At 60.9% G+C, this 57,671-nt stretch carries 40 protein-coding genes and 2 pseudogenes (1 of these 42 only partly in view); 35 read left to right on the forward strand and 7 right to left on the reverse strand.

The genetic code is table 11. From position 1 onward, the window contains the following. The 4 genes from HF916_RS19890 to HF916_RS19905 all read left to right on the forward strand — a co-directional run. On the forward strand, positions 1-25 hold the final stretch of the coding sequence (locus tag HF916_RS19890; RefSeq protein WP_168790560.1) for an NAD(P)/FAD-dependent oxidoreductase. 1,778 nt of this gene lie to the left of the window's left edge; the window shows 25 of its 1,803 coding nt (coding positions 1,779-1,803); its start codon lies off the left edge, out of view; its stop codon occupies positions 23-25. A gap of 197 nt (positions 26-222) precedes the next feature. Further along, positions 223-1,002, forward strand: coding sequence for an acetoin reductase (locus HF916_RS19895; RefSeq protein ID WP_168790561.1), 780 nt, complete (start codon positions 223-225; stop codon positions 1,000-1,002). A 183-nt stretch (positions 1,003-1,185) separates the two neighbouring features. Continuing rightward, positions 1,186-2,352, forward strand: a complete 1,167-nt coding sequence (locus HF916_RS19900; RefSeq protein WP_168790562.1) for a hypothetical protein — start codon at positions 1,186-1,188, stop codon at positions 2,350-2,352. Between the two features lie 322 nt (positions 2,353-2,674). After that, positions 2,675-3,724, forward strand: coding sequence for a 2,3-butanediol dehydrogenase (locus HF916_RS19905; protein WP_168790563.1), 1,050 nt, complete (start codon positions 2,675-2,677; stop codon positions 3,722-3,724). A gap of 325 nt (positions 3,725-4,049) precedes the next feature. On the opposite strand, the gene HF916_RS19910 is transcribed toward HF916_RS19905, so the two are convergent. From HF916_RS19910 to HF916_RS19925, 4 genes are all read right to left on the reverse strand, one after another. After that, the gene (locus tag HF916_RS19910) at positions 4,050-4,901 is read right to left on the reverse strand and encodes a helix-turn-helix transcriptional regulator (protein WP_168790564.1); all 852 of its coding nucleotides are present in this window, start codon (positions 4,899-4,901) and stop codon (positions 4,050-4,052) included. A gap of 237 nt (positions 4,902-5,138) precedes the next feature. After that, complete coding sequence (locus HF916_RS19915) at positions 5,139-6,545, reverse strand: CoA transferase (RefSeq protein WP_206001919.1); 1,407 nt, start codon at positions 6,543-6,545, stop codon at positions 5,139-5,141. A gap of 193 nt (positions 6,546-6,738) precedes the next feature. Then, positions 6,739-7,686 carry a 3-hydroxyacyl-CoA dehydrogenase NAD-binding domain-containing protein gene (locus HF916_RS19920; RefSeq protein ID WP_168790566.1) on the reverse strand — a complete coding sequence of 316 codons (948 nt, stop codon included), beginning with the start codon at positions 7,684-7,686 and terminating at the stop codon, positions 6,739-6,741. Positions 7,687-7,707: 21 nt separating this feature from the next. Next, positions 7,708-8,562, reverse strand: a complete 855-nt coding sequence (locus tag HF916_RS19925) for a DUF5050 domain-containing protein (protein ID WP_240975608.1) — start codon at positions 8,560-8,562, stop codon at positions 7,708-7,710. A 473-nt stretch (positions 8,563-9,035) separates the two neighbouring features. Between HF916_RS19925 and HF916_RS19930 the strand changes: the two are divergent. The 9 genes and pseudogenes from HF916_RS19930 to HF916_RS19970 all read left to right on the forward strand — a co-directional run. Then, positions 9,036-9,248, forward strand: a pseudogene (locus HF916_RS19930) (IS110 family transposase); the annotation flags it as partial. A gap of 669 nt (positions 9,249-9,917) precedes the next feature. After that, positions 9,918-10,241 (forward strand): annotated as a pseudogene (locus HF916_RS19935) (MFS transporter); the annotation flags it as partial. Between the two features lie 12 nt (positions 10,242-10,253). Next, the gene (locus HF916_RS19940; RefSeq protein ID WP_168790568.1) at positions 10,254-10,994 is read left to right on the forward strand and encodes an SDR family NAD(P)-dependent oxidoreductase; all 741 of its coding nucleotides are present in this window, start codon (positions 10,254-10,256) and stop codon (positions 10,992-10,994) included. After that, positions 10,937-11,836: a sugar phosphate isomerase/epimerase family protein gene (locus tag HF916_RS19945; protein WP_240975609.1), complete on the forward strand. Its 900-nt coding sequence runs from the start codon at positions 10,937-10,939 to the stop codon at positions 11,834-11,836. The genes HF916_RS19940 and HF916_RS19945 overlap by 58 nt, the downstream gene beginning before the upstream one ends. 1,302 nt (positions 11,837-13,138) lie before the next feature. Further along, the gene (locus tag HF916_RS19950; RefSeq protein ID WP_168790569.1) at positions 13,139-14,011 is read left to right on the forward strand and encodes a hypothetical protein; all 873 of its coding nucleotides are present in this window, start codon (positions 13,139-13,141) and stop codon (positions 14,009-14,011) included. A 127-nt stretch (positions 14,012-14,138) separates the two neighbouring features. Continuing rightward, a complete protein-coding gene (locus HF916_RS19955; RefSeq protein WP_168790570.1) occupies positions 14,139-22,550 on the forward strand; it encodes an RHS repeat domain-containing protein in 8,412 nt (2,803 codons plus the stop codon). A gap of 109 nt (positions 22,551-22,659) precedes the next feature. Beyond that, positions 22,660-24,381, forward strand: a complete 1,722-nt coding sequence (locus HF916_RS19960) for a hypothetical protein (RefSeq protein WP_168790571.1) — start codon at positions 22,660-22,662, stop codon at positions 24,379-24,381. A 111-nt stretch (positions 24,382-24,492) separates the two neighbouring features. Continuing rightward, a complete protein-coding gene (locus tag HF916_RS49935; RefSeq protein ID WP_206001921.1) occupies positions 24,493-27,165 on the forward strand; it encodes a hypothetical protein in 2,673 nt (890 codons plus the stop codon). A gap of 84 nt (positions 27,166-27,249) precedes the next feature. After that, the gene (locus HF916_RS19970) at positions 27,250-29,109 is read left to right on the forward strand and encodes a phospholipase (RefSeq protein WP_168790572.1); all 1,860 of its coding nucleotides are present in this window, start codon (positions 27,250-27,252) and stop codon (positions 29,107-29,109) included. A 1,151-nt stretch (positions 29,110-30,260) separates the two neighbouring features. Here HF916_RS19970 and HF916_RS19975 read toward each other — a convergent pair. Continuing rightward, entirely contained in the window at positions 30,261-31,298 is a 1,038-nt protein-coding gene (locus tag HF916_RS19975) for a zinc-dependent alcohol dehydrogenase family protein (protein ID WP_168790573.1), read from the reverse strand. Positions 31,299-31,630: 332 nt separating this feature from the next. Here HF916_RS19975 and HF916_RS19980 point away from each other — a divergent pair, with 332 nt between their 5' ends. From HF916_RS19980 to HF916_RS20085, 22 genes are all read left to right on the forward strand, one after another. After that, positions 31,631-32,380, forward strand: coding sequence for a YoaK family protein (locus tag HF916_RS19980; protein WP_168790574.1), 750 nt, complete (start codon positions 31,631-31,633; stop codon positions 32,378-32,380). Between the two features lie 190 nt (positions 32,381-32,570). Further along, the gene (locus HF916_RS19985) at positions 32,571-34,700 is read left to right on the forward strand and encodes a sensor histidine kinase (protein WP_240975611.1); all 2,130 of its coding nucleotides are present in this window, start codon (positions 32,571-32,573) and stop codon (positions 34,698-34,700) included. Beyond that, on the forward strand, positions 34,697-35,344 hold the full coding sequence (locus tag HF916_RS19990; protein ID WP_168790575.1) for a response regulator: 648 nt from the start codon (positions 34,697-34,699) through the stop codon (positions 35,342-35,344). Before HF916_RS19985 ends, HF916_RS19990 begins: the two co-directional genes overlap by 4 nt. 194 nt (positions 35,345-35,538) lie before the next feature. Then, entirely contained in the window at positions 35,539-35,925 is a 387-nt protein-coding gene (locus tag HF916_RS19995; protein ID WP_168790576.1) for a response regulator, read from the forward strand. Positions 35,926-35,938: 13 nt separating this feature from the next. Further along, a complete protein-coding gene (gene fnr / locus HF916_RS20000) occupies positions 35,939-36,727 on the forward strand; it encodes a fumarate/nitrate reduction transcriptional regulator Fnr (RefSeq protein ID WP_240975612.1) in 789 nt (262 codons plus the stop codon). Between the two features lie 251 nt (positions 36,728-36,978). Further along, entirely contained in the window at positions 36,979-38,967 is a 1,989-nt protein-coding gene (gene acs, locus HF916_RS20005; RefSeq protein ID WP_168790577.1) for an acetate--CoA ligase, read from the forward strand. Between the two features lie 103 nt (positions 38,968-39,070). Further along, positions 39,071-39,721: an acetate uptake transporter gene (locus tag HF916_RS20010; RefSeq protein ID WP_168790578.1), complete on the forward strand. Its 651-nt coding sequence runs from the start codon at positions 39,071-39,073 to the stop codon at positions 39,719-39,721. Beyond that, on the forward strand, positions 39,718-41,220 hold the full coding sequence (gene atpD, locus HF916_RS20015) for a F0F1 ATP synthase subunit beta (RefSeq protein ID WP_168790579.1): 1,503 nt from the start codon (positions 39,718-39,720) through the stop codon (positions 41,218-41,220). The genes HF916_RS20010 and atpD overlap by 4 nt, the downstream gene beginning before the upstream one ends. Then, positions 41,217-41,666, forward strand: coding sequence for a F0F1 ATP synthase subunit epsilon (locus HF916_RS20020; protein ID WP_168790580.1), 450 nt, complete (start codon positions 41,217-41,219; stop codon positions 41,664-41,666). The genes atpD and HF916_RS20020 overlap by 4 nt, the downstream gene beginning before the upstream one ends. Then, positions 41,663-41,989, forward strand: coding sequence for an AtpZ/AtpI family protein (locus HF916_RS20025; protein ID WP_168790581.1), 327 nt, complete (start codon positions 41,663-41,665; stop codon positions 41,987-41,989). The genes HF916_RS20020 and HF916_RS20025 overlap by 4 nt, the downstream gene beginning before the upstream one ends. Next, entirely contained in the window at positions 41,986-42,264 is a 279-nt protein-coding gene (locus HF916_RS20030; RefSeq protein ID WP_168790582.1) for an ATP synthase subunit I, read from the forward strand. The genes HF916_RS20025 and HF916_RS20030 overlap by 4 nt, the downstream gene beginning before the upstream one ends. Then, on the forward strand, positions 42,261-42,959 hold the full coding sequence (locus HF916_RS20035; protein ID WP_168790583.1) for a F0F1 ATP synthase subunit A: 699 nt from the start codon (positions 42,261-42,263) through the stop codon (positions 42,957-42,959). The genes HF916_RS20030 and HF916_RS20035 overlap by 4 nt, the downstream gene beginning before the upstream one ends. Continuing rightward, positions 42,956-43,204: a F0F1 ATP synthase subunit C gene (locus HF916_RS20040; RefSeq protein ID WP_168790584.1), complete on the forward strand. Its 249-nt coding sequence runs from the start codon at positions 42,956-42,958 to the stop codon at positions 43,202-43,204. Before HF916_RS20035 ends, HF916_RS20040 begins: the two co-directional genes overlap by 4 nt. A 13-nt stretch (positions 43,205-43,217) precedes the next feature. After that, complete coding sequence (locus HF916_RS20045; RefSeq protein WP_168790585.1) at positions 43,218-43,967, forward strand: F0F1 ATP synthase subunit delta; 750 nt, start codon at positions 43,218-43,220, stop codon at positions 43,965-43,967. Further along, complete coding sequence (locus tag HF916_RS20050) at positions 43,948-45,516, forward strand: F0F1 ATP synthase subunit alpha (RefSeq protein ID WP_168790586.1); 1,569 nt, start codon at positions 43,948-43,950, stop codon at positions 45,514-45,516. The genes HF916_RS20045 and HF916_RS20050 overlap by 20 nt, the downstream gene beginning before the upstream one ends. Beyond that, a complete protein-coding gene (locus HF916_RS20055) occupies positions 45,513-46,472 on the forward strand; it encodes a F0F1 ATP synthase subunit gamma (protein WP_168790587.1) in 960 nt (319 codons plus the stop codon). Before HF916_RS20050 ends, HF916_RS20055 begins: the two co-directional genes overlap by 4 nt. Next, positions 46,472-48,265, forward strand: a complete 1,794-nt coding sequence (locus tag HF916_RS20060) for a PHA/PHB synthase family protein (protein WP_168790588.1) — start codon at positions 46,472-46,474, stop codon at positions 48,263-48,265. The genes HF916_RS20055 and HF916_RS20060 overlap by 1 nt, the downstream gene beginning before the upstream one ends. Positions 48,266-48,274: 9 nt before the next feature. Then, positions 48,275-49,678 (forward strand): bifunctional enoyl-CoA hydratase/phosphate acetyltransferase, encoded by a 1,404-nt coding sequence (locus tag HF916_RS20065; RefSeq protein WP_168790589.1) that lies wholly within the window; start codon positions 48,275-48,277, stop codon positions 49,676-49,678. Further along, positions 49,675-50,868, forward strand: coding sequence for an acetate/propionate family kinase (locus tag HF916_RS20070; protein WP_168790590.1), 1,194 nt, complete (start codon positions 49,675-49,677; stop codon positions 50,866-50,868). The genes HF916_RS20065 and HF916_RS20070 overlap by 4 nt, the downstream gene beginning before the upstream one ends. A gap of 8 nt (positions 50,869-50,876) precedes the next feature. Then, the gene (gene fabI / locus HF916_RS20075; RefSeq protein ID WP_206001937.1) at positions 50,877-51,638 is read left to right on the forward strand and encodes an enoyl-ACP reductase FabI; all 762 of its coding nucleotides are present in this window, start codon (positions 50,877-50,879) and stop codon (positions 51,636-51,638) included. A 493-nt stretch (positions 51,639-52,131) separates the two neighbouring features. Beyond that, positions 52,132-53,133, forward strand: a complete 1,002-nt coding sequence (locus HF916_RS20080; protein ID WP_168790592.1) for a hypothetical protein — start codon at positions 52,132-52,134, stop codon at positions 53,131-53,133. An 80-nt stretch (positions 53,134-53,213) separates the two neighbouring features. After that, positions 53,214-54,194: a hypothetical protein gene (locus HF916_RS20085; protein WP_168790593.1), complete on the forward strand. Its 981-nt coding sequence runs from the start codon at positions 53,214-53,216 to the stop codon at positions 54,192-54,194. 149 nt (positions 54,195-54,343) lie between these two features. Here the strand turns inward: HF916_RS20085 and HF916_RS20090 are convergent, their stop codons facing one another. Then, entirely contained in the window at positions 54,344-55,468 is a 1,125-nt protein-coding gene (locus HF916_RS20090; protein WP_168790594.1) for a hypothetical protein, read from the reverse strand. A gap of 110 nt (positions 55,469-55,578) precedes the next feature. Beyond that, complete coding sequence (locus tag HF916_RS20095) at positions 55,579-57,423, reverse strand: S53 family peptidase (RefSeq protein WP_168790595.1); 1,845 nt, start codon at positions 57,421-57,423, stop codon at positions 55,579-55,581. Between the last annotated feature and the right edge of the window lie 248 nt (positions 57,424-57,671).

A 57,671-nucleotide genomic window follows, 5' to 3' on the forward strand; every position in this document is an offset into this window, starting at 1 on the left:
GCAGGAAGTTCATCACCTGTCGTAACGCAACGCGGACATTCGGCGCTGAGCGCAAGTCAAAGTGTCGATAGAGATCTGGCATAAAAATGCTCTCATGAGGCGATACGCATGGCGGAACTGCAGTGAGTTCTGCACATGGCGAAAGCGACGGTTCGGCAGCACATTCTTGTTGAAGCTGGGAGATAGGGCTGCCGATTCAAACTTCTACGAAGGACAAATCCGATGACTATTCATACGAAGGTGGCGCTCGTCACGGGCGCCGGGCAGGGTATCGGCCGCGGCATTGCGGTGCGGCTCGCGAGGGACGGTGCCGATCTTGCGTTGGTTGACATCAATGTAGAGAAATTGCAGGTGGTTGCGGCCGAGATTCGCGATCTCGGCCGACGGGTGACCACCTACGTGGCTGATGTGTCGAAGCGGGACGAAATCTATGCAGCAGTCGAACATGCGGCGAATGAACTAGGCAGCCTTGACATCATGGTGAATAACGCGGGGATCGCTCAAGTGCAAGCGCTTCTCGATGTCACGCCGGCTGAGGTAGAGCGGATTTTGAAGGTTAACGTCGAGGGTGTTCTGTGGGGCATTCAGGCTGCTGCGAAGAAATTCAGGGCGCTTAAAAAGAAAGGAAAAATCATCAATGCGGCTTCGATCGCGGGTCATGATGCGTTCGCACTGCTTGGCGTTTATTGCGCAACGAAGTTCGCGGTTCGGGCGTTGACGCAAGCGGCGGCCAGGGAGTTGGCGAGTGACGGGATCACGGTCAATGCCTATTGTCCAGGTGTGGTCGGAACAGACATGTGGGTTGAGATAGACAAACGCATGGCTGAAATAACAGGTGTGCCGGTCGGCGAAACATACAAAAAATATGTGGAGGGGATAGCGCTAGGTCGCGCCGAAACGCCAGACGACGTTGCTGGATTGGTTTCCTACCTGGCCGGACCCGATTCCGATTATATGACCGGACAGGCGCCGCTGATCGACGGAGGACTGGTTTACCGATAGCGTGCTGGCGCCCCCGTATCTGGCCGGATCGGCCAGTCGCCGGTCGACGCCCGTTCACTCCAAAACGCCACGTTGACCGACGCGGCTGCGCTCTTCTTTTGTCCGATTTTCAAGCGCGCGATTGACCGTCGTGGGTCGAGCGCGCTATTCGATCGGGCTTTAATCGTATTGGATATGCCGATCATGGAACCCACTAGCTCTAACATTGCTGCGCAAGAGGAACTCTCCACTACGCCTACGGGATTAGTACTGCAGCCTTTCGCGTTCTCAGTTGCTGTGTTTCTGGTTGTGCACGCCATAAGCCTCGGCGTATGGCGTCTGTTTGTTGACGAAAAACTGGCCATCTGGAGGTACTCCCCGCAGCCGTTCGGCATGTACCTGTTCTGGGGCATCCTGGTGCTCGTTTTCATCGGTTTCAACTTCGGTATGGCCGGGTTTTCCGCGTTCAAACAACCTGCGCGGGGCTGCATCGCCACACTTGTTACGGTTGGGCTGGCATTCCTCTTGCCGGGCGTACTCGTCTATGGCTATGGCGCATTGGATCCGACATTTACTTCAGTCGGCGGTGGCGGGTATGGTGCGGCCGGCCTTATCGTGCTGATCGGCTTTTATGGATTCGGCATACTGGCTACGGGCATGTCGGGATGGCCGTGGTCCGATAGCGGGGTGAGACCTGTAGCAGGCAGTGTTGCGCAACTTGCCAGCGGTTGTTGCCTCACGGGACTAGGTTATTTTTTGCTTATCTACCCCAACTTGACTACTACTTCTGCGCCTCATGCGACCCTGCTTAGCCTGCCAGTGGCGATAGGCTGGTTCTATTCCGTTATCGTCGCGTGGCTAACGACCTACCTCATTTTCGACAACTGGCCGTGGAGTATGCTGAAACGGAAAAGCCACACGGCGCTCGCAGCACTGGTCGGCAATTTTCTACTGGGGACAGCACTCTATGTAGGACACCTCACGCTGCTCAGATGGGTTCTCATTCCTTCCAGCGCTATTGAAAAACTCGGTGCAACGCTCCCAATCTGGCCCGCGCAGTTAGGTGTGTGGATTGCTTTCTGGCTGATCTTCTGGGCCAACGTTGCGGGCAATTGGCCGAACCGGTTCGGCATGTTGACGAATCGGGCAATACGCGCATCGATCTGCTGGGGCCTTGGTTTGATTTCCTTTGAAGTCTATACGCGATGGTTTGCCGTCTCGGTACTTCATGAAGCGGAAATTGTACCCGGCTTCGGTGGTGACCCGCTCACCTGGGTCGATCTACTTAACTACGTCATGCTGATTTATGTCGTCTATTTCGAATTCTACGGTCTTTCCAAAAAGAAATCGGTGAATGGCTTATCTACTTGAACGCAAAGACCGTCTCAGCGGCTCTGATAAAAGAGTCGAGCGGGTTCCAACCTTTCTTTATGACCGTATCGACCGAGAACGAAGTCATTGGATTGCTTGCTGCTGATTGACCCTGACCGTCTGCAATGTTTCGCATTTTCCGACGCATCCGTTTCCCCATCCGGGTTGACATTCCCCCTTCAGCAGGCCGTGTTTCAGGCTAGTCGAAAGGAAGGAAAGAAAGAATGGTCACCACCTTAGTAGCTGCCCACTGGTCCGCGGGCAAAGAGCGTTGCACTATGACGTGTGACGTGAATTCTGTATTTAACAGGAGTCGTTCACTATGAAAGCTGCTGTCTATTATGGCAATCGCCAAATCACAATTGACGATGTTCCAGAGCCATCGCCATCGAAAGGCGAAGTCAAGATCAAGGTCAGTCGAAACGGCATTTGCGGCACCGACATCCACGAATACTACGACGGTCCAGTCCTGATTCCAAAGACCGAGCCCCATCCACTGACTGGCAGGACCTTGCCCATCGTGATCGGGCATGAGTTCTCCGGAACTGTCGTGGAAGTGGCGCCCGACGTGACCGGCATCAAGGAAGGGGATAACGTTGCGATCGAGCCGGTTATTCGCTGTGGCATGTGCAGGCCATGTAGATCCGGCTTTTACAACGTGTGCAACTGTGTCGGCTTCCAGGGACTCTCGTCCGATGGTGGCATGGCGGAATATGCGGTCGTGCCGAGCCACATGGTTCACAAGCTTCCCGAGAGCGTTCCTGTCGAAATGGGCGCACTAGTCGAACCAATGGCGGTCGCCTACCACGCAGCCACCCTCGGGGACGTGACCGACCAGAGTCGAACGCTTATTTTCGGCGCGGGTCCAATTGGCATAGGTCTGTGGTTTGCTTTGCGCGGCATGGGCGTAACCGAGATCGACGTGGTAGAGCCATCGGTGACCCGTCGCAAAGCAATAGAAGGGCTAGGAGCGCGCACTATCGATCCGACGAGCATTGACGTGCCGGCCTTTATCGCGGATAGGACCAACGGTGAAGGAGTCGATGCGGCGTACGACGCCGCTGGCGTTCCGGCAGCAATCGCGTCCGCGTTGAAGTCGTTGGGCGAGCACCGGACTCTTGTGAGTGTTGCGATCTACGACAAGCCGATGCTGACGCCATTGCTTGAGACCGTTATGCGTGAACGGCGCATACAGGGGACGCTCTGCTACACAGGCAAGGACTACAAGAGCGTGATCGACCTGATGGAGCGCGGACACTACAGGACCACGGGTTGGGTGGAAACCGTGGCGCTGGAGAACGTGCTCGCAGAAGGTTTCGAGGAGCTACGAGCCGGGCGGAAAATGAAGGTGTTGGTTGACCCAGCACAGTAGAACCTAGTCGCGGAAGGGCGGGTGAGTTAGCTTACGGAAGCGGCTTTGGCGCACCCGCCGCGCAATGGACTCTGGTGCAAATGGAGACAATGAATGGGTTAGAGTCGTCGGAATTAAACGAACTGATGGTCGACGATAAGTAAGCTGGAAAGTCTGGACGAGCTGTTTAGTGGACGACCCTTAGATACCGTTGCGTCGGTTGTCTGGAATACCGTCCTGTCGGCTCAATAAGACATCCCATCTATAGAAAACAGTTCGTCAGTACGGGCTATTTGCACCGGAGCCATCCATATCAGGCATCCACAGGTCAAGAGTCGCGCCGCGCTTATGCCGCGTCTTCCGGGCGCACCCGATGACCGAACGCCCATTGCGCCAGATCGCGTTTCGTTCTGACGCCGAGCTTGGCAAACGCTCGCTGCACATACGACTCCGCGGAAGTCTGCCGCACGCCGAGAATCGTCGCCGTTTCCGGCACGGTGCAACCGGCAATGAGGTGCCTGCAACTCCCATACTCGCGCTTCGACAGACGGACGCCATCGCTTGCGATTCGTGCATCGAATAGCACGAGTGGATCGGTCTCGCCGACAGTATTCGCCGTCCGTTTGACCGCCGCCGTCGACGCGTGCAACTGCAGCAGCGGAAACAGGAAGTCGCCGAGGTGCCGGAGATGGTTCAGTTCGGCGAGCGCGAACTGCGGCTCGTCATCGCGACGCACCACCGCCAGAGAATACTGCGCATGCCGGACACCTTTCGTCAGCACGCACTCGTGAGCGATCCCGCTCTTGTCGAAGATCAGCTCGCGAAACTCGCCAGCCGGCAGCGCACTGACGTCCCGCACGACGAGATGGGTCCCGGTAGTGCCGCGAATGCCGGCGAAAAGCGGGTCGCATGCCTGGAAACGCTCATAGTAGAGCGTCATCGTGTCGTCGACGATGTCCTGCCTGTCGTCGACGGCGCCGCTGCCGATCCACTCGCAGCGGTAACCGAGCGGCGAGCCCGTGTCGGGACGCGAGCGCTCGACGTGCACGCAGTCGAGCGGAATCAGATCGTTCAGAAATAGCGCAAGGCCGTGCGCGAATTGCGGCAGCCCAACGGATTCGATGACATTGCCCAGCGCCTTGGTCGACACGTTGACGTGCCTACCAAGCTGATTGAAAGGGTCTACATTGAGCAGCATGGTGGTTCCGGTTTGCTTGATCCTCTTGCTAGTCCAGCGCAAAACTAGAAGCGCTACCGCATCGCCGATGGATCGGAGGACAACATGGAATGGGTGCACAGCGACCTCCGCCGTTTCAATTGCAATCGGAAACGGCGGAGACGGAATGGCATCCTTTGCTTGCAGGAAGCTGAACAACATCGACGGTAACGCAGTCGCGCCCCTATCTGATTTCGCAGAAGTGCGGATCGTGCACCTTCACCGCGCCAGCCATTCGGGCTTGCTCGAACCCCGTGGCACGAGCACCGTCCTGAAGGACCCGGGAGTCTTCGACAAGACCACCTGGTCGGTCATGCCCTGATACGTGCCCAGCGGAGTCTCCGCCGTGAACAGATCGGGGGCGACGTAGGCATGCTCGTCGGAAGCTCCGGCGGTCGCGTTGGCATAGTCCCTGTCGAAGATGCCGAGCGAGAACAGCCACAGCACGGTTCGAGTCAGAGAAACGGTGACTCGATAGCTGCCACCCTCGATTGCACGCCGGCGCAGTGCTGCGAGTACGCCGACCGTGCCGAGCCAGCCCACCACGTTGTCGACAATGGGGATGATCGGCGGCGATTTCGGACGCGCGAGCGTCCCTTCGACGGCGAATAGCCCCGAGACGGCCGCGCCGATTTCATCGAATCCCGGACGATACTTCCAGGGGCCCTTGGCGCCGTGAAGCAGGACACTGGCATGGATCAACCCAGGCTTCCTGCCGCAGAGCTCCTCGGCATCGAGACCATGGCGTTCCAGATAGCCCGGACGCTTGTTCGCGAAGAAGACATCAGCATCCTTCAGCAGAAGATCGAACTTCGCGCGATCCTCCTTCGAGTAATCCAGGATCGTCGAGCGCATCCCGACCTGAGTGTCCCACGCGAACGCCTCGATCTCGCTGTCGTCGTACGGTCGCCAGATGTTGAGGACATCGGCCCCGTGCAAAGCGAGGTCTCGCCCGATGGCCGCTCCGGCAATCACGTGACCCATCCCAAGTGCGCGAATGCCGTCCAGCGGACTGGAGCCCTCTTTCCTGAAAGGGATCGGCTCGCTTTCGCCGATCTTGTCCACGTTGATCAGCGACATTCTCGAGAGGACCTCGGTGTACTGAAGTTCCTTGCGAAATTCCTCGAACGTGCGCACCTTCGCGATGACAATCCCGGCGTCCGCCGCCGCATTCTCCAGGTCGTCCGCGCGCCATTGCAGAATGGCGTTGCGCACGGCTTCCGGGCTGGAGTCGCACCGGAGCAGGCTGAGCTCGCGGGCAGCCAGCTTCGGGTAGATGTTCAGAGGCACGACGTGCCGTCCATCGCGGGTTTCGCGAAACAGATTCGTATCGACTTTGAGGGCCGGAGGACGTCCATTGATCGTCTCCCATTTCAGATCGAAGAACCCGGCGAAGCGCCGCAACGCTTTACGAACGTCCACTTCGATGTCCTGTTCCTCGCCGCTCCGCAGTCGCCACAGCGCAGCGACGCCGACGGCCTTGGCGGCCAGGGCGATCGCGGACAACGAGCCGAACCGGAAGAGCGCGGGAATGATCGGATCCCGGCCGTGGAAAGTGATCTTGCCACCACTGTCCGCCGTCGATAACCCAACGTCTTTCAGTACGTCATTGAGCGCGCCGTGCAAGTCGATATCCGGGCTCTGAGCCGGACTCGCGAGCTTCGATTGAATGATTCCGGTAAGCCGATCCGGTTCGCTTTCGAATGCAAGATTGGTCGAGTCTGTCATTTGAGGAATTGTTTTCGATAAGGGAGTGTCAACTGCCCGCGATCAGTCCACGCGGGCCGCAGCCACGCGTGGAGTGGCCGCATCCGTACCTTTAACGCGCCTTTCCTTTGGTGCGCAGTTCGATGAGGCCGAGCAGCAGCTCGTCGCGCTCTGCCTCCAGCTCCGCGATGGAGCGCGATCCGACTTCGGCATGAACGCCGTCGATGAGCTTCTTCTGCACTTCCGGCGTCAGCTCGGGCGAGCCGAGATCTTTCCACCCAGCCGTCATCGGACCGGTGAACTGGTGGAAGAAGTGCTCGATGCCGCCTGGACCGCCGCCGAGGTGATTGAGCATCATGTTGCCCATCACGCCCCAGCGCAGGCCCGGCCCCCATGAGAGGGCGGTGTCGACGTCGGCGGCGCTCAGCACACCCTCTGCCACCAGGTAGTAGACCTCGCGCGCCACCGCGAACTGCAGACGGTTGGCGACGTGGCCCTGCAATTCCTTGTGGAGGCGCACCGCCTGTTTCCCGATCGACGTATAGAACTCCGTGGCGCGCCGGATCGTCTCTTCTGAGGTCTTGGTCCCGCCGACGATCTCGACCAGCGGCATCAGGTGCGGCGGATTGAACGGATGGCCGACGACGCAGCGCTCGGGATGCAGCACGGCGCCCACCTGGATGTGGCTCATCGGCAGGGTCGACGTGCTCGACGCGATGATCACGTGGGAGGGCAGCAGCTCATCGAGCTGCCGATAGAGATCCTGCTTGAATTCGAGCCGTTCGGGGCCGTTTTCCTGGACGAGGTCTACATCCGCGAGCGCTTGTGCGAGCACGGGCGTAAACGTCAGGTTCGCTTGCGACGCGCCGGGCGCAAGGCCCAATCTCTTGAGCGCCGGCCAGGCCGACTCCACGAACTCCTTGAGTTGGGCTTCGGCATTCGGTGCGATGTCCGTCGCAACGACCTTCAACCCCCTGGCGAGAAACAGTGCGGTCCAGCTGGCACCGATCACGCCGGTGCCGATGACGGCGATGCGGCGAATGGGCGTGGTATCAGTCATGTCATGTCTCCAATGCGTGGGTCAGACTTCGGCATAGGCGATGCCGGTGAGGTTGCCTTGCGCGAAGAGGAAGTTGCGCTGGTTCTTGCCATCGAGATCGGCGGAATAGACGGAGCCGCCCAGGTCCGTGACGAACATCCGATTACCGGGAATGTCGAGTGCGATGCCGATTCCCTCCATCAGGTGCGTAACGAGGATTTCAGACGTGGCCGTTCCATCGATCGGTGTTCGATTGACGGTGTTGCCGCGCGGAGGATCGCCGCGGTCGGTCCAGTAGAGGACACGCTTCGCGAGGTCGATCTCAAGGTCGATGGGCTCCGGCAACCGGTCGAACAGCACTTCGATGTCGGAGCGGTTTGTCGGGCCTTCGCCCTGCGGGATGTCGATATTGGCGCGGAAGATGCGGCCCAGGCCGGCGTTGTCTGGGCCTTTCTGCGTCCAGTAGAGCTTGCCGTGCTTCGGATCGATCGTGACTCCAACGCACCAACGAGTCTGGTCGAGCCGGTCCTTGTCGTCATGCCCAGTTGCGACCAGCGTTTCGACCTCAGAGCCGTCGAGGTTAGCGCGCATCACGCGCATACCCTCGCGGTCGCACCAATAGAGTTTGCCGCCCGCCTTGTCGAGATGAATCTGCTTGGGTGTATGCGTGATGCCTTGCGGGACGATAACCACGCGGTTCTTCCCGTCGAGGTCGGCACGCTCGATCGAGCCGTCGTGGAGGCCGATCGAACCCATGTTGGTCCAATAGATTTGACCGGCATCCACGTCCACGACGATGCCGTCAGGGAGGCGGCAATCCGCGACGATTGTCTTGAGGTCGGATCCGTCGGGATTGATCGAGTGAATGCGGCCACCGCTCAATTCGAGGAAAAACAATCGGCCGGAGCGGGTCGCGCCCGCGGAAAGATTCGTTCCGCTGATTCGGGGTAACGTCATCGTGTGTCCTTTCGGGTCATTGCCATTGGAAGAGAGACTGAATGTCGAGCGCGACTGGGTACCGCCGGGTAGCGATCTCGTCGATCATTGCCGCTGGCTTTCCGATCCCTTCGCGATCGGAATCGGATGCCGTGAATTGCCCGGGAGGACGTTCATCCGGCCCGCGACCACATCGAGGTCCGCAGTGCAATCACCACGCCGTGGTATCTGAATCGAACGGTTTATGGTGCTAATTTTCTGATGGTAGTTGGCGGGGCGAAGGGCGGCTATTACATAAAGCTGGAATACGCCTCGTGTCCCGTACTCGTTAGAGGCATGTCGTTGCGTGAATGACTGTTTGACCTTTGATGCTATGGAAAGAGTCGGCGACGGTCGACATCGCGAGGTTTTCATGGGTCGCTTTACCCTCAACCGAGGCCCGCGAACGGCCGCCCAATACAGAATCCCAGCAAACTCTGTCGGCCTTGCACCGGGTACGTGAGTCACTCGTGCGCGATCGGGTGAAGACAAGCAACCAGATGCATGGCTTCCTGCTGGAGTTCGGTAATAGCCTGCCAGTTGGCCGGGCCGTCATCACGCACCTTTCCACAATGCTGGCCGAACACACGCTGCCACCGCGGCTGGTCGTGACGGTGTCGTCACCATACTGCTTGCGATCCGCCATCTGACGCGCACACCAGCACCACTGATCAGTCTCGCCACGTTTCGTGTTCGCACGTTCGCTGCCGCAATGGGTGGCGGGTCCATCTATCGTGTGTCGATCAGCGCGGTGCCGTTTCTGCTTTCGGCTGGCCAGTTGACGGTGGCATTCGGCGTCGCCGCCGGTGCTATCGCTCTGCGCGCCTCCGAGTGGCTACTGCACTCAAGCGCCGGAGAAAACCCGCAGAGCGCATTTCATCTGGCTTTTGTTTTGATCGCCGCGCTGGGGGCGCTCGGGTTGATCGATCTCGTTGCATTGCCACGTGGCGCAGGCGCGCACGTAAGCGGACATCGCTCCGGGCGATGAGGCCAACGCCCCCGACCCCTGATACCGCATCGGTATCGGATCGTCAAAAAACGGTATTGGACCTCGTTGTCGATGTGGCTGCATCCTGCATCGAATAGAACGAGGCAGTGAGCCGCGCGCCGGCTGACCCGGCTGAGGCACCCGGCGAGCACGCATGAAGCGTAGCCGCCGGGGGACAAACCCATCAGGAGACAGGTATGTACGGCTCAACCCCCGCGCAAGCGCTGCCGCTGTCGGACGCAATCGCAGTGCGTCGAACACGTTCACGCTTCGGGATTCTTGCGCTGCTAGCAACTATGTCGACTCCACTGCTGCGGTGATCGCGATTCTCTGCGTCGCGTATTTTGCGCAGGGGATGTCCGCTCTGGCCTGGATGATTGTGTCCGATATCGCGCCCAAGGGACTGCTCGGCCTGAGCGGGGGACTCTTCAATCCGTTCGCCAATGCCGCGGGCATCGTTACTCCGTTCATGATCGGTCTGATCGTCAACGCAACCGGCTCGTTCGTGTATGCGATGGTGTTCATCTCGGGCGTCACGCTGGTGGGTGCGCTGTCGTACATCTTCGTGGTCGGTGACATTCGACGTATCGAACTCAAAGACGTCATTGTTTAAGGACATGAAGAGATGGACCAGTCTCTGCAAGGGAAAGTCGCCATCGTCACAGGCGCGGCACGCGGCATCGGCCAGGGTATTGCACTCGCCCTCAGCAAGCGCGGGGCGCGTGTCGCGGTATGGGATCTGAACGTCGAATCCTGGGACAAGGCGCGCGCCGGCTTCACACCGGCTCACCTGCAACGCGTCGACGTGTCATCGCTTAAGTCAGTGGAAGCGGCATTCGCCGCGACCCTCGAAACGCTTGGCCAGGTCGACATCCTGGTCAACAACGCAGGCATCAATGGACCAGTAGCGCCATGCTGGGAATATCCAGAAGAAGCGTGGCACAAAGTGATCGCGATCGATCTGGACAGTGTGTTCTTCTGCTGCCGCAGCGCCATTCCGCACATGCGCGCGCGGGGCAGTGGCCGTATTGTGAACGTCGCGTCGGTTGCCGGGAAAGAAGGTGTGCAATTCATTTCGGGCTATTCGGCAGCCAAGGCTGGCGTGATCGCTTTTACCAAAGCGGCCGCGAAGGAACTGGCGCACGACAACGTATTGATCAACTGCATCGCACCGGCCATGGTCGAAACGGAACCGTTTGCTGAAATGTCGCCGGAACATATAACGGCGAGTAAAGCCAAGATTCCAATGGGGCGTCTGTTGCAGATCGAAGAAGTGGGTTCGATGGTCGCCTGGATTGCTGGTCCGCAGTGCAGTTTCACGACCGGCTTTACGTTCGACCTGACCGGCGGAAGGGCGACATATTGAAACCGAACCTAGGCTTGGCGCACCTTACTGCGCTCGAACTCGCGCCGCAGGAGTTCATCAGGCAGGCCGCACGCGCTGGTTTCAGCTCGGTTGGGTTGCGGCTCAATCCGGCGGCTCCAGACGGCGTCGCGTATCCTTGCCGCGCGGGAAGCGCGGTGCATCTGGTGCTCAATCGTTTGCTCGAAGACGAGCAGATCACACTCTACGATGTCGAATTCATTCCCGTCACCCCGGATATCGACGTGACGGCGTACGAGCCTATGTTCGAGGCCGCAGCCGCTCTCGGGGCACGTTGCGTGACGGTATCCGGCGATGACCCGGATCCCGGCCGGTTGTCCGGTAACCTCGCAAAGCTCGGCGAGCTGGCCGCGTTTTTTGGCTTGCGTGTCGATCTGGAGTTCATGCGATGGCGTCATGTGGGCACGCTGGCGCAGGGACGTGCGGCGATCGAGCGCGCCGCAAGTTCCAATCTCGCTCTGCTGGTCGACGCGTTGCACCTGTCCCGATCGGGTGGCTCCCCGCAGGAGTTGCAGGGACTACCACAAGGCATGGTTCAGGCGGTGCAGCTGTGCGACGCGCCATGTGTCGCCCCCGTCGGTGACGAAGCAATCATCTTTGAAGCGCGCAACGGCCGCCTGCCGCCTGGCGAGGGTGCTTTGCCTCTGTCCGATCTGCTTCAAGTTCTGAGCGCCGATACCGCGCTCTCGGTCGCGATGCCGTTTCCCACGCTCAGTGCTGAGCAGCGACTTGCACGGGCCTATTCAAGTACGCTCAGCGTGCTGCGCATTGCGGCAGCTTCAACCGCAGGCATGGCAACGCTGCAGAAGGAGACTATCCGATGAGTATCTTCGACGAAGACAAGATCGAGAGAGTGTGCAAAAGTTGGGGAGACTCCCATTAGGGCTGCTTGTGCTTGTGCTTGTGCTTGTGCTTGTGCTTGTGCTTGCGGTAGCGGCCCCCGTTTCATGTGGCGTAGGCTGATCAGTCTCGCAACGCTGGGAGCCAAGCCATGCGGTTGATCGTCGAAGCAAGGTTGGTCGACGGTGAGAGTGATCCGGTCGAGGAGGGCGACGGAGTTCTGACCGTCATTGACCGCTCTGACCTTAGTCTTGCGGAATTGGGTCTGATTCTCGCGGAAGGGCGGTCGCTGCTGGCAAAGGTACAGTGCTCAGGGAAGTGCTACCGCTGGACAAGGGCATCTCGTCGAGCGGCATCCGGGATCGGATGCTTGACCTTGGGAAATAGCTCGACGCTGATAGAGAGCTTGACATCGCGCACCTGCCTCCGCCTGTTTCAGACGAACAGCTTCGCGAATGCAGTCATGTCGCGGCCGTGAGCGTCGACTCGGCCTGGCTACGCAATTGCGACCCCGGGAGAGACCCCGGCCGCCACGTGGACATCGTCGCCGGACGGGCGACGTTCACCGACGGTCCCCCAAAACTGTACGCGTATGTGCACAAGGAAGTGGCGTCGGCTGTAGCGCGACTTAATTGGCGACTCGGGCTGCGGCGAATGCACGTGCCAGCGTCAACAAGCGTGCTCTGGTCAAAGGACGGCACAGACCGTGCAATCATGCCGTGAGCCATGGACTCCTGAGAAATCGACCTCCCCGACTTTTGCACGCTCTCTGTAATTTGGAAATCGACACAAATTCACTCTGTTTCATTTGACGATGCGATTTTCATTACGCGCTGGACAGATTATTGAGTAGAACGATTTCGTTTGAATCGCATTCCTTTTCGTATTCATCTTAATATTGAATTTTGCTGTTCCGTAGACCATACTGATTCCTACAAAAACGATCGGCGCAATCCACGTTCCCGGCTTTTTAAAAAATTTCCAAACAATGTGATGTGCCACTGTGAGCGGCGCGGTCAGGCCGCCACATGTGATTTCCGTTCGCCATAAAAGACGCATTCAGCGCGCTTCCGCTTTAAAGGACAATTCATTTTTCATTGATGAAATAATGAATATGTTTTTACATATTTATTAAAACTGAATTGCGGATTTGATTTATAAAAACAGGATGAGTTTAATTTTTTATTAATTTCAATCTGATTTTTTTGTTTAAATCATCTGATTAAGCCATGGCGGTAAATTGCCAGGGTGAGGGCTGCGCGCATTCCAACTTCGGAGACAACATCATGCCGTTGCAGGTCAAGAGTGCCAAAATCCAACCGGGTACCACGACGACGTTCGAGTTCGACGACCAGATCACGCAACGCATGATCGGCATGTCGGCATTTTCACTGAGCTATGGCAATACGGATCACCATCTGCAGACCGTCATGGTGTCGCTGAACGCGAATCACGCGGGTAAGACGCTCTCCATCACGGCGAACGCGATGATGATCGACGCGGGTGGGCACAACCTCGATCCCGCTGCGTCATCCGTCACGGTGGTCGCGCTCGCGTGGGTCGGCGTCGACGATTCGAACCTGAAACTGGGCAACGTCGCCGGTATCAGCAATGGCGGAACAAGCTCGCCCATCGCGATTCCCGGCACGGACCCGAATGTTCTGCAAGCCGCACTAACCGGCTTTTCCCTCTCCTACGGTGCCACTGATCATCACATGGAAGCAGCGAACGCTTCCGTGGGCACGGAAGTGAGCGGCAACGCCGCGACGGTCAAAGGGACGGTCTACATGCGTGACGACTCGGGCAACGCGAACGTTCCGGGCACCGTGGATGCCGGCCTCGTGGCCAACTGCGATCCGTCGCTCGGTAGCTTCGTGCGCAGCGTCGACATGGTGCAGCAATCCTCGAAGAAACTCACTTTCTCCCAGCCGTATGCAACCTACACGCCATTTCTGAACAGCTTTCAGGTGCAGTACGGCGTCGACTCGGACCATCACGTGAAAACCTTCACCGTGGTTCTCAATGCGACCGGTGGGGGCGGCGCCGTGGCCGACGTCTCGGGTGGGGTGACGCTGATCGACGACTCCGGACACTCTCAGAACAACGCGGTGAGCCACGTCAGCGGCTTCGTTGTGGGCGCGGGCAAGGTGTCTTCCTGAGCGGTTGATTCGTCCGCGCCATGCCAGGTGACGCGGACGGTGTGCCTTCTTACACCCGCACGTCCAAACCGCCCACGCGAGCCGTAGGCGGCGGCGCGCTTGCGCGATCTTTCCGGAGCCGGCCGTCATGTCTGATTCCTCGATCCCCAGCATTCGTACGTTTCAGATGGACGCAAGCACGGTTGGCGTGCTCAAGAGCAGCGTCAATCTGTTTCGTGGCGACGTCAACCTCACCCAGGCACTGTTTTCAATGCCGGGGCGCACGGGCAAAGACGGCCTTCAAATCGATCTGTCGATCCAATACGAAAGCAACATCAACCAGCAGGCGATGACGTGGAATCGCGATCGTCCGACGGGCCTGCTGGGGATGGGCTGGCGGCTGCCCTTGTCGGTGATCGTGCTGGACGCCAGCGCCGCGCCGACGCCCGGTGATGCGAGCTATTCGATCAACCTGGCGGGCGTGTCGAGCAAACTGGTGCGGGAGCCGCACAACCCGTTGCTGTTCTCGATGGAGGGCGCGCTGGCGAAGTTGCTGGTCAACGGTGGCCCGGTTCCGGCCGATGTGCGCCGCCAGTTCGTGCAGCGCGGCCTGCCGTTGTCGGCGACCGCGAAGGTCGTCGAGACTGCGGGCCAGTGGCGGATCGACGACGATACGCACCAGCAGCAATTCGTCCTGGCGTTGGATAAGACGACGCTCGTTGCCCGCGACGGCGGCGAGTCGTACCAGCTGGTCGGCTACAAGTTCTGGAAGGTGCTGTACTACCCGCGCTACGAGCGCTGGGCCGTCACCAACGAGACGGGTCAGTCGATGTCGTTCGGCGGCGGGGTCCAGCAAACTGCCCAGACATACAACGTCAGCGCCGGCAACAGTATCGAATGGGGCGTGCAGTGGGTCGACGACGATGGTTTCGCGCTGTGGCGCGGCAACAGCGCCGTGACACGCAAGCAGCAGCAATACGCGCGGGCCTGGCATCTGCAGCGCGCGTATAGCCGCTTCGGCGAATATGTCGAGTACGGCTACAACGGCTTCGACCGCGATAGCAGCGGATTGTTGACGCACGGCGCCGAACAGCAGGTCGGCGCGGGCGGCAAGCCGTACACGAAGGCCTGTTATCCGACCAAGGTCACCGACGTGTTCGGGCGCACCGCGACGTTCGTCTATCAACCGAAGCTCTGGAGCAACGCGACGCCGCAGAGCCCGCGCGAATACGCCGATCCGCACAAGGCGGTACCGGACACCACGCCGAACGGTTTCCAGGACTGCTACGAGACACAGTTTCTGAGCGCGATCGACATGGCCCATGCCGATGGCTCGGTGCTGTTCACGCTGAAGTTCGTCTACGACCCGAGCCCGTCGAGCGCGAATGCAAAGGCGGTGGCGAATGTCGCGGGTGCGTCGGGCGATACCTGCAAGCGCTTGCTCACCGGCTTCGCGCTGTTCAATCCGGCAGAACAAAGCCTGCCTGGCTTCCGTTACGAGTACCACCTCGACACCGGCAAACCTGGCAATCTCGGTGCATTGAGCCGCGTCGTCTATCCCACAGGCGGCAGCGCGAGCTATGCGTACGACCACGTCGATTTGCCGATTTGCGAGCGAGCGCTGACGTTGTCGGCGCCCAAGCCATTGCCGGAGCAATCGATAGCGCGGGTGTGGTTCGGTCCCGACTACGCGGTCGCGATGTGGAACAACAGCGCGACAGAACAATTGTCCTTGCAGATCCTCACCTGGAATGGTCAATGGAACGCCTGGCAGCCGAACCCGGCGACGGCGCTGCTCGTCGACGGCAAGGGCGGCACGGATCTGTCGACGGTCTCGGTGCTCGCCTCCGATGATTTCGTCGCGATCACCTACCGCACGAGCACCGACACCAACCTGCATCTGTTCCGCAAGGATCCGGCGCGCCGCGCTCAGTGGGTGGCCGCGGATGTGCCGGGCGGCGGCCAGGGCGGCTGCAACGACCCGAGCTGGAAATGGCCGCTTGCCAACGGACACGTGCTGACGCATGCCGGCCGTAATTTCGTGCTCGTCTCGCAGATGAGCACGTCGGCCCAGCAGGGAAGCTACGACGTTTTCACGTGGAATTGGCCATCGCAGAACTGGGCGCATACCACGCAGAAAACGAAGTCTTATGTGTGGTTCGCGGTTGGCCGCGAGTATGTCGCGACGCTCGATATGCAATCGAAGGTCAGCCTGTCGTATGTGAGCCCGACGGGCGTCTGGGAGCAGGGCGGCACGGCTTCACTCGGCTTTTCGCTGAACAATACGACTTCAATTGCGCTGACCTCTGATGTCTCGCTGCTGGCTGTGTCGCATCTGACTTCGGGCGGGGAAGGGAGCGGGCAGCAGAAATACGATGTTTTCGTGATGCAGTGGAACAGCGCGTACCGCATCGCGAGCCCGGCGAAGTTCTCCTTCGTCGACAAGTTCGACAACCGGCACCCTACCAGTTGGGCGCCGTCGAGCATCGGCAATACGATGATCGCGGCGGCCGGCAACCTGATCCGCTTCGACGGCGGCGCGTGGCTGGCGAACAGCAAACTCAAGCCGGACAGTGGTGTGATCGTCGGCCAGCAGCGGTATGCGTATGGGCCGGATTACGCCACGCTGATTCACGTCGGCAATGGTTCGCCCAAGGCGCGACTGCTCGGCTACGACGCGAACACCGCCAGCGCGAGCTGGGCCGATGCGCCGGCCTCGATCGACGGCCTGAGCGTGCCGCCGAGCAACCAGGAGACCGCGAACTGGGCAAGCGGCGGTAATCCAGATTATTTGAGCGTCGGCACGAAGCTCTTTTTCCGCGGCGTGGCGACCAACTGGTCGCACGCGGTGACGCAGAGCATCGGCGATATCCAGACGCTGATCAACGAGGCGGCTGGCGGCGGCAACCGTTACCAGTTGAATGCGGCGTCGGTGATCAACGAGGGTCCGGCGTTTATCGCCTGCGCGGCCTACGACACGCAGAATCCGAGCGGCCATGCAACGGCGGCGTCGGCGCTGGTGCTGCGCAACGGCGGGGTGGCCGGCGCGGCGCAAATGATCGAGGGCGAGCAGATGTGGACTGCGCAGGAGCGTGACGTGCCGGGGCAGGGCACGTACCCTGGCGGGTCGTCGGCGTTCTTCACATATACGAGGAACGCCAGCAATCTGGATGGCGCCACCCAGGTCTTCCTGCACCGCTACGCGGGCAGTGCAGTGCTCGGGCCGATCAAGGATTGGCCGGTCGCCAGCATCACGATCGACGACGGCCTCTCGGAAAGCTCGACCACCCGTTACGTGCAGAACACCGCGACTGCCGCGTGCGACGCGAGCGGCGAAGTCATCAAATACTTCGAGAGTACAGTCTATCCGGGCGGCAGCAAAGAGGCGCCAGTCAACGGGTCGGTGTCGAGTTACTACCTGAACGGCAATCAGATCGACGCGTCCGACGACTACTACAACATGCTGGATGGTCTGCTGCACAGCGTGGTGACGCGCGATGCAGCGGGCGCGACATTGACGAGCGTCGAGAATATCTGGCACGCGTATGTGAAGCGCGCCGGCCACCCGACTGATCCGGAGGCCGCGCCGATCCAGCTCTATGGCGCGTATGTCGTGCAGACCGAGCAGCAGTCGATCAGCGATGGTGTCGCGTCGGTGCAAACGACGCTCTATACACCGAACCGGCTGCGCTTCACCTACACGGGCCAGCCCGCGAGCGTCACGCGCACGGCGATGAACGGCGCGGGTGAACTCGAAACAGACGTGCAAAGCAATGTGTATGCATGCGAGGTCAATGCGGTTAGCCGCGCGTTGAACGATGTGAGCAGCATCGTGGCAAAAACGTCGACCAATGCCGGTATCGCGACGTCTGCCAGCGTGACTGCGCTGAGCGGCTGGCCGACCTTGTGGGGCGACGACGTGCTGACACCTGCCGAGGAAGCCGACTTCAGCTGGACCGGCGGCCCCGAAGCGTTCCCGTTTTCGTCTTATGCGCCGGGCGAGACGCCCGCAAACTGGACATGCACGACGCGCAACCAGAAGCGCGCCGCGAACGGCGCAGTCTTGCAGAAGGCGGACGGCACAGGCACGGTGTGTTCGACTCTGTTCGGCACGACGCTCGGCTTGCCGGTTGCGTTGATCAAAGGCGCGACACTCGCCGAATGTGCATGGAGCGGCTTTCAGCCGTACGAAGACACGACAGGTTGGAGCTTCACCGACACGACGTTCGACACCGCCAACGCATGGCTCGGCACCCGCAGTCTGAGTCTGTCGAAAGGCGCGAGCGCTGCGACGACGGTAGCGCCTGCCGCTGGCCGAAGCCGCTATCTGCTGGCGATGCGTTATCAGACGCCCAGCGGTTATGACGCCGATGGCTCGGGTATCGAAATCGCTTGCGGACCGCACAAAAGCCACGTCGCTTTCGGCGACACCCAAGGGCAATGGCAATACGTGAGCACGGCGCTTGCGGTGGCCGCCGGCACGAGCAGCATCGGGCTGCGGCTTGGCAACGTCGGTAGCGGCCAGGTGCTGGTGGACAGTGTGCTGCTTGCGCCGTTCGGCACGGATGTCACGATTCAAAGCTGGCACGCGGACACGCGCCTGTTGCGCGCGACCGTGAACGCCGACGGCAACGCCAATTTCACGCTCTATGACAGGTACAACCGGCCGCTTGGCGCCGTCGGCGGCGATGGCCAGGTGCAGGAATTGAGCATGCGCTGTCTGTCGCGTCAGGTCTCGGTTGGCGACTCGTTCAACGATGCCAGTCCCAATTCGGAACTGACCTTGCACATGACGCATGGCGGTCGCGCGGAAACCTTCCTCGACGGTGCGCAGTGGCGCACACGCTGGCAGCCGGACGACCCGGGCCTGTGGGCAACGGCTGACGGCATCCTGAGCAAATCCCGCAATGCGCCCAGCACGCTCGTCTGGCAGGGCGCAAGGGAGGCCACCGCAGCCGTCGCGTTTTACATCGAGATCGTGCCGGCCGCCGCGCCGGGAAGCGGTACGCTCGCCTTCCAGTTCGGCGCGGGCGAGTCCATTGGCTGGACGCCGGGCGCTGGCTGGCAGTGGCGCGCGGCGAACGGGTCGACGGTGCAGGCTGCGCTGGCGAACCCGCCGCGGCTGGCGACGCAATGGCTGCTTGCCATGGTGCCGGGCGCGGTGCTGTTCTTCGGCAACGGGCAGTTGCTGTTCAGTCACGAAGGCAAGGCGACGCCGGCGCAAGGGCTGTCGTTCGCCACGGGACCGAACGCGTTGCAGATCATCAATCTGATCACGGGCGCCGATCCGCGCATTGGCCAGTCCTATACCGACGGTGCCGGCCGCCGGCGCCAGGTGCATCAACTGCATGGCGCCGACAGCCGCGTGATGGAGGTCGTCTACGACGCACTCGACCGGCAGATAGCGCACACGCGGGTCGCGCCCGGCAAGTTCGGCAAAGGCGCGGCGTTCGCGCCGCTGCAATATCGTTCGAGCTTCGTCGACGTTCCGGCCTTCCTCGCCGCGCTGCAAAACAGCTGCGCGATGCAAGGCGATGTCGCGGCGTATTACGCCGGGCAGGATGACGGCCCCGTCAAGCGTTCGAACGACGAGAACTATCCGTACAACGGACAGCGCTACGGCGGCACGGCGCTCGACCGGGTGGTGGAAAGCGGTAAGCCCGGGCGGAAATTGTCGATCCACGACGTCAACACCATCCAGCCTGCCGATCGCAAAACCACCCGCACCGCTTATACGGCGAGCGAGGCAAACGATCCCGTCGAAGCAGGCAAGTACTTCGCGACCCGGACCACCACGCCAAGTGGTTATCAGGGACGCCAGTTCGTCGACGTTGCCAATCGCGCCGTGGCCGTTGTGCAACTCGGAGCCGACGGCGGCCACGCGGGTCAGACCTCGGTGAGCCCGAGCTACAACGCCAGCGCGGGCGCGGCGGGGATCCTCGGCACGATGAAATTGCCGAACGCTTTTGCGAAGGGACCGCATGCCGACCCGGACGCCTTCGTGCGCACGACCTTGCTGAATCCGTTGGGTCAGGCAACCGCCTATAGCGATCCGGACACGGGCAGCACCGCGTATCTGTTCGACGGCAAAGGTCAGTTGCGTTTCGTCAAGATGCCGCTTGACGACGGCGAGCAATACTTCCTCTTCAGCCGCTACGACGCGCTCGGACGCCTCGTCGAGGAGGGCGCAGTGGCGGGCGCCTGGGATGCCGCGAAACTCACAGCCGAAGTCGACAACCTGGCGTGGCCGGCGGCGAGCGACGGCGCGACCGTGGCGCGGATCTACAGCTACGACGGCGACGGTAGCGATCCGCACGCGCTCGGCAAGTTGACGCGGGTGGTGACGTACAACCCCGCGCCCGCCTCGGCGAGTCATCTTGGAAGCTGCACCGTCGAAGAACAATGGGCTTACGACGCTCTGGGCCGCGTCGTGACGACGCGACTGGAGGTGTCGGGCGCGGCTCAGCTATCCACCAGCGCGACCTATCACTACAACACGCTGAACGACATCACGCAGATCGATCTGCCTGAAGGCAGCCCGCTACCGGGCATCGTCTACGTCTATGACGATCAGGGGCAAATCGTGTCCGTCGGCACGCCCGGCTCGCCCGCCTCGATTGCCAGTTATACCTGGACGGCCGACGGCCAGTTGCAGAGCGCGACGCGCGGCGCTTTGGCCGACGTCTGGGCCTATGACTCGCCAGGCAGCATCGTGACGCATCAGGCGAGCGTCGCATCGAAAGCGGTGTTCAGCCAGAACTTTGCCTATACGCCGGACTTGCAGATCGCGAGCCGCAGCACCGCGTTCGATTTCAAGGCGCTAAGCGACACGCGTTCAGTCGCTTATGCCTACGACGGCCTGCAACGCTTCAGTTCGGCGGTCGTGGCGAATGGCGGCCCAGGCAATCAGGCGGTCACCGAGTACGACGCCAACGGCAACATCTGGAAGGCCACGCAGAATGGCGACTTATTCGCGGCGACCTTGAGCGCGGGCACGGACCGTCTCGAGGCGGCAACACTCGCGAACGGCGACCAGGTCAAGTTCCACTATCGCAAAGACGGCAAGCCGGATCAGTGGCGCGGCATGAGCATGGAATACGACGCGGCGCTCGGCATGGTGGCTGCCGTCACGAACGGCGCGGAGGTGGTGCGCTATGCGCGCGGGCTGAGCAACCATCGCGTGTTGCGCCAGCAGGGCGACACGGTGCAGATCTGCTTTCAGGGCGCGGGCCACACACCGCTGTTGATCTGGAACGACGGCAAACCGCAGGTCTGCGTCTGGGGCGCAAATGGGCTGACTGCCGTGCACGACGGCGCGCTGAAGTATCCGATCACCGATCATCAGCAAACAGTTTGGGCTGTGACGGACGAGGCCGGTGGACTGGTGGCGAGTTTCGACTATCTGCCGTTCGGCGGCCGGCTCGCCGAGTCCGGTAGCGGGGCCGCCGCGTGGCTCTTCGGCTACGAAGGCAAGCAGTGGGATGCGACGCTAGGTTTCTACGACTTCGGCGCACGCCTCTATGACCCGGCATTGCTGCGGTTCGTCACGCCCGATTCGGCGCGGCAGCTTGCGAGTCCCTACGTCTTCGCGAGCAACAACCCGCTGAACATGATGGATCCCAGCGGCAATCTCTCCGTGTGGGCACAGGCGGGTATCGGTGCGGCGATGACCACGGTGGCACTAGTCGGCATTGTGTTGAGCCTCGTTTCGTTGGGGGCATTCGCACCGGCGATGGCAGCAGCCGAATCTGGGTTGGCAGGCGCCACGGTGGGCGGCGAAGCTGCCGCGACCGCAGGGCTCCTTGGCGGCGAAGGAGCGGCACTGACAGGCGCTACCGCAGGCGAAGTGGTGGTCGAAAGCACCGTCGCGGCCGGCACAGGTGAGGTGGTGGCGGGTCTGGACGCCGTCGTCGCGGCGGCGGCCCCGCTCACCACCGCTGAGACGGTAGGCCAGAACATGGCGTACGTGATGTGGACTGCGATGACGGGAGGCTGGTTCAGCGGCGCCGGCACGGGTGGATTGATGTACGACATCGAACACGGCCGGGATTTCACCGCCGCCGGCTTTTTTGAAGCAATGGGGGTCGGCGCGATAACCGGATTGGCGGGAGGTGGAATCGGCGGCCTTGCGTCGATGCCAGCCGCCGTGGGTTTGACGCAGGGGATGGGCGCGGCGGCGAACGTGCTGACGCGTGTGTTGATGAGGGCCGCGCTAGGCATGATTGGCACGGATGTCGCGACCCTGCTAACCGACGCCTGTACCGGCAAGAAAGTGACGGTCCAGCAGATGCTGCTCAGTTCCGCGCAGGGGTTCGGCGCAGGCGCATTGTCAGGCACATTCAGCGGCCTGACGGCGGTCGCCAACGCGCCCCTGGCGTCGGCTATCGGTGCAGTCGACAAGGAACTGGTCCGTGTATCGACCGCGTTCAAACGGGCAGTCGATACGATCCAGCAGAAGGCAACTTCATCGACTGCGATCAACGGGTACTTGTTGGGCGGCGGTTTGCTCGTGGGCGGCTACACGTATTGGGGACTCAGCCAACTAGACAAGAATTCGTGAATGCCCATTTTCGCGGTTCAAGGGGGGCGAAATTCGATCGGCACCGGCACGGATGCCGCGACTTTCTCTCTCCGTTCCGAACCATTAAATAACATGACGAGGTAGTCGTATGTCCGCAAACAAGTCCTACCTTTCAAGCGCCAAGTATGGTTACGATTTCGTTGTCGCAACGACACAGGCGAGCATTAATTCAGGTCTGAAAGAATATCTGGCTACCATCGACCAGCCGGCAACAGATCTTTGTTTTCTTGCGAACCAGAAAGGTCTGCCGAGCGTCGAGATCAGCCTGAATGATCTCAAGGCCAAAACTGGCGGTATCGACCCCTTCGCGATACCCGATGGCACCGACTATGGCGACCCAAGAATCACGACGCTCACCAAAAACATGTTTCTGGTGGCTCTGCGGCTGAGAATCGGACTGCCACCCGGTGTCATGCCCAAGGACATGCCGCCAATTGTTGACCTCGGTTCCTCTGCAAACAATGTGACTTTCAATCTGTTCTGTTCGGACTTCCAGATCGTCATGAACAGTCCGCCCAGCGGCTTCGGTGGACCCGGATCATGGAATGTATGGTCTCAACCTTCCGGGACGCCCTGGTACTTCAGCACAACGGTGAATCTCGTCTACGCGGATCTGGATAAAAAACTCGATACACCGTACTTCAACAATCATCCGGCTGAAAAGCAGGCGCTTCTCAACCAGTTGAAAAATATCAATTCTGGCGCGTTCAGTCTGCAACAACTACTCTTCGAACTCGACAATGCGTCGATTCAGTCGGTGCCGAAGATCGCCGGTCTGGACCCGAGTTCCGATGCGGGCCTGATTCTCACCAAGGCTTTTGTGAATCTCTATTTTGCTATCGCGAAGGAGCATGGTGAGCCGGTCCTGTCGGTGCATGCCGTAGCCAATGCTCCTGACAATTCAAGTTTGCGACTCACCGGAATGGAGCGTGAAGTCGGCCAATTTGTCGACGGCAGCGGTGTGGTCGTGGAAAAACCGACACCTGAACAGAAAGCGGTGACGACACTCTGCTATCTATGTGCTGCGAACAACAACCCGTTGCCTGGTGCGGCCGGTTTCAACTTCAACTGGGTCGATCCGAACGATGTAGGAAATCAAAGCGGCGTTCTCTCGGTTAATCGAAACGCGCTGGCCAACTACTATAAAAATATCCTTTCCGTTCACATTCAACCCCAGTGTCTAAGAGCCTGGACGAGCGTGCGGGTGTGGCCGGGCGGAACTGCGGAATACAACGCGATGGTGTATCCCAACAATAATCCACAAACCATCACTATTTCGCCGACCGGCAGCGACGTGCTTACCCTCGCCTACGAGAGCAAGGCTGACAACAATGACAAATCCGGAGCAACCTACGGCGAACTGGATCTGCACACCGCATTGACCTGCAAGGTGTCATTCAGCGGAAACACGATAACCATCTCTCAACACCTGACGCTTTGGCTCAAGGTCCAGTGGGATCTGACCTACACGGATGGGAACATCGTCGACAAGACACTAACCGATACCTATACGCTCTCGGTCGGACAGAACGGTCGTCTTCAGGTCAAGCTCACACAGTCCACTCCGTCAGATAGCTCTCAAGATATAGATATCAATGCCTTCTCCAACTTTTTCGTCGATCTGAATAGCGTCATCAAATTTGTCAAAGATCGCGTTAATCAGTTTTCCAGCGTCAATCTGCAGGATATCCCTGCCAACGATGTCCAGAATTTCGTGTTCCCGGGGGCCAAGGTTTTCACGTACAAGGACGCGCAGTTCTCGGAGAATCAGGATCTGATCACAGCGATTACGTACGCCAAACCCACGTGACGCGACACACCGGTGTTGCCGGTGCGGCGGGAAAATTTGTCGATCGGCAAATCGATTATTTAGACGGGTCAAGCTTGCCGTAGTGAAAGCACAAGGACGAGGAGTCTGCATATGGCAACCGTAAATCTGGCGTACTGGTCCGAGATCATGACAAACGATCTACAGGTCGAGACCATGGTATCGCCTGAGGGCAAATTTGAAGCCTTACAGACCGGTGACGGTCATTCGCTTCTATTCTCTATCGGAACCGACGGGACGTTCTACCTTGCACGAGAGCACGGTGGACAATCGGACGCTGGCTGGTCGGTGAGCGATCTGAGCAGCGCACAGATGAAAAAGGATTTCGCCGGTCAGAGCGGCGTCACATGCCGCACATTTGGCGCAGGGCAGAGCGCGCAGAACGGATCAGTCGGTTTGGCCATGGTCATTGGCGCAGGCGACGGCGATCATCTGTATCTATGTCTCGGCAATTCCAGCAAGGATATCTCCTGGGTGGACGCACCTAACTGGGCGTCGTACGAATATGACGGCCGCCCGTTCAAGCTCGAAATAGTCGACGTCTTCTTTTGCGAGACGGTCGAAAAGACGCAGTACATCGTCGTTGATATCGTTCGCGATCCTCAAAGCGCCGTGAAGGAGGTCAGCCGATATCATATTGATCCAGAGAAAAAGGGCGGCCATTACTGGAACAAGCAGGATCTTGCTGTTGATATCGAAGTCGACGACTACGATAGCTGCCCTGGCAGAGCACGGAAAGGATACGTCGATGGACTCTATACCGTTGGCCACGCTGGGGCTGTCGCCCAATTGACGTTTTGTCCGCTGATCAATGCCTTCGGTGATGGGCCGCCTCTTCCGGTTCGGCTAAATCTTCCGGGGGGCATCAAAGCAACCGCTATCGCCGCGTCCCGCAACGCCGATCAATCAACCGACCTGTTCGCCTCAAGTGGCAATACCCTATACTACTTTTCCAGCGCGAATCAGGCGGAAGGCGCAGTGGGCGCCGTCCTGATGACCAAAAACGTGTTGTTGGGCACGAGCAAGCTCTCCATCATGCAAAGCAATGGAGTGGTCACACTCTGCGGGCTCAATGCGTTTGATCAGGTCTACTACACCAGTTGCCCGCAGTTGAAAGTCTCCGACCCATCCGCATGGAGCGCTCCGGGTCCGATTTTCTCGGGCATCGAAAAGATGTGCCTCCATGTCAATGGGGTTGGCGGTGGCAATACCCTTTTCGTCTGCGGCGAAGGAAGGCTGCAGAGAATTACTCAGGACGCCGGATCGATATCGAAGCGTTGGCAATCCGCGGAGATCATTCGAACACTTCGACCGATTTCCTTCAAGGTCACGATCAAGGTGACAGACGATCAAAATGCGCTGTTGAAGGACGCGCCGCTCAGCCTGAGCGCGAATAACCGAACTGTGGTGTACATCAACGGCGAACAGCGCAGTGTTGACCAGACACCGATCCACATCAGTTCGAACTCACTCGGCTTCGTTACTATTGTGGAGCCTCCGGGAACCCCGATCAGCACGACATTCACCCTATCCTCCGGGAGTGGCGCTGCTGTGACGATCAACCCGGACGACCCAAAAAAGACTTACACCGTGTGCTTTGCCGGCACGGCATGCACGCGAGACGAGGGAGAAAGGACGCGCGATACCAGTGACAAGAAAATATATTCCAGTGATACGGGTTACATCCCGGTGCGAATTCACAAGGAGATCTCCGGCAGCCTTGAAGCAACTGGACCCAGCGTCACCGTAAGAGGGGCAGGGGAGAACGACTGGAATCAACCTCGAAACAACAGCGAGCCCCTTGTTTTCAACGCACCGCTCCAAGCACCGGGCGACCTGCTCAAGTACATCAAGAACTACTCGGGCGGCGACCAGCTGTCCACCGGAGCCCAGATAGATGGCTGGGGTGCGCCTGCTCTTGCCTTACATGGTGCAAATCTCGCCGCTGCGAGCGGGACCAGGCAATTCAATTTTATCGGGCACAGCCGCGGGGCAGTTGAATGCATCATGGCCGCCTGGTTTCTCTATGCTTATGGCCGACGAGACGTCTTCGTCAACATATTTGCGATCGACCCTGTTCCCGGCACAGGTCAATGGTACGGAATACTCACTCAACTGCCGCCCAACGTTGCCAACTACGTCGGCGTCTACTCGTGGGATCAATGCGTCCAGCCTTTGGACAAGCCGTTTTCGGCGTTAGTACCACGGCCCAATAGCCTGATGATCGGGCAACTCGAGAACTTGAAACTGGGGAATGGCTGGGACGGTCTCGGTGATAACTATCAATTAGCCGATCCGCTCGCTCCCAGCAACGCACCGCAACCCCAAGGATATGAACTCTACGCGTGCCGGGGAAGGCATGGCACGGTCGCAGGAATTACCACCGCCGACGGAAAGTACGACCCTAGTACTGTCAGCGCAAGCGTCGCTCCGGTCCCGGAACTGATTTACAAACTCGCGCGAGCCTATTTGACCAAATGGGGAACGCATTTCCAGACCCGATCCGGCGTCGAAGAAAGCACGGTACAGCTGCGACGCAAAATCAATACGGACCATGCCAAATTCGATTCCATGGGTGGCGGAGCGACTCGAACCAGCAGCGTGCCATACCGACCTTATGTGCGACGGGTCTCGTCCATCCTGGGAAGAAACCCATTCGAAACTTACTACATGGATGACGTGGTGGGAGATCCGCCCTACACATTGGCTTATCCCGTCACGAATGAGCGTAAGGATACGGGTTGGGTGAAATGGAAATTTTTATAAGTCAGGTTACGGGATTCTCGCAACGTTAGGGACCTTCCGGGAAATTGGAAGGTGCAAACCTGAACAATCGTGGAAGACGAGAAGATGACTCAAATCGACGCAGTTCAGCAGAAACTCGGCAATTACTTCAACCACCTCAGTGGACCAAATTATGTGAGAATTTTGGATACGCCGCGCGTTTGGAGTATGCCTTTCGGCAAGGAAATCATGCCGCAGGCCGTGTCACGGCAAGAGGAATTTGAAAGGGCGCTTGTCGAGATCGTTCAAAAATCACGATATCGATGCGATTTGTCGTCTCTTAACAGTCCAGATCCCGACTGGGTTCGGAAGGTTCTGGGTGCGATGGACACGGCCTTGACCAAAAAAATGGGAAGAGTTGCGCCCACGCAATTCAGGTTCCTGTTTGGACAGACGCCCACATCGCCATTCACCGAGCCGGCGAATTTTACGGACTTCAAGGCCGCTCTGATTCGATTGGTGAGAGTCCGGTCGGGGTTCTGGGAAAAAATGCCGGAAATATGGATGGGGAGGTTTTATAGACTCGAGGATGGGATTTTATCCGCGCTCAAGTCTAAGGTTTTTGGGGATAGTATCATCTCAAGCGACGATACAAAAATGACGTGGAACCACACGAAGATAGCTGCCGTAGACGGGTCCGAGGCCCTCGTCGGCGGACATAATCTGAATATGGATCTCTTCACGAGTTATCCTCCCGTCCACGACGTATCGGTCGTGGTGCACGGAGCAGCCGCATATGGTGCCCAACTATTTTTGAACAGGATGTGGGAGTGCGGGACAGACCTGTTGACAAAGGAGCATCTCAATGTTGATGCGCTTTCCTGGGAAAATGGTGATAAGGATCGCACCAAACCCGCAGATCCGTTGAGCGACAAGATCGCCACCACGTATATGACCGATTGTCAAGGCTCGCTCATACGGATGCATGCGGCCGTGCTGAAGGAGGGCGTGGTTGACGCGCTGCCGATCCACGAAATTCACGACAAGATTCAGGATATGCGCAGCCAGGATCTGCAAACACTGATTGATCTGAAAAAAGCGCCGTTTCTGGAAAGAAAAACGTACAAGCAATACGACAAGTTGCAGGATTATAAATTGGCAAGCCGCATGCTGGCGGTAGGCAAATACTGGAGCGGGCCCAACAAGGAAACTGATTATCAGAAGGGCTCCGAGGTGATGAAGGAGCAACTGATCAAGAATGCGAAGCGCCTCATACGGATGTCGCAAATGGATCTGATCAGCGCCTGGAAGAAGAACTGGTCGGATCACGTTGTCTGCCATTGGCTGATGGAAGCGTTACTTGCAAACCGCAATCTGAAAATTCAGGTAGTCGTTTCACCTTTGGACGCGGGTGCCGGCGCCGAGGGGGATCAATACTCATTTGGTTCGGGAGCCGGTCGCACATTCGATCTGATCAAATACTACATGTTCCACGATGTGCAAACTGATGCCGCGCTGGATGACAAAGACGGCGCGCGCACGGAGGCATTGAAAAGGCTATGGGTAGCGCCGTTCTATTTTACGGATCGAGTATCAGACAAGCAAACGGTCGAAGGTGATACCTATAAATGGCCTGATCTTTCTCCGGAAGGATATACGGCGACCCTCAAACAACCGCCGCTCTCTGAGAAACCGCCGAGCAAGGGCGTGATTGGAAGTGCCGCGTTATCCGTCATCAATGCGAGCGGGTATATTTACAAGAAGGTGCCATCGGCGCCAGGCAATCACGCAAAAATCATGATCATCGACGATGAGTTGTATGTGGTCGGATCTGACAATCTTTACCCTGGCTCTCTCTCCGAATTTAATTATCTCGTCGAAGGCGGAGATGCCGTGAACGAATTACTTGAATCATACTGGAAGCCTTTGTGGCAGTACTCTAGCCCACATGCCCATACGTCGGGACTCCCTGGTACTGGCACCTGATTTTGTCCGCCGTTTTTTTTCGTCAGAACGCGAGGACCGTTTCGGCACGTTTGAGAGACGGTCCTCGCGTTATCCGGTGGAGCAACGAACGCACTTGTGGGTGGCTAGCAAATCTGCACGACGCGCGGGGGTTACGTTCATGATTCATCCCAGTACACGTGATACCGAGCCACGTCTTTAATTTGACATAATGTTAATTATCAATCTTTTAAATTGTAGAGGCTAAGTTGTAATGTCGCCTTCTAGCCATTTAGAAATGTCCGGTTCCCGGCTCCGCACGCACCAGCCGGTTCCAGGATCTCTAACCCACAAGGTTGCGCGCGTAAGCTCAAGCCTTGGCAGGCGTGACGGGACTGATTACATTCATCAAGGTGTTCGCCCTTAATGACTGTGGCCCCCACGTGGCGCAAATGTCACCTTCAGAGTTCGTCTGCCAGAAGCGGCCTGTGTGACATGATCGGATCGGCGTTCTCGCCAGATTAGACGTCAAACACGCACTGAACCGGCGCCGCGCCTTGCCGCAGCCGCGGCCAGAATTTCGCGGATTGAAGCGAGTGACCGCTCCGCGGTCGCAGTCGATATGTGTGTCAGCGACTCTCCGAATATTGGCGGCCTCAGACCCAGGCATCGGCAGACACGAGATACATAGGGCTTTGTCGGCCCGCCGCACCGCTCAGCGGCCGCGCCAAGGGCGGCCTCGCCGACCTGCTGCCGCAGCCAGGCGAGCGTTCGACGATCCTTGTCGTTAAGAATACGAATCAGATGTTCCATATCGACGACCCTGTATATATAAACAGTACTGTTAATATATACAGTATGGCTGGTTCGTTCAAGGTGAAAGTTGGGGTGTTCCCCAGCGGCGCACTTCGTCATCGGCATACGTCGTGCAGAATGTCGCGAGGTTCTGGCGGGAATTTCCGTCCATCAGCAATTCGTCGCGCACCAGATCGAAGACGGCACGCGGATCGGAAGAGTTTTTTGGAATGCGGTACTTGGGCAGTGATGCACCGGAAATCGTCGCCGCTTATTCATCTGCAACAGCATCCGCCGTTTTCGACGCGGGCTTCAGAAAGGTCATGGGGCGTTACTCCTGATATGGAACGGTGTGCAAATGACTGACGCAATGCGGGATGCGGAGCAGCGCGATCTGCTCAGGCTTCGATCAGTACTTTCAGAGCACGTGTCTGGGCCGCTCGGGAAAAGACGTCGTACGCATCGAGGATGTGGTCGAGCTTGAAGCGGTGCGTGATCAGCGCTTTTGCGTCTAACCGCCCGGCCCGCAGGGTCTTCAGGAGCATCGGCGTGCTCACCGTATCGACCAGACGCGTCGTAATTGAAACGTTGCGATCCCACAGCGCTTCGAGATGTAGATCGACCTTGACGCCGTGCACACCAATGTTCGCTATCACTCCTCCGGCGGCAACGAGCTGCTCGCACATCTGGAACGATGCTGGCACGCCGACTGCCTCGATCGCGCAATCGACACCCATACCGTCAGTCAGTCGCATCACCACATCGACCGCATTCGCGGTGTCGATGTTGACGCAACTGGTGGCACCGAATCGCTCGGCGATGGACAAACGATTTTCATCGCGGTCGATCATGACAATCTGCGCGGGCGAATAAAACTGCGCTGTGAGCAGTGCCGCCAGACCGATCGGCCCGGCCCCGACGATCGCCACGGTGCTCCCCGGCTGGACCTTGCCGTTCAGCACGCCGCACTCGAAGCCTGTCGGCAGGATGTCCGACAGCATAACGAGCGCTTCCTCGTCTGCGCCGGCCGGAACCGGGTACATGCTCGTTTCGGCGTGCGGAAGGCGAACATATTCGGCTTGTGTACCGTCGATCTTGTTACCGAGAATCCAGCCGCCAGTCCGACAATGCGAATACATCCCACGCCGGCAGTAGTCGCATTTGCCGCACGACGAGATACAGGAAATCAGCACGTGGTCGCCTGGCTTGAACGACGTTACCGCGGAACCGACCTGTCGAACCACGCCCACACCCTCGTGACCGAGAATGCAGCCCGGCTCGCACGTCGGAACGTCGCCCTTCAGGATATGCAGATCGGTGCCGCAAATCGTCGTATGCGTGATCTGGACGATGGCATCCGTCGGATCGACGAGCTCCGGCATGGGCCGTTCATCCAACGAACTCTTCCCGGGGCCGTGGTAAACAAGCGCTTTCATCGTATTGCCTCCGTGAGCGGACCTTTCCGCCATGCAAACGACTCTAGGCTTGCGCGCCGCCCTTCCGTTGACCTGGATCAACCAATCGGGAAGCCCGCTGCGCCATCGCCCCGCCGCCAGCGACTTGCCTGATCAGGTCGACCGGACGGTCCGCACGCGCAACACGCTAACTGGTCGGCTGGCGCGACGCCAATGTGGCGTTGGTTGATCCAGATCAGCTTGAGTCCGTCTTCGTTGCCCATGATGGGTTCCCGACGGTCAACGGTGAGTCGCGTATCATCGACGACTTCCCGTTCAGCCACTGCAACGCAGATTTGCGTCGGGTCCATGCCATGCCTATCGACTATCTTCGCAGCTTCGCCCGTCCCGAGCGCACCGATCAGAGCAACCGGCGCCTTGGCCGCTCGCTCGCGTTCATCGCCGGGGCCGCGAATGCCGGCGGCTTTCTCGCGGTCGGCCAATACACGTCGCACATGTCGGGGATCGTCTCGGCACTGGCTGATAACCTCTCGCTGGGTGACCTTGGCCTCGTGGTCGCGGGATTCAGTTCGCTCGTGGCGTTTCTGGCTGGCGCAGCGCTGTCGGCCGTCCTGATCAACTGGGGACGGCGGCGGCACGCACAAAGCGAGTACGCGATGCCGCTGATGCTGGAAGCCGCGTTATTGCTGTGTTTCGGTCTGCTGGGATCGAACCTCGAGAGTCATCGCGTCATGTTCCTGCCTGCTACGGTAGGGTTGCTGTGCTTCGTGATGGGCCTGCAGAACGCCATCGTCACGAAAATATCCAGGGCCGAAATCCGGACTACGCACGTGACCGGCCTCGTTACCGATATGGGAATCGAGCTAGGCAAGCTGCTTTACTGGAATGTCTCCGAAGCCGGCCCAAGCGTGAGTGCGGTCAGGGCTGACCGCTCGAAGCTCGGCCTACTCGCTTCGCTGCTCGGCATGTTCTTCGCGGGCGGACTGGCCGGAGCGCTGGGCTTCAAATACGCGGGCTTCGTGTCGACCGTGCCGCTGGCGGCGATGCTGGTCGTGCTGGCGGTAGTGCCGCTGGTGGACGATCTGGTGGGCCAGCGGCGCTAGCCACGGCCAGTCGTGTCCTATCGTCGGGCAATTCGTATCGAGGTCGCCCGCAGGCCGGCGTGAAACTAATAGACGACAATTGCGCCCGCACACGCTATGTTGAACAGATTGCTCCTGCGTGCCCTTAGTCCGTTCAGGATCGCGCCTTCTCACGCTGAGCCAGCGGAATCATCACCGAGGCAACGCTTGCATGTCCGGTCACGCCAAGCTTCCCGCCTCTGACGCGGCGAACCGGCCCGCGCCGGAGATCGCGCCCAACCGCCGACCCGTGCTCGTTGCCGCGGTGACATTCGTGATGGCGATGGCCGTCACCGTCGGCGCGGCGAGCCTTGTCCGCGACCATCTGCGGCATGCCGCACAGGCGCACTTCGAGTTGCGCACGCAGCGCATCACGGCGGACCTGCGCGACGAATTCCGGGCCTGCGAGCAGGTGATGCTCGGTGCAGGCGCTCTGTTCGTCGACGTCTCGCCAACCGGGGCCGTCACACCTGAGCGCTGGTCCCGTTACGTGGCTCAACTCGATCTGGCCGACACCTTGGCCTCAGCCCGAGCGCTCGGCTTCGCCGATGCGCCCCACTCCACTCCGCTCGGCGCGTCCGGGTCGCTGTTCGCGCCCGTCAGGCTGATGTGGCCGAAGTTCGCCGATGCGGCGCGCCCCGATCGCGACTTCGGAGCCGATGCAACTGGGCGTGCGGCACTCCTGCGCGCCGCCGATTCCGCACAGGTCTCACTCTACGTCCACACCGGCGTGCAACAGGCGCCCCAAGGCAATGAGCGCGCCATGCTCGATCTGTATTTGCCGGTGTATGCGGGAGGGTCCGCGCCGCTGTCGCGGGAAGCGCGGCGCGCAGCGATCTTGGGATTCGTGGTTGCCGTGCTCGATACCGGGCAACTTTTCGGCGACATCGTCATGCGTGACCCGCGCCTTGCACTACGCGTCACGGTGGGCAGGGCGGGTGCACCAATGCCATTGTTCGCCACGGACACGCCATCGGACGATACCGCCGACGCCCCGCCGCTGTTCCACGAGACAGACACGCTGACTGTCGGCGGCGAAACACTAACACTGTCCTACAGCACTAGCGACGCCGCTCTGAGCGCCATTCCCGATTACAGCGGCAACGCAGTCCTCGCCGCCGGAACACTCGCGGCGATCTTTCTCGCCGGCATCGCCTTCCTGCTCGCCCGCCGTACGGCAGACACATCGGCGGAAACCAGCCGCGCGAACTCCCAATCGACGCTCAACGAAGCCCGCATGATGGGCATTATCCGGTCGTCGATGGAGGCGATCATCACCGTCGATGAAGCGCAGCGCGTCGTGATCTTCAATCCGATGGCTGAGCGCATATTCGGCTGCTCTGCGATGGACGCCATCGGCGCGCCGCTCGTACGCTTCATCCCGGAACGCTTTCGCAGCGCGCACGAAAAACATGTCGAACAGTTCGGCGTGACGGGCGTCTCGGAGCGCCAGATGGGCCAGCAGCGGGTCCTTTTCGGGCTGCGGACAAACGGCGAAGAATTTCCGATTGAAGCGTCGATCTCGCAGATTCTCGACGCGGCCGGCAAGCTGTACACGGTGGTCCTGCGCGACGTCACCGAGCGAGTCAAGGCCGATAACGCGCTAAAGGCGTCGCGCGAGGACCTGCGCGAACTGTCGGCGAATCTGCAAAACGTACGCGAAGAGGAGAAAGCCCGTATAGCGCGTGAATTGCACGACGACCTGGGCCAGCAGTTGACCGCCCTAAAGATGGATCTATCGTCTGTCGAACTGGCGCTCGACGCCCTGCCCGCAGGCGGTCCCGAAGTACGCACCCAGTTGCGCGGCATGCGCCGTCTGATCGACGCGACCGTGGCGTCGGTACGGCGCATCGCGGCGGACCTGCGGCCCGTCATGCTCGACGACCTCGGTCTCGTGCCCGCGATCGAATGGCTCGCGAACGATTTCACGAACCGCTACGGTATCGACATCGAACGTCAGATCGAGCCGGGCGACATCGTGTTTACCCGCAATGGCGCCACCACCCTGTTCCGGATCGTCCAGGAGGCGCTCACCAATGTCGCGAGGCACGCGGACGCGACACTCGTCACGCTGGTATTACGCATCGAAGGCGAACACTGCATCCTGCGGATAGCGGACAATGGTCGAGGTACCGTCGAACCGGATGGCCGAAATGGCAAGTCGTTTGGATTGCTCGGCATTCGCGAGCGCGCGCATATGCTTGGCGGTTCGATCGCAATCGAAACGGCGGCCGCGCGCGGCTTTGCAATCACCGCCGTTTTCCCGCTGCATTCGATCCGACAGGATGAGACGCTCCCATGACCCGCGTGCTACTGGCCGATGACCATGCGCTGGTGCGCGACGGCCTGCGCCACATCCTCAAGAGCGCAAGCGGTTTCGAGGTCGCGGGCGAAGCCAGCGATAGCGCAAGCACCATAGCACTCGTCCGCTCGAGTGCGGCAGACGTGCTGGTCCTCGACCTGTCGATGCCCGGGCGCAATGGCATCGAACTCATCAAACAGATCAAGGACGAAAAGCCCACGCTGCGCGTGCTGGTACTGACCATGCATGCAGAACAACAATATGCCGTGCGTGCCTTCAAGGCGGGCGCGTCGGGCTATCTGACCAAGGAAAGCGCCAGTGCGGAACTGGTGGCGGCGGTCACAAAAGTGGCCGCCGGCGGCGTCTATGTGAGCCTCGCGATGGCGGAGCGCTTCGCACAGAGCCTGAACGAACCCGTCGACACCCTGCCGCACCAGCGGCTCTCCGACCGCGAATTCGACGTATTCCGACGCATTGCCGCCGGCCAGACCATCTCGGAGATCGCGCAGGAACTCTGCGTCAGCGCTAAAACGGTCAGCACCTACAAAACCCGCATCCTTGAAAAGATGCAGATGCCGCACGACACCGCGCTCGTGCGTTACGCGATCCGCCACAAACTCTTCGACGAAAACGACGAACTCTGATTCCACCGCTGCGGTGCCCGTAAAGGGTCGCAGACTCGAAGTGGGACAGGTGGCACGTCATCCGACCGAGGAAGCCGTGTAGGTAGATCCCTACACCGCTTCCGTCTCGCCTACCCGAACCTCATTCGCCGCCGATATTTTTTCGAGATAGTACGGCCGATACTGGCTGTCATGAACCCGAAAACGCTGGCGCCATGCTGAAAGTCTTCCTCGTTGAAGATTCGTCGCCGGTCCGCCTGCGACTCGCCGCTCTGATCAAGCCGATTGCCGAAGCCAACGTGGTCGGCGAAGCGGAGGACGCCGGCACCGCGTTGACGGGCATTGCAAACAGCTGCGCCGACCTGGTGATCGTCGATCTGCGCCTGGCTGGAAGCGACGGCCTGGAGTTGGTCAGCCATCTTTCGCACGGTACCCGCAAGGTGATCACGATCGTGCTGACCAACTACTCGACGCAGGCTTTTCGCGCAGCCAGTTTCGCCGCGGGCGCCGATTACTTTTTTGACAAGACGAACGAGTTCGACCTCGCGCGGGACACGATTGCGCACATTGCCCGCGCGCGCTCAGACAACATCATCGAATGAACCGGAGGTCAGCATGTTCAATGCAGCCCAATACATGGACGATAGCGTGGACGACACGACTCTCGCGCTGCCACTGCAGCCGTCCGCCGCGTCTTTTGCTTCGTCTGTTCCGAAGCGCTCCGGAAGCGGCTGTTCGAATTGTCCGGTCCGCGCCACGTGCATGCCTGAGACCCTGACACGGTCCGAACTCGCCCGGCTCGATTCGATCGTCTGCTCGACGCGGACCATCAGGCGCGGTGAATCGCTGTATCGCGCGCACGATACTTTCCAGAGCCTCTATGCAGTACGGTCGGGCTCGTTCAAAACGGTCGTCATGCATCGCGATGGCCGCGAGCAGGTCACGGGCTTTAACCTGGCTGGCGAGATGCTCGGCCTCGATGGCGTTCATACCGACCGCCACAGCTGCGATGCCATCGCGCTCGAAGACAGCAGCGTATGCATCATCCCGTTCAGCGCGCTCGAGGGGCTCTGTCACGACATGAAGGCGATGCAGCAGCACGTGCACCGGATGATGAGCGGCGAAATCGTTCGCGAGTCCGGTCTGATGATGCTGCTCGGCACGATGACAGCGGAACAGCGGGTCGCTGCGTTCCTGCTCAACCTGTCGCAACGCCTGAAAACACGTGGCTACTCCGCGGCCGAATTCAATCTGCGGATGACGCGCGAAGAAATGGGCAGTTATCTCGGGATGAAGCTCGAAACGGTGAGCCGCATGTTTTCGAAGCTTCACAAAGACGAACTCGTTGAAACTCACGGCAAGCAGATCCGGATCGTCGATTTCGAAGGACTGGCACTCATTTGATGCGCGATACAAGGGGGCGTTGACCTGCATCAAGCGCTCAATCGAACAGAGATTCATAGTCGTTTCATCGCGACGCCGTGCCTCCACACAGGGTTCGGCGTCACGCTTACGGTGCACCGCGATGCACTCCCGCCCCGCACCAGGCTTCCCGCAGGTGTCACAAGGGCGGCATCCCGCCAGGCTATCGAGAGCTCTTTCTCGAACGACGATCGCTTGCCGATCGCCGACCTCATGATTCAAGCGAGGAGACCATGTCTACTATCGAATCGACCCAACCGGACAACGCCGTTGGCGATACGCCGCCGCTCATTTCGCCTTCGCGTCATGCCTCCATCGACGGCATCGACGCCTACCGTGCGCTGGTGGCTGAAGCAAACGCGGATCACGAAGCATTCTGGGCCCGTCTCGCCCGGGAACATCTGAGCTGGCGCCGGCCGTTCACGCAAATTCTCGACGATACCAATCCGCCGTTCTACAAGTGGTTCGAAGACGGTGAACTGAACGCGTCGTACAACTGTCTCGACCGCAATCTCGCCAACGGAAACGCGAACAAAAACGCAATTGTCTTTGAAGCGGACGACGGTACCGTCACGACCATCAACTATCAGGCGCTCTATCACCGCGTTTGCCGCCTCGCCAACGCACTGCGGGCACAGGGTGTGAAAAAAGGCGACCGGGTCATCATCTATCTGCCGATGTCGATCGAAGGTGTCGTCGCGATGCAGGCGTGCGCCCGTATCGGCGCGCCGCATTCGGTCGTGTTCGGCGGTTTCTCCGCGAAGTCGCTGCATGAGCGGATGGTCAATCTCGGCGCAGTCGCAATTATCACGGCGGACGAACAGGTGCGTGCAGGCAAGACCCTGCCGCTCAAGACCATCGTCGACGAAGCGCTCGGTATGGGCGGCACCGATGCCATCAGGACGGTCATCATTTACCGGCGCACAGGCGGGCGGATTCCGTGGATCGCCGGGCGCGACGCGTGGCTGCACGAACTGGAACAGCGCCAGCCGGATACCTGCGAGCCGGAATGGGTCAGCGCGGAACATCCTCTGTTCGTGCTGTACACCTCCGGTTCGACGGGTTCACCGAAAGGCATTCAGCACAGCACGGGTGGCTATCTGTTGTGGGCGGCCGTGACGATGAAATGGACCTTCGACATCAAACCGGACGACGTCTTCTGGTGTACCGCCGACATCGGCTGGATCACCGGTCACACCTATATCTGCTATGGCCCGACCGCCGTCGGCGCGACTCAGGTGATGTTCGAGGGCGTGCCGACTTATCCGACTGCAGGCCGCTTCTGGGAGATGATCCAGCGCCACAAGGTGACGATCTTCTATACGGCGCCGACAGCCATTCGCTCCCTCATCAAGACCGCCGAAGCGAACGAAGCCGTCCACCCCCGCAGCTTCGATCTGAGCACGCTGCGCATTCTCGGCACCGTCGGCGAACCGATCAACCCGAGCGCGTGGACGTGGTATGCGCAACATGTCGGCCGCAACCGGTGTCCGGTGCTGGACACCTTCTGGCAGACCGAGAGCGGCGGCCACATGATTACGCCGTTGCCTGGCGCGACGCCACTCGTGCCGGGATCGTGCACGTTGCCGCTTCCCGGTATCGACGCCGCCATCGTCGATGAAGCCGGTCATGAAGTGCCGAACGGTCAGGCCGGCATTCTCGTAATCAGGAAGCCATGGCCCTCGATGATGCGCACCGTCTGGGGTGACCCGGAACGCTTTCGCACCGGCTATTACCCGGACGAACTCGGCGGCCAGCTCTACCTCGCCGGCGACGGTGCGATACGCGACCCCGAGAACGGCTATTTCACGATCACGGGACGCGTCGACGATGTGCTCAACGTGTCGGGACACCGGATGGGCACGATGGAAATCGAGTCCGCGCTCGCGGCCTGCCCGCTGGTAGCCGAAGCAGCGGTGGTGGGTCGCCCGGACGAAACATTCGGCGAAGCCATCGTCGCATTTGTCGTATTGAAAGGCACACGTCCGGAAGGTGAAGAAGCAAAACGGGTCGCGGCCGAATTGCGCGCATGGGTCGGCAAGGAAATCGGCCCGATTGCGAAGCCGAAAGAGATTCGCTTCGGCGACGCCATGCCGAAAACGCGCTCCGGCAAGATCGTGCGCCGGTTGCTGCGTTCGGTAGCGAAAGGCGAAGCACTCGCGCAAGACATGTCCACAGTCGAAAATCCCGCTGTCATCGCGCAGTTTGCCGATCCGGCCTGAAGACAGTCATGCGCGATCTTCCCCCTCCTATCGCCGCGCGTCTCATGTACCCGGACGCGCGGCGCTCCAATCCATTTCTGCCCTGCTGCAGGAGACTCTCGTCATGAATACAAAGACACTCAATCCCGGTCCGCTCGGACTTGCCGGGTTTGCCCTGACCACCTGGCTGCTCAGCATGATCAACGCCGGCTGGTATAGCGGCGATTCGATGGGGCTGGTGCTCGCGGTCGCACTCGCCTACGGCGGCACGGCACAGGCGCTCGCCGGGCTCATGGAGATTCCGCGCGGCAACACCTTCGGTGCCACCGCCTTTCTGAGCTATGGCGCTTTCTGGTGGTCCCTTGCGCTGTTCGTACTGTTTCTGCACGACAAGGTTCCCGCCTCGTTTGTCGGCTGGTATCTGGGCTTGTGGGGCGTATTCACACTGTATATGTGGGTCGCGACATGGCGCTCGCCCCGTGCGCTGCAACTGGTGTTTTTCGCGCTGTGGATCACTTTCTTCCTGCTTGCCGCAGGCGAATGGACGGGCCTCGCCATGCTGCGTCATGCGGGCGGCTACGGCGGACTCATAACGGCCGCGCTCGCGTTCTATCTGTCGGCAGCGGAGATCATCAACGAAACGCACGGTCGCACGGTGCTGCCGGTGGGCCCGGCGCAGGACGCTTCGGCAGCGACGGTCGTTGGATTGCCGTTGCGCATGCCGGCACTCCGCACTCGAAATCGTGCAACCAGCGGAACCGCGGTTCAACCATGAATGCCGTGACCCAGGTGCCGGGTGGCCGCGTCATCGCCGTGCGCGGTGCGATCGTCGATGTCGCATTCGACCAGGCCGCCCTGCCGCTCATCGAAGAGTCGCTGTCGATCCTCTCCGATCAAGGCGCGCCGATCATCGCGGAAGTGCAGGCGCATCTGGATGAACGCACGGTCCGCGCGCTCGCGTTGCAGTCCACCAACGGGCTGCGTCGCGGCACGCCGGTGCAGGCATCGGGCGGACCGATCCTGGTGCCGGTCGGCGAAGCGATGCTCGGCCGTTTGATCGACGTCACCGGCACGCCCGGCGATCGCGGTGCGCCCTTCCCTGCCGATGTGCCGCGCCGGCCCATTCATCGCGCGCCGCCACCGTTCGCCTCGCAGAGCGCGGCCACCGAGATCTTCTGGACCGGCATCAAGGTGATCGACCTGCTCACGCCGCTCGCTCAGGGCGGCAAGGCGGCGACGTTTGGCGGCGCCGGGGTCGGCAAGACCGTGCTCGTGATGGAGCTCATTCACGCAATGGTCGAGCGCTATAAAGGCATCTCGGTTTTTGCGGGCGTCGGCGAGCGCTCGCGGGAAGGTCACGAGATGCTGCTGGACATGCGCGGCTCGGGCGTGCTGCCGCGCACGGTGCTGGTCTACGGCCAGATGAACGAGCCGCCCGGCGCGCGCTGGCGCGTACCGTTGACCGCGCTTACCGTCGCCGAATACTTTCGCGACGAGCGTCGGCAGAACGTTCTGCTATTGATGGACAACGTGTTTCGCTTCGTGCAGGCGGGCGCTGAAGTGTCAGGACTGCTCGGAAGGCTGCCGTCGCGGGTCGGCTATCAACCGACGCTCGCCAGTGAGGTTGCCGCGCTCCAGGAGCGCATCGTGTCGGTGGATGGCGTATCGGTCACCGCGATCGAGGCCGTCTACGTCCCGGCGGACGACTTCACCGACCCAGCGGTGACGACGATCGCGGCGCACATCGACAGCATGATCCTGCTGTCTCGCTCGATGGCTGCCGAAGGTATGTATCCGGCCATCGATCCGATCGCTTCATCGTCGATCCTGCTCGATCCGGTGTTCGTCGGCGAAGAGCACGCCGCAGTCGCCATCGAGGTGCGCAAGACCATCGAGCACTATCGCGAGTTGCAGGACGTCATCTCGTTGCTTGGCGTCGAGGAACTGGGGGTCGACGACCGGCGCATTGTCGGACGTGCGCGCCGGATCCAGCGCTTCCTGACCCAGCCGTTCGCCGTCACCGAGGCCTTCACGGGCGTGCCCGGCCGCTCGGTGGCGATTGCCGACACGGTTGCCGGTTGCAAGGCGATCCTGGCCGGCGACTGCGACACCTGGCAGGAGAGTTCGTTCTACATGGTGGGCACGCTCGACGAAGCGCGCGCACATGAGACCGCGGCCGCCAACCCTGTAACAGCAGGCGCGCCAGTGCAACCTGCGACAGCCGCAGCGGTGCCTGCGAAACCCCAACCCGCGGCGGAGTCCGTCGCATCATGAACGCGACCCTGCATCTGACGATTGCCACACCGGCGCACGTGCTGCTAGACGACCAGCAGGTCGTCGCGCTGCGCGCCGAAGACGAAACCGGCAGCTTCGGCATTCTGCCGGGCCATGCCGCCTACCTGACCGTCCTGGCGCCCTCCGTGCTGCGCTGGCATGGAGCGGATGGTGTCGAACATTTTTGCGCGGTGAAAGAAGGTGTACTACGGGTTTCCGGCGGACACGATGTGGCGATCGCATGCCGCGAAGGCATGCTGGGCGATTCGCTCGACGTCCTTGAAGAACAGGTTCGGGTGGCACGCGCGGCGCAGCTCGACGTGGTACGCCGCGCCCGCGTCGAAGAGACCCGCCTGCATGCCCGGGCCGTGCGTCAATTGCTGCGTTATCTGCGGCCGGCCGCAGGCCCTGCAGAAGCCACTGACAGCGGCGAGACCACGCCATGACGCAGCCGTCCCCAGAGTCGCCGGACGACCTCGAACCCACCGCCGACGCGCTCGACCGCGCGGCGCGTGAGGCCGTGCAACGCAAACGCCGTGCGGAGTTGGAGCCGGAACCGTCGCTGGGGAGCCGCCTAGGTCAGATTGGCATTCTGGGATGGACGATCGTTCTACCTACTTTGCTGGGACTTGCGATCGGTCACTGGCTCGACAAGCACTTTGCAACCGGCGTATTTTTCGCCGCTCCGCTGCTGATGGTGGGAGCGGCCATCGGACTATGGTCGGCGTGGAAATGGATGCACCGGCAAACCAGACAGGATCGGCCATGACAACTCTCTTCCCGCTGATCGCCCAGATTGCGACAGGCCTGTGCGTCGGCTTTCTGGCTGGCTCGATCCATTTCGCGAGCTTGCACTGGAACGTCAGGCTGATCGTCGCGGGTTCGCCCGGCAGGGCATTTGCGCTGCAACTGCTACGCATGGCCGGCGTGGCCGTTCTGTTCTTCGCGCTGGCGAAGCTTGGCCCGTGGGCGCTGCTGTGCGGAGCCGCAGGCCTGCTGCTCGCACGCTTCGCTATTCTTCAGCGCGTTCGGGCGGCGCCATGATCGCCTCGCCGCTCGTCACCGCCACACTGTTCCATATCGGCCCAATCGGCGTCTCGACGCCCGTGGTCACGACGTGGGTCATCATGGCGCTGCTCGCGACCGGCGCAGCCTGCTACACGCGCCGCTTGTCGCTGACGCCGTCGAAAATGCAAACGCTGCTGGAGTTGCTCGTCGGCACGATAGACGACCAGATTCGCGACACGATGCAGGCCGAGCCCGAGCGTTATCGCGCGCTGGTCGGCACGCTCTTTCTCTTCATTCTCGTCAGCAACTGGTCGTCGCTCCTGCCTGGCGTAGAACCGCCGACCGCGCATGTCGAAACCGATGCCGCGTTGGCCTTGATCGTTTTCTGCGCGACGATCTTTTATGGAATCCGCTCGCGCGGCCTGCTCCGTTACCTTGCCGCGTTCGCCGAACCCACGTGGATCATGATCCCGTTAAACGTGATCGAGCAGATCACGCGGACCTTTTCTCTGGTGGTGCGGCTGTTCGGCAATGTGATGAGCGGCGTGTTCGTCGTCGGCATCGTGTTGTCGCTGGCGGGCCTTCTTGTGCCGATTCCGCTCATGGCGCTCGACCTCCTGACGGGCACAGTGCAGGCCTACATCTTCACCGTACTCGCGATGGTTTTCATCGGCGCGGCACTTGCCGACAATTCCCCAAAAACTTCCAGCAAACAGGCAGGCGCGCAATGAACGACCTTATCCAGGTGGTGAGCATTCTCGCGGCGGCGCTCGCCGTTTCGTTCGGCGCGATCGGACCCGCGCTTGGCGAAGGCCGCGCGGTGGCAGCCGCGATGGATGCCCTCGCCCGCCAGCCAGAATCAGCCGGCACGATATCGAGGACGCTGTTTGTCGGTCTCGCGATGATCGAGACCATGGCGATCTATTGCCTCGTGATCGCGTTGCTCGTGCTGTTCGCGAATCCTTTCATCAAGTGAGCCTGGAGCGATCATGCACATCAACTGGTGGACGCTCGGCTTTCAGACCCTCAACGCGCTTGTGCTCGTCTGGTTGCTGGCGCGCTTCCTGTTTCGCCCGGTGGCAAAAATCGTGGCCGAACGTCAACTCACCGCCGCAACGCTGATGGCTGAGGCTGCCGCGGCCAAAGCGGCAGCGCTCGACGAACGGCAGAAGGTCGACGCAGACACTGCGCAGTTCGCCGGGCAGCGTGCACAACTGCTCGAAGCCGCGACGGCTGAAGCGGCCCAACTCAAAACGTCGCTGGAAGAGAGCGCGCGCGCCGAAACCGAGCAGATGCGCACAGCCGCCCTGGCGGCGGCCGACGCCAGCCGCCGCGACGCCGCGGCAGCCGACGCTGACCGCGCCTCTCAATTTGCACTCGACATCGCCGCGCGGCTGCTCGACCGGTTGCCCGCGGAGGCGCGGATTGCCGGCTTCATTGACGGGCTCGCGAGCGAACTCGCCAAACTGCCCGAATCGACCCGGGCGCAGCTGACCGGCGAAGACAACGCCGTCCAGCTGATCGCGCCGCGCATGCTCACTGACACTGAACTGGCCGCCTGTCGCACGGCATTCGCACAAGCGCTTGGTCATGAGCTGCAGATTCAGATCACAGTCGATCCCGCAGTCATCGCAGGGCTCGAACTGGAAGCGCCGCATGCGCTCGTGCACAACAGCTTCCGTCACGATCTGGCTAGCCTGAAAACGGAGCTCCTCGCTCATGACACCGTCCCAGCTTGAACAGCCTGAGCGCGCGGCAGCCGACCACGACTGGCTCGCCGGCAGTCGCGCCGTGCTCGGACGCGCCCAGTTCGCTGCGCACGCTGAAACGGTCGGCCGGGTCGAACACGTGTCAGACGGCATCGCGTCAGTTTCCGGCTTGCCTGAGGTCCGGCTGAACGAGTTGCTGCGCTTTGAAGGTAGCCGGCTCGGCTTTGCGCTCACGCTTGATGCCGACGCTATCGGCGCCGTGCTGCTCGACGACGGCGACGCCATCACCGCCGGCTCGTGTGTGACCGGAACAGGGCAAGTGGTCGAAGTACCGGTCGGTCCAGGCTTGCTGGGGCGAGTGATCGATCCGCTCGGCAGGCCGCTCGATCGCGACGAACCGATCCAGGCCGCGATGCATCTGCCGATCGAACGGCCCGCGCCGTCCATCATCGACCGCGATCTCGTCGCGCAACCGGTCGCGACCGGCATCCTGCTGATCGACGCGCTGTTTGCGATCGGACGCGGGCAGCGCGAGTTGATCATCGGCGATCGCGCGACCGGCAAGACTTCGATCGCGATCGACACCATCGTCAACCAGAAGCACTCGGACATGATCTGCGTGTATGTCGCGATCGGCCAGCGCGCCACGGCCGTGCAACGCGTCATCGACGCCGTGCGCCGGCACGGCGCGCCTGAACGGTGCGTATTCGTGGTCGCGTCGGCAGCGGCGTCGCCTGGTTTGCAATGGGTTGCGCCGTTCAGCGGATTCTCCATCGCCGAATATTTCCGTGACCGTGGGCAACACGTGCTGATCGTGATCGACGATCTGAGCAAGCACGCCGCGACGCATCGCGAACTTGCGTTGCTCACGCGCGAGCCGCCGGGTCGCGAGGCCTATCCGGGCGACATCTTCTACCTGCATGCACGGCTGTTGGAACGCGCGGCGAAACTGTCCACGGAACTGGGCGGCGGTTCGCTGACCGCCTTGCCGATCGCGGAAACCGATGCCGGTAATCTGTCAGCCTACATTCCCACCAATCTGATCTCGATTACCGACGGGCAGATCATGCTCGACGCCGCGCTTTTCGCCGCGAACCAGCGGCCTTCGGTGGACGTCGGCCTGAGTGTGAGCCGGGTCGGCGGCAAGGCGCAGTTGCCTGCGTTGCGCAAAGTATCGGGGCGCCTGCGGCTCGATTACTCACAGTTTCTGGAACTGGAGATGTTCACCCGCTTCGGCGGTCTCATGGAGGCTCGTGTCAAGGCCCAGGTGGTCCGCGGCGAGCGGATCCGTGCCTTGATTACTCAACCGCGTTTCGCGCCGCTACGTGCCGTCGATGAGATCGCGCTACTGGCCGCGCTCGCCGACGGCGTATTCGATTCGCTGCCGGCTAGTGTCATTGCAACGGTCCGCGGGCGTCTCGCTGCTCACCTCGATGCCAACGGCGGTCCTGCGGCCAGCGCGGCGCTCGCCGCGTCCGGATCGCTTGAGGCGGCCACGCTTGCCGCGCTAGTCACCGCCGTGCGAGACCTTGCCATCCAGGTCAGCAGCGTGCCCTCCACACAAGGCGGGATCCCGTGAGTAACAAGCTCAGTGAAGTTCAGACGCGCATGGTGGGCGTGCACGGCCTCGAATCCGTAGTGGGTGCGATGCGCGGTATCGCCGCGGCCCGCTCGCGTGAAGCCCGCAGTCGCCTGGACGGCATTCAGGCGTGCGCGCGGATGGTCGGCGCAGCGATCGGGGATGCCCTGCTGCTGGCCGGCAGCCCTGCGTCGGCTACCTCTATCGACGCCCCGGCGGCCGGAGCGCTAACGATTATCCTGGGTGCCGAACAGGGTTTTGTCGGCACGTTCAACGAACATGTGATCGATGCGGCGGCCAACTCGGCGGCGGCTTCGCCGACTGAGTACTTCATGGTCGGCGACCGCGTCAAAGTAGCAGCAGCGGAACGCGGGCTGATGATCGGCTGGTCGGCGCCGATGGTCACGCATGCCGACGAAGTGCCGGCGCTAGCCGATCGTCTCGCGAATGCTTTGTACAGGCGTCTCGAGGCCGGACGTGTGGCTCAGGTAAAGATCGTGCATGCGGTGCCGACTTCATCCGCGATGGTCGAAGTCTCGCAGCAGATGCTTTTACCCTTCGACTTCGACCGGTTTTCGATCACGCCAGGCCGTGACGCACCGCTCGTCACCCTCGCCCCCCAGCGGTTGCTGGAACGACTCGCGCAGGAATACGTGTTCGCGCAACTCTGCGAAGCCATCATGCTGTCGTTCGCGGCTGAAAACGAAGCGCGCATGCGGGCCATGATCGCCGCTCGCACGAACGTCCACAACACGCTCGAACAATTAGCCGGCACCTTCCGCCAGTTGAGGCAGGAAGAAATCACCTCGGAAATCGTCGAACTGTCGGCAGGCAACCTCGCGGCCGCTGAGGGTCGACGCAAACCGCATCTGCGAGGTTGCACGTCGCGTCAGTTCAACGCCGACACGCTGCGGCAAAGCGGCGGCCCATTGCAATCAGCCTCAAAGGAACCCTGATGGATACCCGTTCAAGGATCACCCCGCCGCTGGAACCCGTGCTTCCCGGCAAGCCCCTCCCCTCAGCGACGGACAATGTTTTCCGCACGCTGGATCGCGCGAAGGAGGCGTCCATCGCACGTATGACCGGCGGCGTTTCGCCTGCCGCGATGACGCTGGCGTTCTCCGACTGGCTGATCCATCTCGCGTCGGCGCCCGGCAAACGGATGGAGCTTGCGGCGTTGCTCGTCCAGCATGCTGCGCGAATCCGTGACTACGTATCCCAGATGGCGACCGGCAACTATGCACAGCCGTTGGCGGAGCCCGCCGCGGGCGACCACCGCTTCCAGGCCGACGTCTGGCAGACCGAGCCTTTCCGGCTATGGCAGCAGAGCTTCCTGCTGGCTGAGCAATGGTGGAACGCCGCCACTCGCGACGTGCCGGGCATGGCGCCTCACCATGAGCGCGTCGTATCGTTCACCGCGCGCCAGCTTCTCGATGTGGCCGCCCCCACAAACTCACTGTTCACCAATCCCGAGGTCCTGCAACGCACGGCCTCGACCTATGGCGCGAATCTCGCGCAAGGTGCCCGCAATGCCATCGACGACATCCAGCGCCAGGCAAACGGGCAACCCGCTGTGGGAACTGAGAACTTCAAGGTTGGCGCCGACGTCGCCGTGACACCGGGCAAGGTGGTGTTCCGCAACCATTTGATCGAACTGATCCAGTACAGCCCGACCACTGACACGGTCGCCGCAGAGCCGCTGTTGATCGTGCCGGCCTGGATCATGAAGTACTACATCCTCGATCTCTCCCCACACAACTCGCTGATCCGCTACATGGTCGAACAGGGCCACACCGTGTTCTGCATTTCATGGCGCAACGTCGGTGCGGATGATCGCAATCTGAGTCTCGACGACTATCGCAGGCTCGGTGTCATGGCCGCGCTGGATGCAATTTCCGAGGTCGTGCCGGATCAGAAGATCCATGCCGCCGGCTACTGCCTCGGGGGCACGTTGCTCGCCATCGCAGCGGCGGCGATGGCCGGCGTGGGCGACGAACGGCTCGCATCGGTCACGTTGCTGGCCGCGCGAACGGATTTCACCGAGCCCGGCGAGCTGCAACTTTTCGTCGACGACAGCGAGGTCTATTTCCTGGAAAGCATGATGTGGTCGCAGGGCTTTCTGGCGGGCAATCAGATGTCCGCGTCGTTCCAGCTTTTGCACTCGAACGACCTGATCTGGTCGCAAGTCATTCACGACTATCTGCTGGGCGAGCGCACGCCGATGATCGACCTGATGGCATGGGACGCCGACTCTACCCGCATGCCGTACAGGATGCACTCGGAGTACCTGCGCGAACTGTTCCTGAACAACGACCTGGCGTCCGGCCGCTACGGCGTCGACGGCAGACGGGTGCTGGTTCAGAACATCCGCGCGCCGATATTCGCGGTGAGCATGGAACGCGACCATATCGCGCCATGGCAGTCCGTCTACAAGATCCACTATCTGTCAGATACCGATATCACCTGCGTGCTGACCAGCGGCGGTCACAACGCGGGCATTGTCAGCGAGCCCGGTCACGCCCATCGTCAATACAGAATCAAGCACACCGCCGCCACCGATCTGCGTATCGATCCCGAAGCGTGGGCGGCAGCCGCCACGCCGCAGGACGGCTCATGGTGGCCCGCATGGAGCGCATGGCTCGATGCGCGCGCGGATCAAAAGCGCGCCACGCCGCCGCATATGGGAATGCCTGGCACCGCGCTCGCGACGCTGGCAGACGCGCCCGGCACCTACGTATTTCAACACTGAGGACCGACCGTGAACGATAACCTCCTGCACAACCGCACTTTCGCCGATCGCGAGATCGGCGAGTCCGCGTCACTGGTCAACACCGCGACCCGCGACGACATCGAGTTATTCGCGGCCATGTCCGGCGACGTCAACCCGGCGCACATGGACGCGGCATTCGCTGCACAGGATATGTTCGGCCATATCGTCGTGCAGGGCATGTGGACTGCTGGGCAGGTGTCGGCGCTGCTCGGCACCAGAATGCCCGGGCCTGGCACGATCTATCTCGATCAGACCTTGCAGTTCCGTCACCCGGTCATCCCAGGCGACGTAATCACCACCACGGCAACCGTGAAAGAAAAGCGCGTCGACAAGCGGATCGTTCTGCTCGATACGGTATGTATCAACCAGAAAGGCGAATTGGTACTGACCGGCCTGGCCACCGTCATTGCCCCGGCTGAGCCGATCGTCTGGCCGCGCATGCCGCGGCCAGACGTGAGCGTCCGTCGCCATAACCGCTATGAGGCATTCATTCAGGAGGCGCGCGTGCATCCCGCGTTGCGCACCGCCGTGGTCTATCCCTGTTCTCCCGAGACCATCCTGGCCGCGATCGAGGCGCGCGACGAAGGACTGCTCGACCCGATCCTGATCGGACCGGAAGCGGCTATCCGGGCTGCGGCAAAAATCGCCCAGGTCAGCCTCGACGGCGTGACGATCGAAGCGGTGGCGAATAGCCGTGCCGCCGCCGTGCGCGCGGTTGAAATGGGTGCGGCCGGCAAGGTGGCGGCGCTGATGAAAGGCAGTCTGGAAACGGCAGAGCTGCTGGCTGCGATCGTCGATCCGGCGTCGAATATGAGGACCGGCCGACGGATCAGTCACGTCTACGTCATGGACGTGCCGGCCTATTCCAAACCGCTGATCGTCACTGACGCTGCGGTGAATATCGCGCCGTCGCTCGAACAGAAACGCGATATCTGCCAGAACGCGATCGATCTGCTGCATCTGCTTGGCATTGCGGAACCGCGGGTTGCCGTACTCGCCGCCGTGGAGACGGTCAACCCCAGGATGCGGACCACGCTCGACGCTGCCGCGCTCACCGTGATGGCCGCGCGCGGCCAGATTCGCGGCGCACACGTCGACGGCCCGCTCGCCTTCGACAATGCGATCAGCTTCGCCGCGGCGAAAACCAAGCATATCGATTCAGCTGTAGCCGGCCAGGCCGACATTCTGCTGGTGCCCGATCTCGAAGCCGGCAACATGCTGGCGAAACAACTCATCTACTTCGCCGGCGCGGATGCGGCCGGGTTGGTGCTCGGCGCGAGCCTGCCCATCATCATGACCAGCCGGGCCGACAGCCTTCGCGTACGGCTCGCCTCCGCCGCGCTCGCCAAGCTGGTTTCGGAACGCGCTCAAGCGGGCATGGTGCAGCCGTGAGCGCCCCACTTCTACTGACGTTCAACCCCGGATCTTCATCGGTCAAGATCGGCCTCTACGAAGTCGCGAAAGAGACGCCCACGCGCATAGGCCTGGGCACGATCGACTTTCGCAGCAAACCGCTCCTGCTTCATCTCGACGAGGGTGGCACGATCACCGTCGTTGCGCTGAAATCGGCCATCACCGACGATTTGCACGAGGTGCTGGACGAAACGCTGAACTGGTTCGCCGCGCATTTTTCTCTGAACGATCTCGTCGCGGTTGGCCACCGCGTGGTGCACGGCGGCGACCGGTTTGCCGGGCCCGCCGCCATCACTGACGAGACGCTCGCGGCCATCAGTGAACTCGTGCCGCTCGCGCCGCTCCATCAGCCTCAGAGTATCCGGCTCATCCGGGCAATCCAGCACCTGCGGCCTCATCTGGTCCAGGTTGCGTCGTTCGACACCGCTTTTCACCGCACGCAGACCGACCTGGTGCGTCGCTTCGCGTTACCCCGTCAATTGTTCGACGCGGGCGTGAAGCGCTATGGCTTTCACGGCTTGTCCTACCAGTTCATCATCGCCGCGCTCGCGAAGCAGTTTCCAAAGCGGGCTTACGGCAAGGTGATCGCCGCTCATCTGGGCAGCGGTGCGAGCCTCTGCGCACTCGACGGCGGCAAGAGCCGCGACTCCAGCATGGGTTTCTCCACGCTGGACGGAATTCCGATGGCGACCCGCTGCGGAACGCTCGACGCGGGCGTCGTGCTTTATCTGCTTCAGCAGCAGGGCCACAGCGCCGAGGAAGTGGAGGAGATTCTGTACAAACAATCGGGCTTGCTCGGCATTTCCGGCATTAGTGCCGACAGTCGCGAACTGCAGGCGAGCCGCCGACTCGAAGCGCGCGAAGCGCTGGCGCTTTTCGCCTTCCGAATCGCGGGGGAAGCCTCCCGGCTCGCCAGCACGCTCGGCGGCATGGACTGCCTCGTCTTCACCGCTGGCATCGGCGAACATCAGCCGGAGGTTCGCAGAGCGGTATGTGCCCGTCTCGCCTGGCTTGGCGTCGAACTCGATCGGGAAGCGAACGCCGGCAACGCCCTCGTGATCAGTAACGGCGCAAGCCGGGTCACGGTGCTGGTGCTGCCGACGGACGAAGAGCAGATTATCGCGAACGAAGCTGTCTCGGTCCTTCACCATCAGGAAGTGACGACATGAATTCAATCATTGATCTCTCGGGCAAACGCGGGCTGATCGTCGGCATTGCAAACGAACATAGTATCGCGGCGGGCTGCGCGACCCTGTTCCAGGCGGCTGGCGCGCAGCTGGCCGTCACGTACCTGAACGACAAGGCCGAGCCGTACGTCCGCGCGGTGGCCGAAACGCTTCATTCTCCCATTGTGCTGCCTTGCGACGTGAGCGTGCCGGGTCAGCTGGAGGCGGTCTTCGCGCGCATCGCGCAGGATTGGGGACGCCTTGATTTCCTGCTCCATTCGATTGCGTTCGCGCCGGCTGGCGATCTGCGCGCAAACCTGATCGACTGCTCGGCCGAAGGCTTCGCGCTGGCGATGGACGTGTCATCCCATTCGTTCCTCCGCATGGCGAGGCTGGCGCTCCCGCTGATGAGCAACGGTGGCAGCCTGATGACCATGACCTTCTACGGCGCCGACCGCGCGGTCGAGCACTACAACGTCATGGGACCCGTCAAGGCGGCGCTCGAAGCAAGCGTGCGTTACCTCGCCGTGGACCTCGCGCCGCGCCGCGTCCACGTTCACGCGATCTCCGCCGGCGCCGTCAAAACACGCGCTGCGTCCGGCATCAACCATTTCGATGCGCTGCTGGACGAAGTCCGCTCGCACACGCCGGCACAGCATCTCGTCACGATCGAGGAGATCGGACGAATCGCGACCGTGCTTGCAAGTGATGCGGGCATGACGCTGACCGGCTCCGTCGTCTACGCGGATGCGGGCTTTCATATCGTAGCGTAGGCTGCACGATTCGCCGCGGCCAGTGCGTGCCGCACCGACTGAATTTCTCGCCCGCGTCAACGCATACCGGCATTCGACGGAGGCCTTCGATTGCAAGCCGCAACGATTCCGGCATGGCAGGAAGGCACCGTGCTGTCGTCACTGGATGCGATCACCCGGTTGCATCGGACAATCGTCAATTGATGGGCCCACGCTGATCCTCAGCGTGATGCTGATATGCCGCTGATGCCGATGCGAGAAATGGACGGAAGCGAAGAACCGTTGACAGCAGGCGCTAAACGCCGGACCAGCGAACACAGGCCCCTTCTGTTTTGCGGCCGGGATGTTCTAGACTGATCCTTGTCTTGTCCATATCCCGGTTTGCCGTTGCACGGGCGGATACACGGCGGCACACTGAGGCAGTACAAGACGCTAGATCGGGACCGCCCGGATCAATGTGTTCAGGGAAAAGACGGCTCCGTCATTTCGACTACTCGCCTTCGAGGAGCCTGTCATGAGCAACCATCACGGCCCGCGCAGACGGCTGCGCCACGCGCTGATTTACGGCTTGTGCGCAGTCCCGATTCTGTTCACTGAACCCGGTCACGCCCAGATTCGGCCAACTGCGGCGCCCACTTATGAGCGCCCGTCGACGGGCGGGGGCAGCGGGGGCATCACCCCGCCGGTCAATATCTTTCAGTTCCTGTTCAATCATCCCGCAGCACCGGCCCCCGGTGCCGACGCGCCGCCGCCCGATGCGACCAGTACCGCAGGGCCCGATGCGACCGAGTTGAAGACCTTGCTGGCCGATGGGCCGCAATTTGCTCAATCACGGCCGGCAGATCAGTTTGAAGTGAAGGCACTGCTCAAAGGCGGCTGGCCTCTAGTCGTCGATTTTTTGCCGGCGCCCGGCTCCTGTACGTATGTCGTGATTTCCATCGGCGAGCGGGCGGCCCCGCCAGTGGTGATCGATCCGGATGGCAGCCAAGGGCGTCGCCTGGTCAGGCTGGACTTCCCGCCGGGGCCGCCCGAGAGCCCGTGGCCCGCCCGCTATCGCGTGCAGTCCGAGACCCCGGCCTGTCCGTCACGCAATCCCACGGCCTACAGTTCTAGACCATCGCCTCTTCAGGTGTTCGGTATCGGTGCGGGGCCGCGCGCCGTTGGGTCGATTAGCGTGACTGATCTGCATGTCGGGCCACCCCGGCCGGATGTCCGCACCGTCCCGATAACCTACGCGTTCACCACCAAGTCGCTCTTTAACCACGCGGCAGTCACGTTTATCCGGTTCGATCGTTCGCCTGGCAACGGCCGCATAGTCGCGACAGCGGTCCGCTCGCTCCCGGTCCCGAGCCTCACGGAAGGGGTTCACTCAGGACAGTGGGACGGTCTTGACGACACCCGGCAACTCTCGCTTGGCGTCAACCGGCTGCAAGTGCGCGCGTGGGACAACCAGGAGGATGACACGAGTTGGGCCGGGGGCATCTCAAGTGAATTCGTGACCATTACCCGACCATGACCGCGCGATTGCGCACAGCGGGTCGACCGCGCAAGCAGCCGCGAACACTTCGGCAGAAAATTGCCGGGGCTACCGCTGCCTTGATTCTCATGCTGTTGACGGTGGCGGCAGTCGAATATGCGATCACCCGACCCGACGCAAAAATGCTAGGGACGACGAAATGGACTGCCGACACGGATGAGGAAGTTGTCGCGATGCCGATCGCCCCGGGTGCTTTGCTTGCCATCGACGGCGTCAACCACGAGGGCATTGACGCGCATTTTGACAAGGCGCGACTCGAATCCGCCAGCCGGCAGTCACTGGAGGCATTCCAGCTACAGCCACCTGACAACGAACAGTCGATCACATGGCGATCCACCAGCCCGGATCTCTCTGGTCATACGACGATCGATGTCGACATCACTTCCATCCAGCGGGATCCTGAAATCCACTTTGCGTCACATGACGAGGGAACAAACGCGGTGCTCAGTCTAACCCCACGGCGAGCGACTTTACGGGTCAGGCTTGTGGTAGTACCGGGAGGCGCGGACATGACGGCCACTGCTGAAACGAAAAGTCTCGAATGGGCCAATGGCGTTCAAATACCGCTGCCCGGCGCTTTACCCATCTCGCTGGACGTGCCTGACGGCGCACTCGCGCGGTTTGTGTTTCCGTCCAGTCAGCCCCACTCGCGCCTGTATCTGGGAGCAGGCAATGACACGGCGCCACGGCTTGCGGTGCGCGAGATTGGCGTTAAGCCGGCGGACGCTAAGGGCTACACAGCCTATGCCTGCGGCGCGAAACCGGAACAGACCTGGTGGCGCCCAGATGACCCCGGCGGTGCCGCCTGCTCGTCGGCACCGCACCTGTTCGCGAGCGAACTGAGGCTGGCACCCGATTCACTTGAAGTGCTGATTCAGGGCAATGCATGGGTAAAAAAAGACGGGCAGTTCGATCGTTCGGACTGGTATGCGTGGCTGGACAAGAACCCGGTGCTTCAGAAGATTGGAGAGGTCCTCATTGGCGCATTCGTGAGCTGGGTCGGCTTGAAACTCAGCGGTATCTGGAAGAGCAAGACGTGAGAATCCAGAGCGTTGCACAGCGGACGAGACGAGTCACGGCCCCCGAGTTTTAACAACCCCTTCAGGGTGAGGCCGCCGAACAGATACGCCTCCTCCGTTCCAATGGTGCTCCCGGCTAGCCAGTAGTCAGTCCCCGCAACGGCTGAACCTTACCAGTCGACGAGCGTCGCCCACGCAGCGAGCGCACCATTAAAGCTGCTATAGATGCCAAAGTGATCGTACTGCTCGGAGGACCACGCGCTCCGCGCCGCACTGGGTATCGGATTGCCGGCTTTGTCGGTGTTCACGATCACCGCGTCCGAAATATTGCGGATGAACGCGTACGGCACCCCGAGTTGCGCGGACGCTGCGGCGATCACCGCATCGTCCATTTCAAGCGCTGCATATTGCGGAGAATTGCCGGTCGCGATGAAATAGGTGTCCGTTGTCAGAAGTGGCGTGTCCTTGAAGCTCACCGCCTTCGGCGCACCGAGATTAACCGGATCGATCGGTGCATTGATCAGATCGGCCAATGAGTAATGCGCGAGGCTCTTATTCTTCGGGTCGTTCTTCGCCTGCGTCAGGATGCGCTGCCACTCGGTGCTGGTGGCTACCTGACTCAGCTTGTAGAAAAGCTTTTCCTGCACGATCGGCAACAGGTCGGCTGTGTTCGGAAAGAACGTCGTGCAGGTGAAGGTCTGGTCGTTATCGGACGATCCGGTATTCTCAGGCAATGAGAGCTTGCAGGTGGCCGCATTGGTGATCGCGACGTCGCCGAGATTCTGGCTGTCAGTCGCGCCGCCTGCCGTGCCAATTGAGTAGATGCGGCTCGGTTTGACATCGTCGACAAGGTCGCGGCACGCCTCGGCCAGCCCGCTAAGATAAGGCGGATGAGCGAGGTGCGCATCCGACTTGAAAAGCAGGATCTTGCGGCTCGCGCCGCCCATGTCCTTGATGCTGACGAGCTGGTAATAGCCCCACAAGCGGTTCACGGTAGAACCCGAAGACGGCGCGCCGCGGGAGTACAAATACCACGAACTGACAGCCGGCATCGCGGACGAAGGCGATTCGGCTTTGCCACTACGCACGAACACATGGTCCATCGCGGCCCATTCCGCGCTGGTCCAGGTCATAACGATGCAATCCGCCTCGGGCAGCGGCGCATCGGGTTGCGTGTAGTCGATGTCGACGAGGGTGGGAGCCTGTTGGTTCACGAGGTTCCAGTCGATCGCGGGAAGCTGCGACGGCTCGGTCAGAGCCAGCGTGCGCATGCTGATGTCGTTGAATCGGGACATGATGGCGACTCCTCGGATTCATTTGGAGGGGTGATGGATCGAGTGGTTGCTAATCCTGGGCGACGCGCAGGGCAGCGGATGCCGCCCTGTCAGCGCGCCATGAATCACGATCAGCCTGCAGGTCGCTGCTTCGAAGTCGCGGGTTGCTGCTTAAGCCACGTCTCGAGTTGCTTCAGCAATTCAGCGCCATTCGGGCTCCCCCACCCCGTACACAAGTCGTATCCCTTTTGCGCGGAATACCCGCTCGCCTCCGTGCTGCGGTTGTTGCCGATTGGGATGAACGCGCCCGCAACCTGCTCGCCGTCCGACGTATAAGTGAAGTCGCGCCCGCCCACGATGTCGCGAAACGCGGCTGTGGTGCCATTCGCGTAGACGAAATCGTTGAAGAAAAACACTGGCACGCTGCCGTTGAAGGCTTGTGCCAGCGATTCACGTACGCATGCCATCAACGCGGCCCACATTGGCGCGGCCGCACTGGTGCCGCCAACCGGCGCGACAGACGGGTTTGAACCCGGCGGCTGGCTGACCAGATATCCCGTGCTCGACCCTGAGTTGCCGGCCACGTCCGGCACGCAGCGACCGCTCGCCCCGGCGCCATTCGCCGAATGAAGCGCGATGCCCGCGCCACTCTGGTAACTCGGCATCGTTTTGTAACGGTCGCTGACCCCGCCACCGCCTGCCCCGCCAAGGTAGTACTTGCCATTCTGCAACTTCTCCGTCTCGCCATAGAACTGGCCTTGCTGCACAGCACCTAGCTCGTTCCAGACGACTTCTTCGCTCACCGCGCCGTTGTTCGCATAGAGCATGGTCCCCCCGACAGCGGTGACGTACGGGCTGGTGGCGGGATAGCCGGCGTGAGCCGTATTCGAGTAGACGGTGATCTCGGTCTGCTGATCGCTCAGCACGCCGCGCAGGCTGCTCGAACCCTGATCGCCGCTAGACACAAACACCGGGATGCCGACCGCGACCGCGTCCTGGAAAGCTTCGTCAAGGTTCTTGTTCAACATCGGCCAACCGGGATCGCCCGCGCTGCCTCTCAAATCTTCATCGATCCCGTAGCTGATCGATACCGCGGCATAGTCGTCGTTGTGAACCGCCTGTTCGATGGCATTCAGATAGCCTTCGCCGGTCCACGGCGCGAAATAGACGTCGATCGTTGCTTTGGGGGCCATCGCGCCAACTATTTCGATATCCAGATAGACCTCTCCCGTGACGTCCTGATCCACCTTGATCGGTTGACCTAACACGGAGATGCCATTGACGACCGGCGGCGTCTGCAACCCGATATTATTGGTGAAGTACGCGGCCAGCACCGACTGGTCGAAGCCCCCGCCAAATTCAAGTATTGCCACGCGCTGGCCGGCGCCGTCGGTCTGCGGAAAGTTATAGAGTTTCGCTACCTCATTCGGATAGAACGACCCTGGAAACTGGGTCTTCGGATTGCTACTCGCGGCGGCTCTGCGTCCCACGCGAACACCGTGATGCACGACAACAGGCATGTCGTTCAGGCCGAACACCCCTGTGATGATCGACGCGAGGCTTTGCGGCACATGGATGTCGCTCTTGGGGCAGCGAAAGTGTGTCCGAGTTCGCGCATGCAGGTAGCGTCCCAATTCCACACCGAACGCTCGCGACATCGCGTCGGCCGACCCCACCACGTGAATCTGCCGGCTGCCGGGCTCGACGCGCGACACCGACAAGCCGCTCTGCACCGCCCAATCATGAACCTTGCCGATGTCTTCCTGCGCCGCGCCGTAGCGCTCGGCGAGTTCCGCCCGGGTCATACCGGCAGCGCGCTGGCCGGCTACGAATTCGTCGAGGGTGGGCAATCCTGTCTGGACTTTTCGCCGCAATTTGATGGTCACTTCAATGCGCTCGTGCGGGTCCACCGATCCGTCGGCCTGATGGCGATTTGTCGGAACGGAGCCGACGAGGGGAACAAGTTTTTCGGCCATTTGCGATACCTCCTGCTGATAAATGGAAGACGCGGCGCGTGAGAAGGGATGTCTTGCGTTGCGTCGACAAGACGTTGCTCCTTAGGCGGAGCGTGTCGATAGACCGCATCGATCACCTGGAATGCCATCGCCTCGTTTCTTGTAGGTTCCGGCCAACCATTTTTGTTTTCCTGCCAGATTGAGCAGTAGTGAATAACTCGAAACAGGCCGATCCATCTCATCCCTCATTGATCACATTAAGCAGCGCG

Origin of the sequence: Paraburkholderia aromaticivorans (assembly GCF_012689525.1) — a bacterium.
Lineage (GTDB): Bacteria > Pseudomonadota > Gammaproteobacteria > Burkholderiales > Burkholderiaceae > Paraburkholderia > Paraburkholderia aromaticivorans_A.

What these genes read in the sequence shown, in the direction of transcription:
- HF916_RS19895 (WP_168790561.1), top strand. Translation starts at nt 223, where the DNA reads ATGACTATTCATACGAAGGTGGCGCTCGTCACGGGCGCCGGGCAGGGT.
- HF916_RS19900 (WP_168790562.1), top strand. Translation starts at nt 1,186, where the DNA reads ATGGAACCCACTAGCTCTAACATTGCTGCGCAAGAGGAACTCTCCACT.
- HF916_RS19905 (WP_168790563.1), top strand. Translation starts at nt 2,675, where the DNA reads ATGAAAGCTGCTGTCTATTATGGCAATCGCCAAATCACAATTGACGAT.
- HF916_RS19910 (WP_168790564.1), bottom strand. Translation starts at nt 4,901, where the DNA reads ATGCTGCTCAATGTAGACCCTTTCAATCAGCTTGGTAGGCACGTCAAC.
- HF916_RS19920 (WP_168790566.1), bottom strand. Translation starts at nt 7,686, where the DNA reads ATGACTGATACCACGCCCATTCGCCGCATCGCCGTCATCGGCACCGGC.
- HF916_RS19940 (WP_168790568.1), top strand. Translation starts at nt 10,254, where the DNA reads ATGGACCAGTCTCTGCAAGGGAAAGTCGCCATCGTCACAGGCGCGGCA.
- HF916_RS19950 (WP_168790569.1), top strand. Translation starts at nt 13,139, where the DNA reads ATGCCGTTGCAGGTCAAGAGTGCCAAAATCCAACCGGGTACCACGACG.
- HF916_RS19955 (WP_168790570.1), top strand. Translation starts at nt 14,139, where the DNA reads ATGTCTGATTCCTCGATCCCCAGCATTCGTACGTTTCAGATGGACGCA.
- HF916_RS19960 (WP_168790571.1), top strand. Translation starts at nt 22,660, where the DNA reads ATGTCCGCAAACAAGTCCTACCTTTCAAGCGCCAAGTATGGTTACGAT.
- HF916_RS49935 (WP_206001921.1), top strand. Translation starts at nt 24,493, where the DNA reads ATGGCAACCGTAAATCTGGCGTACTGGTCCGAGATCATGACAAACGAT.
- HF916_RS19970 (WP_168790572.1), top strand. Translation starts at nt 27,250, where the DNA reads ATGACTCAAATCGACGCAGTTCAGCAGAAACTCGGCAATTACTTCAAC.
- HF916_RS19975 (WP_168790573.1), bottom strand. Translation starts at nt 31,298, where the DNA reads ATGAAAGCGCTTGTTTACCACGGCCCCGGGAAGAGTTCGTTGGATGAA.
- HF916_RS19980 (WP_168790574.1), top strand. Translation starts at nt 31,631, where the DNA reads ATGCCTATCGACTATCTTCGCAGCTTCGCCCGTCCCGAGCGCACCGAT.
- HF916_RS19985 (WP_240975611.1), top strand. Translation starts at nt 32,571, where the DNA reads ATGTCCGGTCACGCCAAGCTTCCCGCCTCTGACGCGGCGAACCGGCCC.
- HF916_RS19990 (WP_168790575.1), top strand. Translation starts at nt 34,697, where the DNA reads ATGACCCGCGTGCTACTGGCCGATGACCATGCGCTGGTGCGCGACGGC.
- HF916_RS19995 (WP_168790576.1), top strand. Translation starts at nt 35,539, where the DNA reads ATGCTGAAAGTCTTCCTCGTTGAAGATTCGTCGCCGGTCCGCCTGCGA.
- fnr (WP_240975612.1), top strand. Translation starts at nt 35,939, where the DNA reads ATGTTCAATGCAGCCCAATACATGGACGATAGCGTGGACGACACGACT.
- acs (WP_168790577.1), top strand. Translation starts at nt 36,979, where the DNA reads ATGTCTACTATCGAATCGACCCAACCGGACAACGCCGTTGGCGATACG.
- HF916_RS20010 (WP_168790578.1), top strand. Translation starts at nt 39,071, where the DNA reads ATGAATACAAAGACACTCAATCCCGGTCCGCTCGGACTTGCCGGGTTT.
- atpD (WP_168790579.1), top strand. Translation starts at nt 39,718, where the DNA reads ATGAATGCCGTGACCCAGGTGCCGGGTGGCCGCGTCATCGCCGTGCGC.
- HF916_RS20020 (WP_168790580.1), top strand. Translation starts at nt 41,217, where the DNA reads ATGAACGCGACCCTGCATCTGACGATTGCCACACCGGCGCACGTGCTG.
- HF916_RS20025 (WP_168790581.1), top strand. Translation starts at nt 41,663, where the DNA reads ATGACGCAGCCGTCCCCAGAGTCGCCGGACGACCTCGAACCCACCGCC.
- HF916_RS20030 (WP_168790582.1), top strand. Translation starts at nt 41,986, where the DNA reads ATGACAACTCTCTTCCCGCTGATCGCCCAGATTGCGACAGGCCTGTGC.
- HF916_RS20035 (WP_168790583.1), top strand. Translation starts at nt 42,261, where the DNA reads ATGATCGCCTCGCCGCTCGTCACCGCCACACTGTTCCATATCGGCCCA.
- HF916_RS20040 (WP_168790584.1), top strand. Translation starts at nt 42,956, where the DNA reads ATGAACGACCTTATCCAGGTGGTGAGCATTCTCGCGGCGGCGCTCGCC.
- HF916_RS20045 (WP_168790585.1), top strand. Translation starts at nt 43,218, where the DNA reads ATGCACATCAACTGGTGGACGCTCGGCTTTCAGACCCTCAACGCGCTT.
- HF916_RS20050 (WP_168790586.1), top strand. Translation starts at nt 43,948, where the DNA reads ATGACACCGTCCCAGCTTGAACAGCCTGAGCGCGCGGCAGCCGACCAC.
- HF916_RS20060 (WP_168790588.1), top strand. Translation starts at nt 46,472, where the DNA reads ATGGATACCCGTTCAAGGATCACCCCGCCGCTGGAACCCGTGCTTCCC.
- HF916_RS20080 (WP_168790592.1), top strand. Translation starts at nt 52,132, where the DNA reads ATGAGCAACCATCACGGCCCGCGCAGACGGCTGCGCCACGCGCTGATT.
- HF916_RS20090 (WP_168790594.1), bottom strand. Translation starts at nt 55,468, where the DNA reads ATGTCCCGATTCAACGACATCAGCATGCGCACGCTGGCTCTGACCGAG.
- HF916_RS20095 (WP_168790595.1), bottom strand. Translation starts at nt 57,423, where the DNA reads ATGGCCGAAAAACTTGTTCCCCTCGTCGGCTCCGTTCCGACAAATCGC.